Source organism: Acidimicrobiia bacterium (assembly GCA_035651955.1).
Classification (GTDB): domain Bacteria; phylum Actinomycetota; class Acidimicrobiia; order IMCC26256; family JAMXLJ01; genus JAMXLJ01.
The window spans coordinates 1-57,671 of the sequence record DASRES010000069.1; the positions used below are offsets into that span (position 1 = coordinate 1).

Annotated in this window: 51 protein-coding genes, 3 tRNA genes and 1 pseudogene (1 of these 55 running past the window's edge); 29 read left to right on the forward strand and 26 right to left on the reverse strand. The window is 71.1% G+C overall.

Annotated elements, in window-relative coordinates; translation table 11 throughout:
• The 6 genes from VFC33_14330 to VFC33_14355 all read left to right on the forward strand — a co-directional run.
• Positions 1–1,064 (forward strand): AMP-binding protein (locus tag VFC33_14330; GenBank protein HZR14416.1); only part of this gene is annotated, 1,064 nt, incomplete at its 5' end.
• Positions 1,061–3,472: an MMPL family transporter gene (locus VFC33_14335; protein HZR14417.1), complete on the forward strand. Its 2,412-nt coding sequence runs from the start codon at positions 1,061–1,063 to the stop codon at positions 3,470–3,472. The genes VFC33_14330 and VFC33_14335, both read left to right, overlap by 4 nt.
• Before the next feature lie 118 nt (positions 3,473–3,590).
• Positions 3,591–5,261, forward strand: coding sequence for a hypothetical protein (locus VFC33_14340; GenBank protein ID HZR14418.1), 1,671 nt, complete (start codon positions 3,591–3,593; stop codon positions 5,259–5,261).
• Positions 5,258–6,427 (forward strand): glycosyltransferase, encoded by a 1,170-nt coding sequence (locus VFC33_14345; GenBank protein HZR14419.1) that lies wholly within the window; start codon positions 5,258–5,260, stop codon positions 6,425–6,427. Before VFC33_14340 ends, VFC33_14345 begins: the two co-directional genes overlap by 4 nt.
• 233 nt (positions 6,428–6,660) lie before the next feature.
• Entirely contained in the window at positions 6,661–8,328 is a 1,668-nt protein-coding gene (locus VFC33_14350; GenBank protein ID HZR14420.1) for an alkaline phosphatase family protein, read from the forward strand.
• Positions 8,329–8,363: 35 nt separating this feature from the next.
• On the forward strand, positions 8,364–9,554 hold the full coding sequence (locus VFC33_14355; GenBank protein ID HZR14421.1) for a glycosyltransferase family A protein: 1,191 nt from the start codon (positions 8,364–8,366) through the stop codon (positions 9,552–9,554).
• Here the strand turns inward: VFC33_14355 and VFC33_14360 are convergent.
• Both VFC33_14360 and VFC33_14365 read right to left on the reverse strand, forming a co-directional pair.
• Positions 9,448–10,332: a phosphatase PAP2 family protein gene (locus tag VFC33_14360; GenBank protein ID HZR14422.1), complete on the reverse strand. Its 885-nt coding sequence runs from the start codon at positions 10,330–10,332 to the stop codon at positions 9,448–9,450. The genes VFC33_14355 and VFC33_14360 overlap by 107 nt on opposite strands.
• Before the next feature lie 52 nt (positions 10,333–10,384).
• Entirely contained in the window at positions 10,385–10,801 is a 417-nt protein-coding gene (locus VFC33_14365) for a PaaI family thioesterase (GenBank protein HZR14423.1), read from the reverse strand.
• Positions 10,802–10,888: 87 nt separating this feature from the next.
• Here VFC33_14365 and VFC33_14370 point away from each other — a divergent pair, with 87 nt between their 5' ends.
• On the forward strand, positions 10,889–12,043 hold the full coding sequence (locus tag VFC33_14370) for a thiolase family protein (GenBank protein ID HZR14424.1): 1,155 nt from the start codon (positions 10,889–10,891) through the stop codon (positions 12,041–12,043).
• Positions 12,044–12,077: 34 nt separating this feature from the next.
• Positions 12,078–12,338 carry a hypothetical protein gene (locus VFC33_14375; GenBank protein HZR14425.1) on the forward strand — a complete coding sequence of 87 codons (261 nt, stop codon included), beginning with the start codon at positions 12,078–12,080 and terminating at the stop codon, positions 12,336–12,338.
• 82 nt (positions 12,339–12,420) lie between these two features.
• On the opposite strand, the gene VFC33_14380 is transcribed toward VFC33_14375, so the two are convergent.
• Positions 12,421–12,651 carry a cell division protein CrgA gene (locus VFC33_14380; protein HZR14426.1) on the reverse strand — a complete coding sequence of 77 codons (231 nt, stop codon included), beginning with the start codon at positions 12,649–12,651 and terminating at the stop codon, positions 12,421–12,423.
• 55 nt (positions 12,652–12,706) lie between these two features.
• Between VFC33_14380 and VFC33_14385 the strand changes: the two genes are divergently transcribed.
• On the forward strand, positions 12,707–13,300 hold the full coding sequence (locus VFC33_14385) for an aminodeoxychorismate/anthranilate synthase component II (protein HZR14427.1): 594 nt from the start codon (positions 12,707–12,709) through the stop codon (positions 13,298–13,300).
• Positions 13,301–13,406: 106 nt separating this feature from the next.
• Here the strand turns inward: VFC33_14385 and VFC33_14390 are convergent, their stop codons facing one another.
• The 7 genes from VFC33_14390 to VFC33_14420 are packed head-to-tail and all read right to left on the reverse strand — an operon-like array spanning position 13,407 to position 21,376.
• Positions 13,407–14,180, reverse strand: a complete 774-nt coding sequence (locus VFC33_14390; GenBank protein ID HZR14428.1) for an A/G-specific adenine glycosylase — start codon at positions 14,178–14,180, stop codon at positions 13,407–13,409.
• A complete protein-coding gene (gene pknB / locus VFC33_14395; GenBank protein HZR14429.1) occupies positions 14,177–16,069 on the reverse strand; it encodes a Stk1 family PASTA domain-containing Ser/Thr kinase in 1,893 nt (630 codons plus the stop codon). Before pknB ends, VFC33_14390 begins: the two co-directional genes overlap by 4 nt.
• Positions 16,070–16,126: 57 nt before the next feature.
• Positions 16,127–17,593 (reverse strand): penicillin-binding transpeptidase domain-containing protein, encoded by a 1,467-nt coding sequence (locus VFC33_14400; protein ID HZR14430.1) that lies wholly within the window; start codon positions 17,591–17,593, stop codon positions 16,127–16,129.
• Positions 17,590–18,918: a putative peptidoglycan glycosyltransferase FtsW gene (locus tag VFC33_14405; protein HZR14431.1), complete on the reverse strand. Its 1,329-nt coding sequence runs from the start codon at positions 18,916–18,918 to the stop codon at positions 17,590–17,592. Before VFC33_14405 ends, VFC33_14400 begins: the two co-directional genes overlap by 4 nt.
• Positions 18,915–20,240, reverse strand: a complete 1,326-nt coding sequence (locus tag VFC33_14410) for a Stp1/IreP family PP2C-type Ser/Thr phosphatase (GenBank protein HZR14432.1) — start codon at positions 20,238–20,240, stop codon at positions 18,915–18,917. Before VFC33_14410 ends, VFC33_14405 begins: the two co-directional genes overlap by 4 nt.
• Complete coding sequence (locus VFC33_14415; protein HZR14433.1) at positions 20,237–20,710, reverse strand: FHA domain-containing protein; 474 nt, start codon at positions 20,708–20,710, stop codon at positions 20,237–20,239. Before VFC33_14415 ends, VFC33_14410 begins: the two co-directional genes overlap by 4 nt.
• 12 nt (positions 20,711–20,722) lie before the next feature.
• Positions 20,723–21,376, reverse strand: coding sequence for a DUF3662 and FHA domain-containing protein (locus VFC33_14420; protein ID HZR14434.1), 654 nt, complete (start codon positions 21,374–21,376; stop codon positions 20,723–20,725).
• A 133-nt stretch (positions 21,377–21,509) separates the two neighbouring features.
• Between VFC33_14420 and VFC33_14425 the strand changes: the two genes are divergently transcribed.
• Positions 21,510–21,593: transfer RNA gene (locus tag VFC33_14425), tRNA-Leu, on the forward strand.
• Between the two features lie 182 nt (positions 21,594–21,775).
• Here the strand turns inward: VFC33_14425 and VFC33_14430 are convergent.
• Both VFC33_14430 and VFC33_14435 read right to left on the reverse strand, forming a co-directional pair.
• Positions 21,776–21,943: a hypothetical protein gene (locus VFC33_14430; GenBank protein HZR14435.1), complete on the reverse strand. Its 168-nt coding sequence runs from the start codon at positions 21,941–21,943 to the stop codon at positions 21,776–21,778.
• A gap of 14 nt (positions 21,944–21,957) precedes the next feature.
• A complete protein-coding gene (locus VFC33_14435; GenBank protein HZR14436.1) occupies positions 21,958–22,314 on the reverse strand; it encodes a PRC-barrel domain-containing protein in 357 nt (118 codons plus the stop codon).
• A 205-nt stretch (positions 22,315–22,519) separates the two neighbouring features.
• Here VFC33_14435 and VFC33_14440 point away from each other — a divergent pair, with 205 nt between their 5' ends.
• Together VFC33_14440 and VFC33_14445 are read left to right on the forward strand one after the other, a co-directional pair.
• Complete coding sequence (locus VFC33_14440; protein HZR14437.1) at positions 22,520–24,628, forward strand: catalase; 2,109 nt, start codon at positions 22,520–22,522, stop codon at positions 24,626–24,628.
• A 77-nt stretch (positions 24,629–24,705) separates the two neighbouring features.
• Positions 24,706–24,972 carry a CsbD family protein gene (locus tag VFC33_14445; protein HZR14438.1) on the forward strand — a complete coding sequence of 89 codons (267 nt, stop codon included), beginning with the start codon at positions 24,706–24,708 and terminating at the stop codon, positions 24,970–24,972.
• 402 nt (positions 24,973–25,374) lie between these two features.
• Here VFC33_14445 and VFC33_14450 read toward each other — a convergent pair whose 3' ends face one another.
• Both VFC33_14450 and VFC33_14455 read right to left on the reverse strand, forming a co-directional pair.
• Positions 25,375–27,576 (reverse strand): molybdopterin-dependent oxidoreductase, encoded by a 2,202-nt coding sequence (locus tag VFC33_14450; GenBank protein HZR14439.1) that lies wholly within the window; start codon positions 27,574–27,576, stop codon positions 25,375–25,377.
• Positions 27,577–27,658: 82 nt separating this feature from the next.
• Positions 27,659–28,195, reverse strand: a complete 537-nt coding sequence (locus tag VFC33_14455; GenBank protein ID HZR14440.1) for a LysM peptidoglycan-binding domain-containing protein — start codon at positions 28,193–28,195, stop codon at positions 27,659–27,661.
• A gap of 152 nt (positions 28,196–28,347) precedes the next feature.
• On the opposite strand from VFC33_14455, the gene VFC33_14460 reads away from it, so the two are divergent.
• Entirely contained in the window at positions 28,348–29,103 is a 756-nt protein-coding gene (locus VFC33_14460; GenBank protein ID HZR14441.1) for a 3'(2'),5'-bisphosphate nucleotidase CysQ, read from the forward strand.
• A gap of 35 nt (positions 29,104–29,138) precedes the next feature.
• Entirely contained in the window at positions 29,139–29,531 is a 393-nt protein-coding gene (locus tag VFC33_14465; GenBank protein HZR14442.1) for a hypothetical protein, read from the forward strand.
• A gap of 201 nt (positions 29,532–29,732) precedes the next feature.
• On the opposite strand, the gene VFC33_14470 is transcribed toward VFC33_14465, so the two are convergent.
• Positions 29,733–30,293: a SigE family RNA polymerase sigma factor gene (locus VFC33_14470; GenBank protein HZR14443.1), complete on the reverse strand. Its 561-nt coding sequence runs from the start codon at positions 30,291–30,293 to the stop codon at positions 29,733–29,735.
• Positions 30,294–30,471: 178 nt separating this feature from the next.
• Here VFC33_14470 and VFC33_14475 point away from each other — a divergent pair.
• Positions 30,472–31,152: pseudogene (locus tag VFC33_14475) on the forward strand (GDSL-type esterase/lipase family protein).
• 409 nt (positions 31,153–31,561) lie between these two features.
• Here VFC33_14475 and VFC33_14480 read toward each other — a convergent pair.
• Positions 31,562–32,008 (reverse strand): nitroreductase family deazaflavin-dependent oxidoreductase, encoded by a 447-nt coding sequence (locus VFC33_14480; GenBank protein ID HZR14444.1) that lies wholly within the window; start codon positions 32,006–32,008, stop codon positions 31,562–31,564.
• Between the two features lie 67 nt (positions 32,009–32,075).
• Here VFC33_14480 and VFC33_14485 point away from each other — a divergent pair, with 67 nt between their 5' ends.
• From VFC33_14485 to VFC33_14495, 3 genes are all read left to right on the forward strand, one after another.
• Positions 32,076–32,357 carry a metal-sensitive transcriptional regulator gene (locus VFC33_14485; protein ID HZR14445.1) on the forward strand — a complete coding sequence of 94 codons (282 nt, stop codon included), beginning with the start codon at positions 32,076–32,078 and terminating at the stop codon, positions 32,355–32,357.
• Positions 32,358–32,450: 93 nt separating this feature from the next.
• Positions 32,451–32,879 (forward strand): hypothetical protein, encoded by a 429-nt coding sequence (locus VFC33_14490; protein ID HZR14446.1) that lies wholly within the window; start codon positions 32,451–32,453, stop codon positions 32,877–32,879.
• A 61-nt stretch (positions 32,880–32,940) separates the two neighbouring features.
• The gene (locus VFC33_14495) at positions 32,941–33,726 is read left to right on the forward strand and encodes a pyrimidine reductase family protein (protein HZR14447.1); all 786 of its coding nucleotides are present in this window, start codon (positions 32,941–32,943) and stop codon (positions 33,724–33,726) included.
• On the opposite strand, the gene trxA is transcribed toward VFC33_14495, so the two are convergent.
• Positions 33,687–34,064 (reverse strand): thioredoxin, encoded by a 378-nt coding sequence (gene trxA / locus VFC33_14500; GenBank protein ID HZR14448.1) that lies wholly within the window; start codon positions 34,062–34,064, stop codon positions 33,687–33,689. The genes VFC33_14495 and trxA overlap by 40 nt on opposite strands.
• 133 nt (positions 34,065–34,197) lie before the next feature.
• Here trxA and VFC33_14505 point away from each other — a divergent pair, with 133 nt between their 5' ends.
• Both VFC33_14505 and VFC33_14510 read left to right on the forward strand, forming a co-directional pair.
• The gene (locus VFC33_14505; protein HZR14449.1) at positions 34,198–36,456 is read left to right on the forward strand and encodes a molybdopterin-dependent oxidoreductase; all 2,259 of its coding nucleotides are present in this window, start codon (positions 34,198–34,200) and stop codon (positions 36,454–36,456) included.
• Positions 36,457–36,487: 31 nt separating this feature from the next.
• Positions 36,488–37,135 carry a GNAT family N-acetyltransferase gene (locus VFC33_14510; GenBank protein ID HZR14450.1) on the forward strand — a complete coding sequence of 216 codons (648 nt, stop codon included), beginning with the start codon at positions 36,488–36,490 and terminating at the stop codon, positions 37,133–37,135.
• Between the two features lie 3 nt (positions 37,136–37,138).
• Here the strand turns inward: VFC33_14510 and VFC33_14515 are convergent, their stop codons facing one another.
• From VFC33_14515 to pgi, 4 genes are read right to left on the reverse strand one after another with little or no spacing between them, the layout of a single operon-like run.
• Entirely contained in the window at positions 37,139–37,765 is a 627-nt protein-coding gene (locus tag VFC33_14515) for a histidine phosphatase family protein (GenBank protein HZR14451.1), read from the reverse strand.
• 6 nt (positions 37,766–37,771) lie between these two features.
• Positions 37,772–39,211: a glucose-6-phosphate dehydrogenase gene (zwf, locus tag VFC33_14520; GenBank protein HZR14452.1), complete on the reverse strand. Its 1,440-nt coding sequence runs from the start codon at positions 39,209–39,211 to the stop codon at positions 37,772–37,774.
• On the reverse strand, positions 39,208–40,227 hold the full coding sequence (gene gnd, locus VFC33_14525; protein HZR14453.1) for a decarboxylating 6-phosphogluconate dehydrogenase: 1,020 nt from the start codon (positions 40,225–40,227) through the stop codon (positions 39,208–39,210). The genes zwf and gnd overlap by 4 nt, the downstream gene beginning before the upstream one ends.
• 4 nt (positions 40,228–40,231) lie before the next feature.
• Positions 40,232–41,911, reverse strand: a complete 1,680-nt coding sequence (pgi, locus tag VFC33_14530; GenBank protein HZR14454.1) for a glucose-6-phosphate isomerase — start codon at positions 41,909–41,911, stop codon at positions 40,232–40,234.
• A gap of 75 nt (positions 41,912–41,986) precedes the next feature.
• Between pgi and VFC33_14535 the strand changes: the two genes are divergently transcribed.
• Positions 41,987–42,892: a DNA-3-methyladenine glycosylase 2 family protein gene (locus VFC33_14535; protein HZR14455.1), complete on the forward strand. Its 906-nt coding sequence runs from the start codon at positions 41,987–41,989 to the stop codon at positions 42,890–42,892.
• Between the two features lie 18 nt (positions 42,893–42,910).
• Here VFC33_14535 and VFC33_14540 read toward each other — a convergent pair whose 3' ends face one another.
• Positions 42,911–43,285, reverse strand: coding sequence for a DUF2203 domain-containing protein (locus VFC33_14540; GenBank protein HZR14456.1), 375 nt, complete (start codon positions 43,283–43,285; stop codon positions 42,911–42,913).
• A gap of 71 nt (positions 43,286–43,356) precedes the next feature.
• Here VFC33_14540 and pheA point away from each other — a divergent pair, with 71 nt between their 5' ends.
• From pheA to VFC33_14555, 3 genes are all read left to right on the forward strand, one after another.
• Positions 43,357–44,343: a prephenate dehydratase gene (pheA, locus tag VFC33_14545; protein ID HZR14457.1), complete on the forward strand. Its 987-nt coding sequence runs from the start codon at positions 43,357–43,359 to the stop codon at positions 44,341–44,343.
• The gene (gene serS / locus VFC33_14550; protein ID HZR14458.1) at positions 44,340–45,593 is read left to right on the forward strand and encodes a serine--tRNA ligase; all 1,254 of its coding nucleotides are present in this window, start codon (positions 44,340–44,342) and stop codon (positions 45,591–45,593) included. The genes pheA and serS overlap by 4 nt, the downstream gene beginning before the upstream one ends.
• A 30-nt stretch (positions 45,594–45,623) precedes the next feature.
• Positions 45,624–45,709 (forward strand) — tRNA-Ser (locus tag VFC33_14555).
• A 40-nt stretch (positions 45,710–45,749) separates the two neighbouring features.
• Here VFC33_14555 and VFC33_14560 read toward each other — a convergent pair.
• Positions 45,750–47,279, reverse strand: a complete 1,530-nt coding sequence (locus VFC33_14560; GenBank protein ID HZR14459.1) for a hypothetical protein — start codon at positions 47,277–47,279, stop codon at positions 45,750–45,752.
• Positions 47,280–47,388: 109 nt separating this feature from the next.
• Positions 47,389–47,904, reverse strand: a complete 516-nt coding sequence (locus VFC33_14565) for a transglycosylase family protein (GenBank protein ID HZR14460.1) — start codon at positions 47,902–47,904, stop codon at positions 47,389–47,391.
• Between the two features lie 330 nt (positions 47,905–48,234).
• Here VFC33_14565 and VFC33_14570 point away from each other — a divergent pair, with 330 nt between their 5' ends.
• From VFC33_14570 to VFC33_14580, 3 genes are all read left to right on the forward strand, one after another.
• The gene (locus tag VFC33_14570; GenBank protein ID HZR14461.1) at positions 48,235–48,723 is read left to right on the forward strand and encodes a metallophosphoesterase family protein; all 489 of its coding nucleotides are present in this window, start codon (positions 48,235–48,237) and stop codon (positions 48,721–48,723) included.
• A 44-nt stretch (positions 48,724–48,767) separates the two neighbouring features.
• Entirely contained in the window at positions 48,768–52,562 is a 3,795-nt protein-coding gene (locus VFC33_14575) for an ABC transporter ATP-binding protein (protein ID HZR14462.1), read from the forward strand.
• Between the two features lie 204 nt (positions 52,563–52,766).
• Positions 52,767–54,350 carry an alpha-amylase family glycosyl hydrolase gene (locus VFC33_14580; protein HZR14463.1) on the forward strand — a complete coding sequence of 528 codons (1,584 nt, stop codon included), beginning with the start codon at positions 52,767–52,769 and terminating at the stop codon, positions 54,348–54,350.
• Between the two features lie 7 nt (positions 54,351–54,357).
• Here the strand turns inward: VFC33_14580 and VFC33_14585 are convergent, their stop codons facing one another.
• On the reverse strand, positions 54,358–55,011 hold the full coding sequence (locus tag VFC33_14585) for a PadR family transcriptional regulator (protein ID HZR14464.1): 654 nt from the start codon (positions 55,009–55,011) through the stop codon (positions 54,358–54,360).
• Positions 55,012–55,210: 199 nt separating this feature from the next.
• Between VFC33_14585 and VFC33_14590 the strand changes: the two genes are divergently transcribed.
• Positions 55,211–56,566 (forward strand): FAD-binding oxidoreductase, encoded by a 1,356-nt coding sequence (locus VFC33_14590; protein HZR14465.1) that lies wholly within the window; start codon positions 55,211–55,213, stop codon positions 56,564–56,566.
• A gap of 7 nt (positions 56,567–56,573) precedes the next feature.
• Here VFC33_14590 and VFC33_14595 read toward each other — a convergent pair whose 3' ends face one another.
• Positions 56,574–57,590, reverse strand: coding sequence for a PHP domain-containing protein (locus VFC33_14595; protein HZR14466.1), 1,017 nt, complete (start codon positions 57,588–57,590; stop codon positions 56,574–56,576).
• Positions 57,591–57,647: 57 nt separating this feature from the next.
• Between VFC33_14595 and VFC33_14600 the strand changes: the two genes are divergently transcribed.
• A tRNA-Ser gene (locus tag VFC33_14600) sits at positions 57,648–57,671 on the forward strand (it continues 69 nt past the right edge of the window).

Sequence of the window (57,671 nt, forward strand, 5' to 3'; positions counted from 1 at the left end):
GGTTCGCGCGCAGCCTCGCGACGCTTCCGGAGGACCTGCCCGCCTGCCGGCCGACCATCTTCTTCGCGGTCCCGCGCGTGTGGCAGAAGATCCACGACGGCGTGCTCGAGCAGGTCGGCAGGCAGACGGGTGTCGCGCGCGAGCTCGCGCACCGCTACTTCGCGCTCGGGCCGGCGTGGGTCGCGAGCGAGCAGGGCCGCGAGCCGATGCCGGCGACGAAGCGCGTGCTGTACCGGGTCCTCGACCGGCTCGTCGGGGCGAAGATCCGTGCCCGCGTCGGCCTCGACCGCGCGCGCGTGCTCGTCTCGGGTGCTGCACCCGTCCCCGCAGAGCTGCTCGGGTGGCTGCACGGCGTCGGCCTGCGCGTCGGCGAGGTGTACGGCCAGACCGAGGACTGCGGGCCGACGACGCTCAACCCGCCTGAGCGGATCCGCATCGGCACCGTCGGGCCGCCGCTGCCGACCGTCGAGGTCCGCATCGATCCCGCCGACGGCGAGATCCTCGTGCGCGGTCCGAACGTCTGCCGCGGCTACTTCCGCGACGAGCCCGGCACGCGCGCGCTCATCGACGACGACGGATGGATGCACTCGGGCGACACCGGGAGCTTCGACGAAGCGGGCTACCTCGTCGTCACGGGCCGCAAGAAGGACCTCATCATCACCGCGCAGGGCAAGAACATCGCCCCGCAGGAGATCGAGACGCGCCTGCAGTACCAGCCGCTGATCTCGCAGGCCGTCGTCATCGGCGAGGGGCGTCCCTACCTGACCGCGCTGCTCACGCTCGACGCCGACGACCTCGCGGCCTGGACGCGCGACAACGGGAAGCAGGGCGGTCGCGACGCGCTCGCCGATGACCCTGCGCTGCAGGCCGCGGTGCAGCGCGGCGTCGAGCGTGTGAACGAGGAATTGTCGCGGCCGGAGACGATCCGCAAGTGGCGGATCCTCCCGCGCGACTTCTCCGTCGAGTCCGGGGAGATGACGCCGACGATGAAGGTGAAGCGTTCGGTCGTGGGCGAGCGCTACCGCGACGAGATCGAGGAGATGTACGCGGAGCCCCGCGGATGAGGGGCTTCTGGGAACGTCTCACCGACTTCATCTGTCGCCGCCACACCGCCATCCTCGTCGCCGCGCTCGTCGCCACGATCGGGCTCGCGGTCGGCGGGACGCTGATCAAGTTCGAGACGAGCCAGGACGCGCTCATCGGCGGCGGGTCGACGGTCGCGAAGCAGAACCACCGCTACCAGTCGACGTTCGGCGGCGAGGCGATGCTCACCGTGTACCACGGCGACATCGAGAAGCTGTTCACGCCCACGAACATCGCGCGGATGCAGGCGCTCGAGGACGACCTGCACCGCACCGGGCTGTACCGCTACGTGCTCAGCCCGCTCACCGCGATGCGGTTCGCGCAGGGTGAGCTGAAGGTCGGCCCGCAGCTGTTCGACATCTCGATCAAGAACGACCCCGCGCACGCGGCGCAGTACAACGCAGTGCTGTCCGGCGAGCTCGCGCGGCTGTCGAAGGTCACCGGTCCGCAGGACCTCACGAACCCGTCGTTCGTACGGTTCCTGCTCTACGACGCGAACGGCAACATCCGCTCCGCGCTCAACACGAACTTCATCGACAAGCAGCACGCGTTGATGATCGTGCGCCTCTACGGCAACGATCCGATCGGCCGCATGGGGAACGCGGCGGACACCGTGAAGCGGCTCGTCGCGAAGCACCACCTCGACGGGTTCACCACGCTGTCGACCGGGCCGGCGGTGCTGCTGCAGACGATCAACGACTACCTGCAGCACGGCATCGTGACGCTCGGCGCGCTCGCGGTGCTCGTGATGATCGTCGTGCTCTGGCTCGTGTTCCGTGTGCGGTCACGGTTGCTCGCGCTGCTGTGCGTCGTCGTCTCGGCCGTGTCGACGTTCGGGATCATGGGCCTGATCGGACTCCCGCTGACGCTCGTCACGATCTCGGGCCTCCCGATCCTCATCGGCATCGGGGTCGACTTCGCGATCCAGATGCACAGCCGGTTCGAGGAGGAGCTCGCGTACGACCACGACCCGGGTGCCGCGATGTCACGCGTCATGGTCGATCTCGCGCCCGCGCTGTCGATCGCGATGATCGCGGCCGTCCTCGGGTTCGTCGCGATGCAGATCTCGAAGGTGCCGATGATCCGCCAGTTCGGCGCGATGCTCGACCTCGGCGTCGCGGTCATCTTCGTCGTCGTACTGTTGTTCCCGCTCGCGTTCCTCTTCCGGCGCGAGCAGAAGCACCCGTCGCCGCCGACGCCGCCGCCGACGGCCCGGGAGCCGCTCGAGCGCGGCGTGCGCGCGCTCGCGCTCGCGGCACGCGGCGCCGTCCTCCCGATGGTTCTGGTCGGGCTCGTGATCGTCGTCGCAGGGTTCGCGGTCGACGGAAAGTTCACGATCCAGACCGACCCGGAGAAGTGGATCCCGCCGGGCAGCTCGACCGAGCAGGGCCTGAAACAGCTTCGCGCGCAGGCGGGGTTCTCGACCGAGCTCGACTTCCTGGTCGAGGCGCCCGACGTGATCGAGACGCGCGTCGCGCAGTGGATGGACGCGTACGCGAACGGCGAGAAGGCGAAGTACCCGCACGCGATCGTCGCGACGACCAGCCTGCCCGGCGTGATCAGCGGCGTGACCGGTGGTCCGCCGTTCCGCGAGCAGATGGAGCTGATGCTGTCCGTCGCGCCGCCCGACGTGAGGACCGCGTTCGTGAGCCCGGACCACACGAAGGCGAACCTCATCTTCCCGATCGCCAACATCTCGCTGCACGACCGCGGGGTGCTCCTCGACCGGATGCGCGCCGATGCCCACCCGCCGCCGGGCGTGCACGTGACCGCCTCGGGCCTCGTGGTCGTCGGCATCGCGCTCGTCGACGCGCTCCAGGCGAACCGCACCGGCATGACGTACGTCGCGCTCGGGCTCGTGGCCCTGTGGTTGCTCGTCTACTACCGCAACCTCGTGAAGACGATCCTCACGCTCGTCCCCGTGCTGATCGCGGTCGGCCTGTCGTCGCTCGTCGTGTACGCGACCGGTCTCGAGCTCAGCCCGCTGACGAGCGTGGCGGGGCCGCTCGTCATCGCGGTCGGCACCGAGTTCGCGGTGCTGATCCTCACGCGCTACGTCGAGGAACGGGAGCGGGGCCGGAGCCGCGAGGACGCCGTCGACGTCGGCGCGGTGCGGATCGGCCGGGCGTTCGTCGCGTCGGGACTGACGCTCGTGGGCGGTTTCGCGGTCATCGCGCTGTCGGCGTTCCCGCTGCTACGCGACTTCGGGATCATCGTCGCCCTGAACACGCTGGTCGCGCTGCTCGTCGCGCTCATCGTCCTCCCGCCGCTGCTCGTCTGGGCCGACCGTCACCCGCGCCTCGGCGGCTTCTCTCCGGGCTTCGACCCCGAGCGTGCTGAGGAGCGGGAGGTCGAGCACCGCGACATCGGTCTCACACAAGGCACCTGAGCGTCTGGCGAGGCGCGCCGGGGCAAGGTAGACACAACGGCCGGGCCTCTTCGACGTCGTGTGATTCGCGGTACCGCTGAGTGCTGCGTGCAGGAGGCGCGGAGGCGGAGGTGGTCGCATGGCGAAGGTTGCCGCGCTCGGGCTCGACGCCGCGGAGTGGCAGTTCACGGAGGAGCTCGTCGCCGCGGGCGACATGCCGCACCTCGCCGCCCTTCGCGAACGCTCGCTGGTGTGCCGTCTCGAGGGTCCCCGGCTCTACCGCTCCGAGGTCCCGTGGCCCCGCTTCGCCACCGGCCGCAGTGGGCTCGGGATGGGCTACTGGGGGACGATGACCTTCGACCCCCGGACGTATCGCGCGGTCGGGCGCGGCGCGTACATCGGGCGCCCGTTCTGGGCGCGTCCCGACGTGCGCAGCCTCGTGTTCGACGTGCCCGAGGTCGGCATGCACGCCGACGTGCTCGGCACGCAGATCACGGCGTGGGGCGCGCACTCCCCCGAGTACCCGCGCGCGTCACGCCCGGTCGGCTTGCTCACGGAGCTGGACGAGCGGTTCGGTCCGCACCCCGCGTTCGCGAACGACTGCGACCCGGGATGGCACTCGCCCGAGTACCTCGACAACCTCACGCGCGCGCTGCAAACCGGCGCGCACCGGCGCATGGACGCGCTCGAGTGGTTGCTCGATCGCGACGACTACGACTTCGTCCTCGTCGCGATGTCCGAGGCGCATTCCGGTGGCCACCACCTCTGGCACGGCGCGGATCCCGACCATCCGCTCGCCGCGTCACCGCTCGCGGGCATCGCGCGCCGGCACCTGCGGACCGTGTTCCGCACCCTCGACGAGTGCGTCGGCCGCTTCGTGGACGCGGTCGGTCCCGATACGACGACGGTCGTCTTCTCGCTCCACGGCTTCGTCGGTGACGGCAACGACCTGCCGTCCGCCGTGTTGCTCCCCGAGCTCCTGCACCGCGCGCACTTCGGCCGGGGCCTGCTGAAGAGTCCTGACACCGCGGCATGGCGCGCCGCCGGGATGCCCCCGGTCGTGCCGCGCCGCGACGAGCACTGGATCGCGTACATGTCCGAGCGCTTCGGCGAACGTCCGCGCGACCACCTGCGCAACGTCGTCAAGCGGACGGTGCCGCGCCGCGTGCTCGAACCGGCACGGCGCGCACTGGGTCGCCCGCCCGGGACGCTCGGGCCGTTCACGACGCCGATCCCGCCCGAGGATCGGCGTGACGTCGGCGAGCTGCGCGCCGACCCACGCGACCCCGACTACCAGATCGCGTGGAGGTATCACGCGCACTGGCCGCAGATGCGCGCGTTCGCGCTGCCGACCGTCTCGGACGGGCACGTCCGCGTCAACGTCCGGGGACGTGAAGCGCGCGGCATCGTGCCCCCGGAAGACCTCGCCACGACGTGCGACGAGATCGTCGACCTCGTGCGCGCGTGCACCAACCCGCGCACGGGACGGTCGGTCGTCGCCGACGCGATCCGCACGCGTGACGACCCGGCGCAGCCCGGCCCGCCGGCCGACCTCGTGATCCTCTGGGACGGTGCACCGGACACGTTCGACCATCCTGAGCTCGGAACGATCGGGCCGTTCCCGTACTGCCGGACCGGTGAGCACAGCACGCACGGGTTCGCGCTCGTCGCCGGTCCGGGGATCGTCCCCGGCGACGTCGGCACCCGCAACGTCCTCGACCTCACCCCGACGGTGCTGTCGTTGCTCGGCCAGTCGCTCGGCGACGGCGAGTACGAGGGCGTCCCGCTGCCGATCGGAGCGCCCGCGTGACGGCGCCCACCGAGCCGCGCCCGTCGCCGCGCGTCAGCGTCTGCATCGTCAACCACAACTACGCCGAGTACCTCGCCGACGCGATCGACAGCGCGCTCGCGCAGGACTACGCGGATCTCGAGGTCGTCGTCGTCGACGACGGCAGCACGGACGACTCCGTCGCCGTCGCCCGGCGATACGGGCATCGCGTGCGCCTGGTCACCAAGCCCAACGGCGGGCAGGGCTCCGCGATGAACGCGGCGTTCACGGCCGCGACCGGCGACGTCGTGCTGTTCCTCGACGCCGACGACATGTTGACGGACGGCATCGTCGCCGCGGTCGCGTCGGCGTTCCGCGATCCGTCGCTCGCCAAGGTGCAGTTCGCGCTGGAGGCCGTCGACTCCGACGGCACGCCGCTCGGCGTCAGGATCCCGGGCCCGCACGCGATCCCCGTCAACGGGGATCTCCGTCACCACGTCCTCCGAACCCGCAACTATCCCTGGCCGCCGAACAGCGGCAACGCGTTCTCGGCCGACGCGCTCGCGGTGGTGCTGCCCGTCCCCGAGGACGCATACCGGATCGACGCCGACTGCTACCTCGCGGAGACGGTTCCGCTGTGCGGACGCATCGCGACGCTCGACCGCGTCGGTGCGCTGTACCGGTGGCACGGCGCGAACAACTTCATCGGCCGCGACGGCCTCCGCGAGTGGTTGTACCGCAAGATGCGGCTCACCGCGATCGGGCACGCGGAGGTCCGCCGGATCGCGGGGACGCTCGGGCTCCCGCTCGACGGGTGCCCCACCGATCCGGCTCGCGTCCCCGACATCGCACACCTGGGCGTCCGCCTCGCGTCCGTGCGTCTCGACGCGGCGAGGCACCCGATCCGGGGCGACACCCCGCGTGCGCTCGCCCTCCGAGGGATCCGCGCCTGCCTGACCCACCCGTACGTGCCGATGGTCGGGCGGCTCGAGCGGGCCACGTGGTTCGCCGCGATCGGGTTCCTGCCCGGTCCGCTCGCCCGCCCCATCGTGGAGACGTACATCCCGGACGGCCCGAATCGCGGCCGCGCCAACCCCCGACTCGGCCGCAGGAGCCGCGCGCGCCGACGCGAGCCGGGTCCCGCGCTCGCGCGCGGAGCGCAACGGGACCGCGATCGGCACGACCTCGGCGTGACCGGCCGCATCTGACGAGACGCCGCGTCACCGCGGCCACACCGTGTGACCGCCGCCGTGAGGGCAGTCGAGCGCCCAGCGGGCCGCCGCACCCGGACACGACGGTCGTGACCAGGAAAAATGGGTCGAACGACCCCTGGTAACCCGTCGCCGTCCGAGGTAAACACTTCCCAGGGCTCGGTACGCAGGGTGCGGGCGACGTCACGTCGCGCCGTGAGTACCGAGGGGAGCGGCGGGGAGAGGGCGGAATGGCGAAGGTTGCCGCGCTCGGCCTGGACGCGGCCGAGTGGACGTTCATCGAGGATCTCCTCGCGCGAGGAGTGATGCCCCACCTCGCGCAGCTCCGCGAACGCTCGGCGGTCGCCCGCCTCGGGAACGTCACCGCCTACCGCTCGGAGCTGCCCTGGACGCAGTTCGCCACCGGACACGACGCCCGCAACCTCGGGTACTGGGGGACCGTCGCGTTCGACCCCGAGACGTACCGGGCCACCGCGGCCGGCGCGCTCGACGCGAAGCCGTTCTGGGCCCGACCCGGCCTGCGCTCCCTCGTGTTCGACGTCCCGCACACCGTGCTGCGCGACGACGTCGACGGGACCCAGGTCACGGCGTGGGGCGCGCACTCACCCGAGTACCCGCGCGCGTCGCGCCCCGCCGGCGTGCTCGCGGACATCGACGCACGCATCGGCCGGCACCCTGCCTTCGCGAACGACTCGGACCCGGGCTGGTACTCGGCCGAGTACCTCGAGAACCTCGCCGGCGCGTTGCGCCTCGGCGCGCACCGCCGCATCGACGCCGTCGAGTCGCTCGTCGCGTCGGGCGACTACGACTTCGTCGTCACGACGATGTCGGAGGCGCACTCCGGCGGCCATCACCTCTGGCACGGCGTCGACCCCGCGCACCCGCTCGCCCGCACCGGCACGGCCGAGATCGCGCGACACCACATGATCTCGGTGTACCGGTCGCTCGACGACTGCATCGGGCGGTTCGTCCGGCTCTTCGGTGACGACACTGCGGTCGTCGTGTTCTCGCTCCACGGCATGCAGACGAACGCCAACGACCTGCCGTCGATGGTGCTGCTCCCCGAGCTCCTCCATCGCGACAGGTTCGGAGCCCGGATCCTGCGCGATCCCGACCAGCGCGCCTGGCGTGCCGCGGGGATGCCGCCGGTCGTCCCGCCCGGAGACCGCACGTGGATCGGCCTGATGGCCGAGCGCTTCGCGGACAGTCGCGCCGCCTCCGTGCGCAACGCGGTCAAGCGCGCGCTCCCGCGCCGGGTCCTGCATCCAGTCCGCCGTGCGCTCGGCCGCCCGGGCGACCGTCTCGGTCCGCTCGCGACGCCGATCCCGCCCGAGGACCGGCGTGACCGCGACGCATTGACGCTCGGCGCTCGCGAGCCCGACTACCAGATCGTGTGGCGGTATCACGAGCACTGGCCGCGGATGCGTGCGTTCGCGCTGCCCACCTTCTCCGACGGACACGTGCGCATCAACGTGCGCGGGCGCGAGCGCGACGGGATGGTCGCGCCCGACGACTTCGCCGTCGCGTGCGAGGAGGTGGTGCAGCTCGTGAGCGAGTGCCGCGACCCGCGTACGGGCGCGCCCGTGCTCGCGGACGCGATCCGGACCCGCGCGCGGCCCGGTGACGACGGGCCTGCGGCCGACCTCGTGCTGCTGTGGGCCGGCTGCGCCGACGCGTTCGAGCACCCCCGCGTCGGGACGATCGGGCCGTTCCCGTTCTGCCGCACGGGCGAGCACAGCTCGAACGGGTTCGCGATGGTCGCCGGCCCGAACGTCGAGCCGGGCGACGTCGGGAAACGCAGCGCGTTCGACCTCACGCCGACGCTCCTCGCGCTGCTCGGCGAGGAACCCGGCGAGGATCTGGCCGGCCGGCCGTTCCCGATCGCGGTGCGGACATGAACGGAAGGGACGCGACGACCTCCGGGGGGCGGGCGATGAGCAGCACCGCGACGGCGTTGGACGGACACGGACGGGACCGTGCGCACCTGCGGGTCGTCGATCCCGATGCGTCGGCGCTCGACACCGTCAAGGTCAGCGTCTGCGTCATCAACTTCAACTACGCACGGTTCCTGCCCGACGCGATCGAGAGCGCGCTCGCGCAGGACCACGGCAACCTCGAGGTCCTCGTCGTCGACGACGGCAGCACCGACGACTCCGTCGCGGTCGCGCAGCGCTACGCGCCGCGCGTGCGCGTCATCCGCAAGCAGAACGGCGGTCAGGGCTCCGCGCTCAACGCCGCGTTCACGGCCGCGACCGGCGACGTCATCTTCTTCCTCGACGCCGACGACATGCTGACACCGGGGACGGTCCGTCTCGCCGCCAGCGCCTACTACGAGGACCCTCGCGTCGCGAAGATCCAGTTCGGCATGGAGATCGTCGACGGCGCGGGGACGCCCGTCGGGCGCCAGATCCCGGGTCCGAACACCGAGTTCCCCAGCGGCGACCTCAGCCGGCGCGTTCTGCGGGCCCGCAACTACCCGTGGCCGCCGAGCAGTGCGAACGCGTACTCGGTGCGCGCCCTCAGCATCGCCCTGCCGATCCCCGAAGACGTCTACCGCGGCGACACCGACTGCTACCTCGCCGAGACCACGCCGCTGTGCGGGCCGATCCGCTCGTTCCGTCACATCGGCGCGCTGTACCGCTGGCACGGGAGCAACGACTTCGCGGGCAGCGCCGGCGGCGTGTCGTGGCTGCACCACAAGATCGACCTCGTGCACGCCGGTCACGAGAGCGTCTGTCGCGTCGCGCGCGACGTCGGGCTCTCGATGCGGGGCGCGCCGCGCGACGCGGACGCCGTACCCGACATGGCCTTCCTCGGCGTGCGGCTCGGTTCCGTCCGTCTCGACCCGGCGTCGCACCCCATCCGCGGCGACGGCCCGCGCCGGCTCGCGCTGCGGGGGATCGTCGCGGCCTTGCGCCACCCGTACCTGTCGACGCCCGCGCGCGTGAAGCGCATCGCGTGGTTCGTCGCGGCCGGGTTCCTACCTCAACGCGCCGCGGCACGCGTCTGCGACGCGTTCATCCCGGACGGTCCGTACCGGCCGCGGTGGGAGCGACTCTTCGGTCGCTCGTCCGACGAGACGCTGGCGGAGTCGAACGCCAGGACCCGCGCAGTCGCTGGGTGACAGTTTCAAGCGCGCGCACGGCGAGGTACGCGACGCACGTCGTCGCGACGCCCGCGACCGCGTCGAGCAGCCAGTGGTTCCCGGTCACGACGATCGCGAGCGCGATGGTGAACGGGTACGCGACGAGCAGCGCGCGTGACCACCAGCGGCGCAGCTGCGGGTACAGCGCGAAGACGCACCACGACGACCACCCGAGGTGCAGGCTCGGCACGGCGGCGTAGAGGTTGCCGAACGCGTTCTTGTCGGCGTGGGCGGGCTTCCCGAGGCCGAAGAACTTGTACGCGGTGTCGACGAAGTCGTAGTGGGCGGGCATCAGGCGCGGCGGCATGACGGGATACACCCAGAACCCGAGGAGCCCGAGGCCGAGCACGAGACCCAGCACGTTGCGCCAGCGGACGTAGCGCGCGGGCGCCTTCCGGTACAGCCACACCAGCACGACGACCGGCATGACGAAGTGGATGCTGCCGTACCAGATGTTCTCGAACGAGATGAACGGGTGGTACGGCAGGAAGAAGTGTTGGAGGGCGTGCTCCCAGTAGATGTGGAGCGTCCTCTCCGCGTGCACGATCTGCTTCGCGTTGCGGAAGGCGAGCCCGGTAGGGCCCTGCACGTGATCGCGCAGCGAGTCGTACAGGTAGTAGACCGCGAAGACGACCACGATCTCGCCGATCCACCCGAACCGGACTCGTCGCGAGAGCGGTTCACGCGGGCGCGGCTCGTCGACGGTCGTGGATCGGGGCGCGGGCTGCGGACGGGGGACGGGCTCGGCGGCGTGCATGACGGCGCCACCAGCGTAGGGCTGCCGCCGGTTCGTTCCCGGAGCCGGGCGGCTACGGGGTCGGCTCGCGGCGCTTGATCGAGAACGTGGCGGTCGCGGATGCGACGACGTCGCCGTCGGCGTCACGGACGGTCGCCTCGACGAACGCGACGCTGCGTGCGAGGCGCGCGACCTCGCCCCGGACGCGCAGCGGGTCGCCCTGCTTCGCGCCGCGCGGCATCGAGTACTGCAGTTGCAGCGTCGACGCGCGGTCGCCGCGCTCGAGCGCCGCGTTGAGCGCGAAGTTCATGGCCGCGTCGAGCACGACGCCGTAGACGCCGCCGTGCACGATCCCGAACAGGTTCGACGCCATCTCGGTGGGATCCCACCGGGCTTCCGACCATCCGTCGCCGTAGGACTCGAACGAGAGCCCGATCGCGCCGAGCAGCGGCATGCCGCCGTCGCCGAGTTGGGAGTCCATGTCACGCATGCGGGCGGAATGTACGCCAGTTCGTCGGCGGCACCTCCGGGCATACACTTGACCAGCCGGTCCAGTTGCTTCCCGGGAGGCCTTTCCATGCCCACCGCAGTGATCGTCGACGCCGTTCGCACCGCACTCGGTCGCCGCAACGGGAAGCTCAAGGACACCCACCCCGTCGACCTCGCCGCGATCACGCTCCAGGCGCTCGTCGAGCGCAACGGCCTCGATCCCGCGCTGATCGACGACGTGATCATGGGCTGCGTCATGCAGGTCGGCGACCAGGCCGTCAACGTCGGGCGCAACGCGCTCCTCGCGGCCGGGTTCCCGGAGACCGTGACCGGGACGACGGTCGACCGCCAGTGCGGCTCGTCGCAGCAGGCCGCCCACTTCGCCGCGCAGGGTGTGATCGCGGGCGCGTACGACGTCGTCGTCGCCGCGGGCGTCGAGAACATGACGCGGGTCCCGATGGGCGCGTCGTTCATCGCGGGCAGCGTCCCGTTCGGGCCGCGCGTCATGGAGCGCTACAACCTGGTTCCGCAGGGCATCTCGGCCGAGCTGATCGCCGAGAAGTGGAACATCTCCCGCGAGGACAACGACCGGCTGTCGCTGGAGTCGCACCAGCGGGCTGCACGCGCGACCGACGAAGGTCGGTTCGAGCGCGAGATCGTGCCGGTGACCGTCACCACCGAGGGCGGCACCGAGGAGTTCCGCGTCGACGAGGGCATCCGCCGCGACACGACGATGGAGAAGCTCGCGAGCCTCAAGCCCGCGTTCAAGCCGGACGGCGTCGTCACCGCGGGGAACTCGAGCCAGATCAGCGACGGCGCGTCCGCGCTCCTCATCATGAGCGAGGAGAAGGCCGCGCAGCTCGGTCTCACCCCACGGGCCCGCTTCCACGCGTTCGCGCTGGCGGGCGTCGACCCGGTGATGATGCTGACCGGTCCGATCCCCGCGACGACGAAGGTGCTCGAGCGGGCCAAGATGACGCTCGACCAGATGGACCTCGTCGAGATCAACGAGGCGTTCGCTCCCGTTGTGCTCGCATGGCAGCAGGAGCACCACCCCGACATGAGCAAGGTCAACGTGAACGGCGGCGCGATCGCGATCGGTCACCCGCTCGGGTGCTCGGGCGCGCGACTGATGACCACGTTGCTCAACGAGCTCGAGCGCACGGGCGGCCGGTGGGGCCTGCAGACGATGTGCGAGGGCGGCGGCATGGCCAACGCCACCATCATCGAACGACTCGGGTGACGCGCCGGGCGGTCGTTCGCCGCGCCGGAGCGTGATGCTCGCGCTCAAGATCGTCGTCGCGGTCGTCGCCGCGCTCGTCATCTACGTCGTCGTCGCGGGGATGATCCGCTCGTTCAACGCCGAGCCCGAACCGGAGCCCGAGCCGGGCGAGCTGCATCCCGTCGACTACCGCTACCGCTGCGTCGTGTGCGGTGCCGAGGTCACGATGACGGCCGCCCCGACCGAGGACATCCCAGAGCCGCCCCGCCACTGCCGCGAGGCGATGGCCCTGGTCGTGGAGGCCGACGGTCCCTGACGACCGCCCCGCCCGGCTCGTTGTCCACAGACTGGGGACAACGCTGTGGGGAAGTTACACCGGTGGTATTCGGGCTGGCGCCTCAGCGGTAGCGCGTGGCGAAGACGAAGCCGGCGCAGATCTCGACCAGGCCCAGGATCAGGTAGCGGTTCTGGGCGCCGTCGGGGAAGAGGCCCAGGTAGTTCACGACGACGACCGCCGTGCCGAGCAGCAGCAGCGTGAACATCGCGGTCGGCACCCACAGCGGGCTCGACGGCGCCTTCTTCGGCGGGGGCGGCGTGTAGCGGGACCGCTTGCTCTTCGACTGCGGCACGGCCCACAAGATATCGACGGCTCCCGCCCACCCCGCGGCCGGTACCGTGGCGGGCGTGCCCGGTGCGCGCGTGCTCGTGATCGACAACTACGACTCGTTCGTCTACAACCTCGTGCAGTACCTCGGGGAGCTGGGCGCGGAGCCCGTCGTGCACCGTCACGACGCGATCACGCTCGACGAGGCGCGTGCGATCGAGCCCGACGCGCTCCTCGTGTCGCCCGGACCCGGCCGCCCGGAGGACGCCGGCATCTCCGACGACGCGATCCGCGCGTTCGGCGAGGACGGCATCCCGGTGCTCGGCGTGTGCCTCGGCATGCAGTGCATCGGGCAGGTGTACGGCGGCGAGATCGTCCGCGCGCCGCGCGTCATGCACGGCAAGACGTCCGAGATCCGCCACGACGGCCGGGGTGTGTTCGAGGGCCTGCCCGACGTGCTGACCGCGACGCGCTACCACTCGCTCGTCGTCGAACGCGAGAGCGTGCCTTCGTGTCTCGCGATGACGGCCGAGGCGGAGGACGGCACGGTCATGGGGCTTCGCCACCGCGACCACCCGATCGAGGGGGTGCAGTTCCACCCCGAGTCGATCCTCACCGACGCCGGTCACGACATGCTCCGCAACTTCCTGGCGCGCACCTCGGCGCCGGTCTGACACGCGCAGCCCCTTCGCGTCGCACCCGTCCTTCCGCGTTGGGACGGTTTGTCGCGCATACGCCGCGGAAACGTCCCAATGCAGCGGTCGGGTGGGACGGGAGGGATCAGGGCAGGCGCGCGAGATCGCCGTCGACGACCGCGAGGCCGTCGTCGACGAGTGACGCGAGCGCGTCGGCGTCCAGCCCGGCGAGTGCGCTCGGTGCGCGGCGCAACGCGGCGAGCACCGTGCCGCGTCGTTCACGGAACGAGCCCGCGAACGCGGGTTGGCGGGATGCCCGCGTCTCGCCGTCGACGGGCCCGCGCGCGGCACAGCGTCCGCGCAGCGGGCACGCGTCACACCGCGGCTCGCGCGGGCGACACAGCAGCGCGCCGACGTCCATCAGCGCGAGGAGCCGATCGCGCCCGCGCAGCGGCGCGCCGATCTCGACGGCCGCGCGCTCCGCGTCACGCGTCGTGAGCCGCGCACCTCGCACGCGTTCGACGACGCGTCGCACGTTCACCTCGACCGCGGGCACGTCGACGTCCTCCGCCTGGGCGAGCACCGCGTTCGCGGTGTAGCGACCGACGCCGGGGAGCGACGCGAGGTCGTCGGGCCAACCGTGTACGTCGATCACCGTCGCGGCCTCCCACAACCGCCGCGCGCGTCGCGGGTAGCCGAGGCGACCCCACGCCTCGATCACCGCGCCCGGCCCGGCGTCGGCCATCGCCGCGGGCGTCGGGAAGCGGGTGATGAACGCGTCCCACGCCGCGCAGACGCGCGGCACCTGCGTCTGGTGGAGCATGACCTCGCTGACGAGGATCGCCCAGCGGTCGCGCGTCGCTCGCCACGGCAGGCCGTGACGGCCGTGCGCGCGGTACCACGCGCGGAGGCTCGTCACGACGTGGTGGTCGTGCCCGCGGTCGTCGTCGAGGTCGCCTGCCCGACCGTGATCGTCACTGTCGAGCCTTGCGGCGCGGACGCGTTCGGCAGCGGGCTCTGCGCGATGACGCGGCCGTTGTTCGCCGGTGTCGACGGCTGCGTGAGCACCGACACCTGGAACCCCGCGCCGGTGAGCGCCGCGGTCGCGTCCGACTGCGTCTGACCGAGCACATTCGGCACGGTCGTGGTCTGCGGGCCGGTCGACACGATCAACCGGACCGTCGAACCCTGCGCGGCCTGGCTCCCCGCACTCGGATCCGTCCCGATCACGGTGCCGGCCGGCACGGAGTTGCTCGCCTGACTGATCGTGCGCCCGACGCGGAAGCCCGCGCTGTTCAGCGTCTGTGCCGCGGTGGCGGGGTCGTTGCCGCTGACGTCGGGGATGCGAGTCGCGGCGGGGCCGGACGACACGACGACCGTCACCGTCGAGCCCTTGTCGACCTTCGCCAGCGCGGGCGGGTCGGTGCTGATCACCGAGCCCTTCTGCACGCTCTCGCTCGGCTGGCCCTGCGGCGACACCTTGAGCCCGAGCGCGGTCAGCTGGTTGTTGGCGTCGGTGAACGGCAGGCCGGTCACGTCGGGCACGGTCACCGTCCCGGGGCCGTTGCTCACCTGCAGCGTCACGGTGCTGCCCTTGCCGGCCCTGCTCGCGGCGGCGGGGTCCTGCGACAGCACCGTGCCCGTCGCGGCCGCGTTCGCGACGTGGTCGACCTTCACCTTGAAGCCGGCGTTCTCGAGCGTCGTGCGCGCCGCGGCCTCCTGCTGGCCGACGACGTTCGGCACCGTCACCTTCGGTCCGCTCCCGCCTCTGGTGAGCAGCAGCGCGGCGACGACCGCGGCGATGACGACGAGCAACGCGATCACCGCGATGATCGGACCGCGGCGCGACCGGCGCTCCTCGGTCTGCGTGACGCGCCCGGTCGCCGTCGGCGGCACCGCCGGTGCGGCCACCGTCGGCTGCGCGGCCGTGTAGTCGCCCGTGATCGCGGCGATCTCCGCGGTGACGGGTGCCGCGATCGGTGGTTGACCGCGCAGGAACCGCAGGAGGTCGGTGCGCAGGTCGTCCGCGGACTGGTACCGCGAGTCGGGATCCTTCGCCATCGCGGTGAGCACGATCCGCTCGAGGTCGGGCGACAGGCCGGGCACCTGGCGCGACGGCGCGGACGGCTCCTCGCGCACGTGCTTGTACGCGACCGCGATCGGTGTGTCGCCCGAGAACGGCGGAGCACCCGTCAGCATCTCGTAGAGCACGACGCCGAGCGAGTAGACGTCGGAGCGGCCGTCGACCGGCAGACCCTGCGCCTGCTCGGGCGAGAAGTACGTCGCCGTCCCCATGACCGAACCGGTCTGCGTGAGCGCCTCGCTGGTGCCTGCGCGCGCGATGCCGAAGTCGGTGACCTTCACGACGCCACCCGGCGTGATGAGCACGTTGCCGGGCTTCACGTCGCGGTGGACGACACCGCTCCGGTTCGCGTAGGCGAGCGCGCCCGCGATCTCGGCCGCGATCTGCACGGACTCGTGCACGGGCAGCTTCCCGCGCGAGCGCAGGACCTCACGGAGGCTCTGACCGTCGACGTACTCCATGACGATGAAGTACGTGTCGTCTTCCTGGCCCCAGTCGTAGATCGCGACGATGTTCGGGTGGCTGAGGTTCGCGGCGGCCTGCGCCTCGCGCCGGAACCGCTCGACGAAGCTCGGGTCGCGCGCGAACTCGGGGAACAGCACCTTGACCGCGACCGGGCGGTCGAGGAGCTGGTCGCGCGCCAGGTAGACGTCCGCCATCCCACCGCGGGCGATCGTGCGGACGATCTCGTAGCGGTTGGAGAAGGAGCGCGGGGCCGTCGCCATTCGCTGCGAAACCCTACCGGTCGTCCGTCGGGCGGAGGCGGACACGCATCGTGGTCGTCACCCCGCCGGCTGCAGCAGCTTCTGCAGCATCTGGCGCGCGATCGGCGCCGCGACCCGACCGCCCGTCGCGTCACTGCCGCTGTTGCCACCTTCGACGACGAGCACCGCGACCGCTACGCGCGGCGCCTCGGCCGGCGCGAACGCGATGAACCACGCGTTCGGCTCGGGCTGGCCCTGCACCTGCGCGGTACCCGTCTTGCCGGCGACGGTGACGCCCGGGATCTGCGCGGGTGTGCCCGTGCCGTTCGGCGAGCTCACGACGCTCTCCATCATCGTCGTGACCTGCGCGGTCACGTCGGGCGTGGTCGCGGTCTTCCACGCCTTCGGCTGGTACTTCCGCACGACGCCACCCTGCGCGTCGAGGATCTCGGACATGACGTGCGGCTGCATGATCACGCCGTGGTTCGCGATGCCGGCCGCGACGAGCGCCATCTGCAGCGGCGTCACCGCGATGAACCCCTGCCCGATCCCGGCGAGACCGTAGAAGGCCTGGTTCTGCGCGAACGGCCGGTTGTCCATGTCGATCGACGACACCGCACCCGGCGCGACGTCGAGTGGTGGCGTCTCGCCGATGCCGAACTGATGCATGCCCGGCGGGAACTTGTCGCCCAGCTCGATTCCGACGCGCGCGAACGTCGTGTTGCACGACACGGTGAAGCTCTGCGAGAGCGTGCCGCCGCAATTCTCGTTGCCGAAGTTCGACAGCGTCTTGTTCGAATCCGGGAGGGGGATCTGCGTCACGCTGGGGAACGGTGTGTCGGGCGTGACGGTTCCCGTCTCGAGCCCGACGCTCGTCGTGACGACCTTGAACGTCGAGCCCGGCGCGTAGATCTCGCGGTACGAGCGGGCGAGGTTGGGACGCGTCGGGTCGTTGTTCAGCGCGGTGTAGTACGCGTTCACCGTGGCGCCGTTGTGCGCGGCGAGCGGCTGCGGGTCGAACGACGGGTTCGAGTACATGGCGAGGATGGCGCCGGTGCGCGGGTCGAGCGCGACGACGGAGCCGCGCTGGTTCCCGAGCGCGGCGCGTGCTGTCTCCTGCGCGTCGGCGCGCAGGGTGAGCACCACCGATCCGAACTGGTCCTTGTTGGACAGGATCCCGGCGAAGTTCTTGAGGGACACGCCGAAGTCGCGACCGACCAGCTCGTCGTTGTACGTCGCCTCGACCCCGGTGTTGCCGACGACGAAGGACTGGTAGCCGACGACCTGCGAGAACAGCGATCCCAGCGGGTACTCGCGCTGGAGCTTGAACAGGTCGTTGGACGGAACGGAGCGGGCGACGACCTGACCGTCGGCGGTGCGGATGTCGCCGCGCGGCTTCGAGTAGTCGCGCACGAGACGACGCACGTTGCGCGGGTCGTCGGCGAGCTTCTTCGCGTCGACGACCTGGTAGTAGGTCAGGTTGGCGACGAGCGCGAGCAGCAGCACCACGATGACGATGCCGACCTGACGGATCGTCCGGTTCACGGCACCGCCACCGGAACGGCGCGCGTGTTGGCGGCCGCCTCCGCCTCGGCGACCGTCTCGTCGGATATTCGCAGCAGCAGGGCGATGATGACCCAGTTCGCGACGAGCGACGACCCGCCGTAGGAGATGAACGGCAAGGTGATGCCGGTCAGCGGGATCAGCCGGCTCACGCCGCCGACGATCACGAACATCTGCACGCCGAGGATCACCGACAGGCCCGCGGCGAACAGCTTCGAGAACGGCCGGTCGGTCTGGCGCGCGATGCGGAACCCGGTGCCCACGAGGAGCAGGAACGCGATGACGACGGCGATCGTGCCGATGAGCCCGAGCTCCTCGCCGATCGCCGAGAAGATGAAGTCGGTCGACGCGTTGGGGATCTTCTGCGGGCTGCCGAGCCCGAGGCCCGTCCCCGCGAACCCGCCGCTGCCGAACGCGAACAGCGACTGCACGAGCTGGTAGCCCTTGCCCTGCGACGTGGGCCACGGGTTGATCCACGTCGAGACGCGCACCGTCACGTGGCTGAACATGTTGTACGCCACGACGGACGCGCCGACGAACAGCACGAGCGCCGCGACGAGGTAAGCGGACCGCGCCGTCGCGATGTACAGCATCGCGGTGAACAGCGCGAAGAACAGCAGTGACGAACCGAGGTCCTTGCCCCCCGTCATGAGGAGGATCGCGACCGCCCACGCGAGGACCAGCGGGCCGAGGTGCTTCGGGTCGGGGAGCATCATCCGCCCGATGCGGCGACTCCCGGAGCTCAGCAGCTCGCGCTTCTCGACGAGGTACGCCGCGAAGAACACGACGAACAGCACCTTGGCGATCTCGCCGGGCTGGAACGTGACCGGCCCGACGCGAGCCCACAGGCGCGCGCCGTTCACTTCGCGACCGATGCCCGGTGCGAGCGGCAGCAGCAGGAACGCGATGCCGAGGAACGCGAACGTGTACCGGTACTGCTCGAGGACGCGGACGCGCCGCACGATCACCAGCGTCGCGACGAACGCGGCGATGGCGACGGCCGTCCACACGGACTGCGTCCGCGCGAGGCCCTTGTCGAGCCGCGAGATCATCACGAACCCGATGCCGTTCAACAGGGCGACGAGCGGGAGGAGCGTCGCGTCCGCCCGCGGTGCGAACGCCCGCACCGCGAGGTGCGCGACGGCGAACAGGCCGATGACGACGGCGAGGAGCACCCAGAGATCGGGTGGCAGCGTCAGCTTCTGGGACAGCTCGACGAGCAGGTAGCCGGCGACGCCGATGATGACCGCGAGCAGTCCGAGCCCGAGCTCCGTGGTGCGGCGCCGGCGTGCGACGAGCGACTTCACGGGCCCGACGGGTTGAGCGGCGCGGTCGGGACCGTGGGCGCGCTCGTCGTCGTGGTCGTCGCCGCGACCGCGGCGCGCTCGGCGGCCTTGGACTTCAGCGCGGCGACGTAGCGCTTCGCCTTCGCCTCGTCCGTGAACCTCTTCTTGGCGCTGACGTCGGCGCGGTCCGCGGGTGAGAGGTCGTTCGCCGTCAGCTTCGTGCGCTGCTTCACGGTCGGGTTGAACCCGAGCACGCCGCCCGGCCGGCCCTGGAACAGCGTGACGCGCCCGTTGTCGAAGGCGACGAAGAACGCCTTGCGCGCGTACCAGCCGACCGCGCCGATCGCGACGGCGATGACGACGAGCACGGGCAGCAGCCACAGGACGACGCGGAGGATGCGTCTCGCGGTGCCCTTCGGCGCGAGGCGGATCGGCTCGGGGAGCGGTTCGTCGGGCAGCGCGTCGTCCGCGCGAGGTTCGTGCGCGCCGACCGCGTCGACGACGGACACCACCCCGGTGTCGACCGCGTCGGGCGCGGACGCAGGTGTCGCGCGCGTGATGTCCTCCGGTGCCGCGGCAGTCGTCGCGGCGGGCGTGTCGGTCGCGACCGCCGCGCCCTCCTCCGCGGGGGCGTCGTCGCTCGCCGCGAGGACGACGGCGGTGACGTTGTCCTCGCCGCCGGCTGCGTTCGCGGCGTCGACGAGTGCCTCGGCCGCGCGCGTCGGGTCGTCCTCGCGCCGGAGGATGCGCGCGATGTCGTTGGGCCGGACCATCGACGTCAACCCGTCCGAGCACAGCAGGACGCGGTCGCCGGTCGCGAGGTCGACGTCGTAGACGTCCACCTGCACCTGCTCGTCGACGCCGAGCGCGCGCGTGATGATCGACCGTTGCGGGTGCACGCTCGCCTGCTCGGGCGTCAGGCGACCCTCGCGCACGAGCTCCTCGACGAGGCTGTGGTCCTCGGTGATCTGCACGAGCTCGCCGTCGTGCAGGTGGTACGCGCGCGAGTCGCCGACGTGGCCGACGACGATCGCCTGCCCGTCGCCCGCGACCGCGACCGTGATCGTCGTGCCCATCCCGCGCAGCTCGGGATCGTCGAACGCCTTCGAGAACACGGCGCTGTTCGCGCTCGCGATCGCGTCGGGAACCGGGCGGCCGGACGCGATCGCGGCCCGCAACGCCTCGAGCGCGGTCGCGCTCGCGACCTCGCCGGCTCGGTGGCCGCCCATGCCGTCGGCGACCGCGAAGAGATGCAGACGGTCGTCGACGAGGACGGCGTCCTCGTTGGGCTTGCCCTGGCGGACTCGCCCGACGTCGGTGGCCGCCCCGGCCACGAGCCTCATGCCCCGACCTCGGCCACCGTCTGCCCGAACTGCACGCGGTCGCCGCGTCGCAGACGCGTCGCGACGTCGATGCGCTTGCCGTTGACGAACGTCCCGTTGCGCGAGCCGAGGTCCTCGACGTACGCGCGGCCGTCGCGCGTGAACACGCGCGCGTGCACCTGCGAGACGAACGTGTCGTCGGCCAGCACGACCTGGCACCCGCCGCCGCGACCGACGGTGATCTCGCCGTCGAGCGGGAACACCTCACCGGCGCGCGTCGCAGGTTCGAGGATGTGCAACACCGGTGCGCGCCGGCGTTCCTTGCGCGGCGGCTGGGCGCGCGCCGTCTCGGCCGGCTTGACCGGTGGCTCGACGACGACGCGGTCCGCGCGCAGCTCGGCGACGACGACTCGCACGACGCGGGCGAGGAAGAGGTAGAGGAGCGCGAGGAAGCAGAACTTCAGGACGGTGAGCAGGCTCTCGGTGCTCATACAAGTCCCGCTCTACGAGGCCTCGAACCGAATCTTCGCCGGTCCGACGCCGATCACGTCACCGTCCGCGAGCAGGCGCTCACCAACCGGCTCACCGTTGACCGTCGTGCCGTTGAGCGAGCCGAGGTCGTGGACGACGTAGCCCTCGATGTCCGCCCGGATCTCGGCGTGACGGCGCGAGACCTGCGGATCTGAGATCGGGACCGTGCAGTCCGAGAGGCGCCCGATGACGGCTGGTTCCTCGGACAGCGGGATGCGCCGCCCGTCCGGCAGCACCAGGGATCCGACCCGACCCTGCGGACCCTCCTTGATGACGGCGTGCACGTCCAGCTCGCCGCGCCGCAGGTGGTCGTCGACGACGAGGTCCACGTGGACGGGGCCGAGGAAGTGGTAACCCTCGTCGTGCGCGTGCTCGCGGGCGGCATCCTCGAGCTCGCGTGTGAGCGAGTCGGTGAACGATTCGAACTGGTCGTAGTCCTCGGGGGCGAGGTACACGGTCACGTCGTTGGGCGCGACGGTGCCGCGCACCCCGATCGTCCGGTTCGTGTCGAGCTCGCGGACCATGCGACGAGCGATCTCCACGGGCTGCAGGCCACTCCGGAACGCCTTGGCGAAGGTACCTTCCACGAGCCGTTCGAGCCGTCGCTCGAACCGCTGGAGTCCCATCGCGGGGGAGTGTACCGGCGCCCCGCCGCGGTCCCTGTGGCACGCCCGCCACCACGGTGAGCAGCGAGGAAGGCCCTTGCTAACCTCGTCGACCCGGTGCGTGGCGTCACGCGGTGACGTCCACGCGTGCCACGGGCGAGTGGCGGAATTGGCAGACGCGCAGGATTCAGGTTCCTGTGTCCGAAAGGATGTGGGGGTTCAAGTCCCCCCTCGCCCACACAGGGTTGCCGACACATCTCGGCGATTCCGTCGAATGCAACGCTGGTCGGCGCCCCAACCGACAACGCAGCCACCCGAACCCGACGCGAGGACGAGGATCACGGCTCTGCGTCCTCGCCCAGGGGTTCACCGGCGGGTCTGCATCTTCCACCCGCGCGCAGCCGGATCTCGCCGCGGCCGTCAGCGCGCGGGGCGCCGGAACCGGTGCCTGATGTGCGCGCCGAGGAATATGAAGGCGAGGAGGAAGATGATGACGCCGATCGCCAACAGGTACAGCAGTCCTTTGACGACCGCTCCGATGATGCCGAGCGCGATCGCGGCGATGATGATCAGGAGGAACAGGACCACGATCTCAACCTCCGTTACCGGCGGGCGAGCTTGCGTTCACCCGCGGCTCCCGGTGCGTAGGGCAGCGCGTAGTGCGCGAAGACAGCAGCCTCGTCTCCGGCCGGCAGTTCGCCGTCCATATCGATCGTGGGTGCGTCCTTCACCTGTTTCTTGTGGTAGGCGACGCGAATCCACCCGGGCCCCACGCTCGTGCCCGCGAGCGGCACGAACGCCAGACGGTGGCGGCCGATCATGCCGACCTTCACGGTCGCGAACGCCGGTTCGTCGGTAGTGGTGTCGACATAGACCGCTTCGAGCTCACCGATCTTGTGACCGTCGGGATCGAGCACGTCGCGGTCGCGCCAATCACGGATGTTCTCGGCCTCGAACAACGTGGTGCCTCCGGTGTGGCTGTGGCATCCACTCTTCGCAAGCGCACCTACCCAGCGGCACGCCGCGCGACACGAACCGTCCGCCCGCGCCAGCGGCCGGCGCCCAGGACCCGGCCGGGATCACGCGCTGTCGGCCAGGGATTCTCGGTGTAGCGGCTCGGGTAACGAGCGCACACGCCGAATCGAGCCGCGGGAGACGACAGCCATGCCTGACCAACGCGACGAAGTGACGTACGGCGAGACGCGGGTCGAGCGCGGGAGCGGTGGTGAGACCCATCAGGTCGCCGGTGACGATCGCCCGCGGCTGACCACGCAGCAGGGCGTACCGGTCGCTGATGACCAGAACACCCTCCGGGTCGGCGAGCGCGGTCCGGATGCGCTCGAGGGCTTCCACTTTCGCGAGAAGTTGTTCCACTTCGATCACGAGCGCATCCCGGAGCGTGTCGTGCACGCACGCGGGTTCGGCGCGCACGGTTACTTCGAGAACTACGAGTCGCTGGCCGACATCACGCGCGCCGACCCGTTCCAGGAGGCAGGGTTGCGCACGTCGGCGTTCGTGCGGTTCTCGACCGTCGCCGGGAACAAGGGCTCGTCGGACCTCGCGCGCGACGTACGCGGCTTCGCGGTGAAGCTCTACACGCGCGAGGGGAACTGGGACATCGTCGGCAACAACATCCCGATCTTCTTCATCCAAGACGCGATGAAGTTCCCCGACCTCGTCCACGCCGCCAAGCAGGAGCCGGATCGCGGCTTCCCGCAGGCGCAGACCGCCCACGACAACTTCTGGGACTTCGCGTCGCTCATGCCCGAGTCGACGGCGATGCTCATGTGGATCATGTCGGATCGTGCGATCCCGAGGTCGTTCCGATTCATGGAGGGCTTCGGCGTCCACACGTTCCGGTTCGTCAACGCGCAGGGCACCGCGACGTTCGTGAAGTTCCATTGGAAGCCCAAGCTCGGTCTCCAGTCGGTCGCATGGAACGAGGCCGTGAAGATCAACGGCGCCGACCCCGACTTCCACCGGCGCGACCTGTGGGACGCGATCCGGTCGGGCGCGTATCCCGAATGGGAGCTCGGCCTGCAGCTCTTCGACGACGACTTCGCGGAACGGTTCGAGTTCGACGTGCTCGACGCGACGAAGATCATTCCCGAGGAGCAGGTACCGGTCCGGCGCGTCGGTCGGCTCGTCCTCGACCGCGTCGTCGACAACTTCTTCGCGGAGACCGAGCAGGTCGCGTTCTGCACCCAGAACGTGATCCCGGGCGTCGACTTCACGAACGACCCCCTGCTGCAAGGACGTAACTTCTCGTACCTCGACACGCAGCTCAAGCGTCTCGGCAGCCCGAACTTCATGCACCTGCCCGTCAACGCGCCGAAGTGCCCGTTCGCCACGCTGCAACAGGACGGGCACATGACGACCGTGAACCCGACGCGCCGGGCGAACTACGAGCCGAACTCGTGGGCGGGCGAGGAGGGCGGCCCGCGGGAGGACCCGATCTCCGGTTACCGGACCTGCCCGTCCGTCGAGCGCGGCGAGAAGCGACGGCTCCGTCCCGAGAGCTTCGCCGACCACTACAGCCAGGCCCGCCAGTTCTACACGAGTCAGACTCCGATCGAGCAGAGGCACATCGTCGACGCGTTCGTGTTCGAGTTGAGCAAGGTGGAGACGTCGGCCATTCGGCATCGGATGGTCGCGAACCTCCGCAACGTCGACGAGAAGCTCGCGACCGCGATCGCGGACGGTCTCGGGCTCGCCGAGCTGCCGAAACGGTCGTCGCCGGCACGCGAGCCGATCATGGACCTGCCTGGGTCGCCGCCGCTCAGCATCGTGGGCAACGGGCCCGAGTCGTTCACGGGTCGCAAGGTCGGCGCGCTCGTGAGCGACGGGGTCGACGACGCGCTCCTCGGAGCGCTCGTCGAAGCCGTGGAACAGGAAGGCGCCACGCTCGAGCTCGTCGCGCCGAAGGTCGAAGGTTTCACGACCAGTGACGGGAAGCGCCTCCCCGCGAAGCAGAACATCGACGGCGGACCGTCGGTCCTCTACGACGCGGTCGCCGTCCTGGTCTCGCGAGATGGCGCCGATCAGCTTGCGGGCGACGCGACGTCGAAGGACTTCCTGTCGGACGCGTTCGCGCACTGCAAGTTCATCGGCTACGCGCCGGACGCGGCGCCGTTGCTCGTCGCCGCGGGCGTGGATCCGGCGGCGGACGACGGAATCGTCGCGCTCGACGGCCCTGGCCGTGCTCCGTCGTTCGTTGCGCGGTGTCGGCAGCTTCGCTACTGGGACCGCGAGGGGCTGGTCGACCAGCCCTGAGGTGAGCCGCGGTACCCCGGCGCGTCGGACCGCCGCGGTTCGCGCGGCCGATCCGTGGGCAGGTTCACGCGTACGCGATGAGCAACGACCGACGACGGAGGTACGACGTGCCGAGCAAGGACACCGGCCCTGAGGCCGGCGCCAAAGGGATCGTGGAAGACGTCAAGGGCCGGGCGAAAGAAGCGGCGGGCACGCTGACCGGCAACGACAGGCTGAAGAACGAAGGCAGCGCGCAGCAGGAGAAGGCGGCCGCCGAACGCGAGGTGGCGAGCAAGGAGGCCGCCGCCGAGAAGGCCCGTGCCAAGGCGGAGGCCAAGGAAGCGGAGCAGCGCGCCAACCAGTAGCGCGCGCAGTGCCGAGCGGTTCGGCGTTCGGGTGCACCGCGTGGGTCGCCGCGACGTGCCGTGACCGCACCTTCCGGCCGGGCAACGGCCGACTTGCTGGTGAACGTGATACACGACTGGCCGGATGACGCGCTCCGCCTTCTCGGCTCGGTCGCGTCTCGCCCAGTGGCGCGCTCGCCGGGCGCGCGGGTCGTCGGATCGTCGACGCCGCGCGGACGCGCGCTGGGAACTGGCGACGGGGAGCGTGGGGAACGGCGCCACCGGCTGTGCCCGAACTTGGGCCGTGGCCAGGCGCGACGGCTTGCGTGCGCACTCCACTCACCACGCGACCGCTTGCCGACATCTCGGCGATCCCGTCGACGCAACGCCTGACCGAGCGGCGAACGCGCGGGATGGGCCGCGTCAGCGCGGTGCGGTCGACGCGACCGGCACGACGGCCACGGGAAGGGCGCCCATCCTCGGGATGCCGGTGTACCGGTCGTACTCGACGTCGTTGCGGAACAGGCGGTTGGTGTTCCCGCCGTCCACGCGCGGGTCCTCGTCGTCACCGGGGTTGCCGCCGAAGTTGTGACTGATCGAGACCACGCCGGGGCGCAGGTCGGCGTCGGCCTGGGCGACGCTCGCGATGGCGTCGTACTCGGACCGGATCTCCACCACCTGACCGGCCCGGATGCCGAGGCGGGACAGATCGTCGGGGTGCATGAAGGCGGGGTTGTAGCTGCGGCCCCGCATGAGTCCCGGGATCGTGCGGCCGGTCGAGTTGATCACCCGGTTCTCGCGCCGGGGAACCAGCAGGAACGGTCGCTCGTCGTCGACGCGTACCGTGCGCGCTCGCTCCAGGATCTCGCCGAGCTCGGCGAGCATGTCGGCGTTGCCGACGTCGAGCCGGTCCTCGCAGTCGGGGTCGCCCGGGCCGACGCGCTGGTCGAGGAGCTCGTCGAACAGGTGACCGTGGGGATGACGCTTGACCTCGTCGAGCGGGACATGGGAGCCGCGACACATGATCTCGTAGAGGTCGTCGGTGGTCGGCTCGTTCTCCATGTCGAGCGGCACCACCTGGATGGGGGCCTCGAGGTGGGCTCCGATGCGGCCGAAGACGTTGACGACGTTGAGCGCGAGTCCGAGACGCTGCGCGACCCGGTAGTACAGCTGCCAGTCCTCGATGAGGTCGGAGCCCGCAGGCGGGTCGACGAGCGCCGGCGTGTACTGGGCGTACGGCGCGCGAAAGCCGTAGCCCGGATGGAAGTACTTGATGACCTCGGTCACCTGGGTCATGGACGGCGTCTCGAACGTCATCTTGGTCGCGACCACGTAGTCGGCCATACGGGCGGTGGGTGAGTACTCGACGTCGGTCGTCACGAACAGCTCGAGCGATTGCAGTGCTTCGTGGGTTCTGCGTTGGTCGGGCCAGGCCATCATCGGGCTCCCGCCGACGTTGAGCAGCGCGCGGATCTGTCCGTCACCGGGAAGCAGGATCTCGTCGGCCAGTGCTGCGGTCGGCAGCCCGCCGTTCGTCTGCTCGAGCCCGCGCACGCGCATCTTCTGCCCGAAGCCCAACGCGCGATAGGGCCGGCGCGCCTGGGCCTTGGCGCGGTTCGGGGGCATCAGGACGTTCGGCCGTTCGATGCGATCGCCCTCACGGGCCCACCAACCTCGCACCGACATCAGGCACAGCAGCAGATACGACACGACGCTGGTGCAGCTGGTCATGCTGATCCCGGTGCCGCCGCCGGCGCCGCCACGACGCGCGGTACCGAGTGTGCGGGCCGCCTCAACCAGGTCGTCGATCGACACGTCGGCGTGCCGGGCCACGAGCTCCGGCGTGAACGGCGCGACGGCAGCCTCGAGCCGCTCGACACCTTCGACGTGCCGCCGGATGAAGTCGTGGTCGACCAGCCCCTCGCGCACGATGACATGGAGGAGCCCGGCGACGACGAGGGCGTCCTGTCCGGGCCGCGCCTGCAGGTGGACGTGCGCCCACCGGGCCGTCTCGGTTCGCCGAGGATCGATGACGACGATCTTGGTGCCGCGCTCGACCGCGCGCGCCAGACGCCGCGCGGGATTCTCGGCGAGGAACTGCTTCGAGATGACGGGGTTGGTCCCTGCGAAGAGGAACGCGTCGACGTCGTCGAACGGAGTCCGGCCGCCGAGCCACAGACCGTGCATCGCGTCGGCGATGCGCGTCCCGGGCTGGTCGATCGACGCGGCCGAGAAGACCATCTTGCTGCCGAGCGCGGTGAGGAACGACGCCGCGATGGAACCGAACGCGGGATACGCGGCGCTCGACGTCCCGATGTAGATCGCGACCGCGTTGGGGCCGTGGCGTTCGACGACGTCGCGGATCCGATCGGCGATCTCGTCCACGACCTCGACGCTTCCGATCGGCTCGTGGGATCCGTCGGGACGACGCCGCAGACTGTGCAGCAACCGCTCCGGGTTCGCGTGGATCTCGGGGAGGGCCCGACCCTTCGGGCAGGTGTAGCCCTCGAACAGCGGCGCGTCGCGATCACCGTGCACCGCGACAGCTCGCCCGTCCTCGATCGTCACGACGATCGGGCACATGGCAGTGCACAGCCGACAGGTGCTGGTCTTCGTGATCGTCATGCGACCTCGTAGCTGGCGGCGCGAATCCCGCACAGCGTGCCGCCTGGCCGCCGGACCATCAACTACTCGCGAGTCACGCGAATCAACCCTGCGCGCCCGCGACCACGCGGAAGCTCGCCCGCGCGGTCGTGCCCAGGTTCCCGGTCGCGATCACCTGGTACGTCCCGACGGGGTCGCCGACGGACGGTATGTAGGTCGCGGTCACCGAGCCGTCGTCCGCCGCGAGGTGCGGATGGCCGGTGTACTTGCCCGCGGGCGAGTCGATCTCGAAGACGACGGCCTCGGCCGGCTTCGCGCCGGTGAGGTCGAGCTGGAATCCCTCACCGACGTGCCCCTGCGCCGGTGTCACACGGAGCGCGAGCGCAGCCGGCGGCGGGATCAGGAGCGTCTGGCCCTCGGTCAGGTGGTTCGGATCCGCGAGACGGTTCAGGAAGATGATCGTCGCCGGCGACGTCCGGAAGCGCTTCGCAACGCTCGTCAGCGTGTCGCCGCGCTGCACGCGGTAGCTGATGAGCGGGGCCGTCGTGGTCGTCGTCGGTCGTGTCGTCGTGGTCGTCGCCGGCCGGTGCGTACGGGCGCGCCGCGCGGAGTGCGCGCCGGTGGCACAGCCGGTCGGCATCGCCACGCACGCCACGACGACGATCACGCGGACGACGGCTCTGATGCCCGGCGACCCTAACCGCGGCAACCGGTCGTCCGTTCGAGCGCCGCGCGTGGGCAGACGCCTCGGACCCACGTTCGTGAGCCCGACCTCCCGCCTACGATCCGCCCGTGCCCGACCTCGTGACGACGGCCGATCATGTCGCTGCGGCCGAGATCGCGACGGCCGCAGGTGAACTGCTCCTGCGCGTGCGCGCGAGCGGCGCGACGGGCGGCGAGCTCAAGGCGGCCGGGGACCTCGCGTCGCAGGACCTCATCGCGCGTGAGCTGCGCGCACGGTTTCCGGACGATCCGGTGCTGTCGGAGGAAGCCGTTGACGACGTCGCCCGTCTCGACAGCAGGCGTGTGTGGATCGTCGACCCGCTCGACGGCACTCGCGAGTTCTCGGAGCCGCCGCGTGACGACTGGGCCGTGCACGTCGCTCTCGCGGTGGACGGTCACGCGGTCGTGGGCGCGGTCGCGCTGCCCGCGCTCGACGTGACGTTCACGACTGCGTCGCCATCGTCCGTTCCGCCGCGGCCGGAGCACCCGGTCCGTCTGGTCGTCAGCCGGACGCGTCCCACCGAGCACGCGCGCTTCCTGGCCGATCGGCTCGACGGCGAGCTCGTCCCGATGGGCTCCGCGGGCGCCAAGGCGATGGCCGTCGTGCGCGGCGACGCTGACGTGTACGCGCACTCGGGCGGTCAGTACGAGTGGGACTCGGCCGCGCCCGTTGCGGTCGCCGCCGCGGCCGGGCTGCACGTGTCGCGCATCGACGGCGCACCACTCGTCTACAACCGCGCGGATCCGTGGCTGCCGGATCTGCTCGTCTGCCGGCCCGAGCTCGCGGAGACCGTGATCGCGGCGATGCGCGAAGCGACGTCGTAACCCGCGCTCAGCAGTGTGGAACCGTCGTTGACGTCGTGCTCGTGCCCGCCGTCGTGTCGGTCGTCGGCGGACACGTCGTCGTCGTGGTCGTCGTCGTGTCGGTCGACGGTGGCGTGGTCGTCGGGGGAGTGAATGTCGTGGTCGTCGTCGACGACGTGCCGTCACCCGGTGACGTGATGACGAGCGGCGTCGGGTCGGTGATCACGGGAGACCCCGATCCCGCTGCCTGCGGCTGGAGGTTCGGCGTGCTCGCCGAGGTGGTCGACGGTGTCGAACGTGCTCGCGCGGCTGAGTGCGGCGTCGCCCGCCGGGGGTTCGCGCTCGCCGTGGTCGTGCTCGCCGGCTCGGGGCTCAGCCCCCCGCCTCGGCTACCGCTCGGTGGCGTCGTCGTCCCGTGCGGTCCGGCGGCGCGCGCGGTGGAGGGGTAGTGCGACGACGTCGACACCCCGAGCGACGTCCCGATCGCGAACACCGCGACGACGACCGCAACGACGACGGCGGCACCTGCGGCGACCCGCCGGCGCACCTCGCGTTGGCGGGTCCGGTGCTCGATCCGCGCAACGAGACCGTCGGACGGCACGTAGCCGCGCTCGACGTTCGCGAGCCCGCGGCGCAGGGCGTCCTCGAAGCTACTCATCGCTGCTTCCGACCAGTGCGCGGAGTTGCGTGAGTCCGCGTGCGCAACGCGACTTCACGGTCCCGGTCGGGACGCCGAGCAGTGTCGCGACCTGCTCCTCGCTCATGTCCTCGTAGAAGCGCAGCACGATCACGGCACGCTGTGCCGCGGGGAGCCGTCGCAGCGCGGGCTCGAGCAGCTCGCGCTCCTCGACGTTGCGATGCGGCGACGTTCCCTCACGCCAGTCGACGCGCTGGCGTTGCTCCTCGCGACGTTCGAGCAGCCGTCGTCGCAACCCGCCGCGCACTTGGTTGACGACCGCGGTGCGCAGGTACACCGGCGGGTTCTCGACGTGACCCCTGCGGAACCGCGGCCACACCTTCGCATACGCCTCGGACACCGCGTCCTCGGCTTGCTCACGATCGCTGCACAACAGGTACGCGAGGCGCGCGAGACGCTCGTGGTACGTCGCGACGAGCGCGGCGAACGCCGCGTCGGGACCGGCCTGGACGAACGACGTCGTGGTCTCGTGCGCGACAGCCTGCACACCGGAACCCGTGTCCTCGAGTGCCATGCGCGGCCCTGCCGTCTCGAAGAACGTCCTGCCGGCCGCACAGGCTAGAGACGCGTGAACGAGCGTGCTCGTTCCCCGAATCGCGCGGAACCTTCCGGGCGACCAGCGCGTCGAGAGGGGTGCCGGAGCGGACAGGGCAGGGGTCCGCTCCGGCCGCGTCGGGGGCGAGGGGGCAGCGATGAACGGGGCGTCGCGGACGGTGCTCGCACTCGCACTCGTCGCGACCGCGTCGCTCGCGACGGCTGCTTTCCCGACGACCGGGGCGGCAGCCTCGCAGTCGTCGGCGCCCGAGGCCGTCTACTACGTCGCGGTCGGCGACTCCCTCGCGGCCGGGTACGCCGCGCCGCCCGGTACGGGTTACGCCGACGACCTGCTCACCGCGTACCGGGCCGAGCTCCCGAGCTTGCAGTTGCGCGACTTCGGCTGCGCGAGCGAGACGACCGACACGATGCTCCACGGCGGGATCTGCAGCTACCCCGAGGGCTCCCAGCTCGCGGCCGCCGAGGCCTTCCTGCGCGCGCACGCCGGGCGCGTCGCGGTCGTGACGATCGACATCGGCGGCAACGACGTCGTCGGGTGCGGGCTCAACGGTCTCGACGTCGCGTGCCTGCAACGAGGGCTCGCGACCGTCGGCGCGAACCTGCGGACCATCCTGACCGGTCTGCGCGACGCGGCGGGCGCGGGCGTGCCGATCGTCGGCATGAACTACTTCGACCCGTTCCTCGCGCGCTGGCTGGAAGGACCCGACGGTCAGGCGTTCGCGCGCGCGACGGTCCCGCTCGACGATCAGGTCAGCACGATCCTCGCGCAGGCCTACGGTGCATCCGGTGTGCCGGTCGCCGACGTCGAGGCGGCGTTCGAGACGCACGACTTCTCGACCATGGTCACGCGCCCGTACGGCACGATCCCGCGCAACGTCGCCGACGTCTGCGACTGGCTCGACATGACGTGCAGCAGCACCGGCCCCGACTTCCTCGGCGACGACGCGAACGCGACGGGATACGCGGTGATCGCGGGTGCGATGCGCGCCGTCACGCCGCCGTTGGGTTCGATCCCCCACGCGATCGACAACGGTGTCGCGACGCCACCAGTGCTGGGCCCGGCCGGGGGGAACGACGTCGTCGCGCCGCCTCCTGCGACGGACCCGCCGTCGTCCCAAGGGTCGCCCGCGCCGACCCTGCCCTCGACAGGTGGTGCGCAGGCCGTTCTCGCGCTCGGTGCGATCGCGGCGATCGTGCTCGGTACCACGCTCGCGCGGCGGGCGCGGGTCAGCTCCGGCGCGTCGCGACGAACACCGGGATCGTCCGGTCCGTCTTCTCCTGGTACTCCGCGTACGGCGGGTATGCGTCGACCGCGCGGCGCCACCACACGTCGCGCTCCTCACCGGTGACCTCGCGGACCGTCGCGTCGAAGGGCTCCGGACCGTCCTGGATCGTGACGGCGTCCGGGTCGGCCTTGAGGTTGTGGTACCAGACCGGGTGCTTCGGCGCGCCGCCCATCGACGCGACCAGCGCGTACTCGCCGTCGTGCTCGACGCGCATCAGCGGGGTCTTGCGGAGCTTCCCGGACCTCTTCCCGCGGGTCGTGACGATGACGATCGGCAGGCCGGTGTCCAGCAGCGTGTTCGCCTCACGCCCGCCCGTGCGCTCGTAGGTCTCCACCTGAGTGCGGACCCACTCCCACGGGCTCGGTTCGTACTCACCGTCGAGCGACATGCGAGCCACGCTACCGCGACCGCACCACGACCGGCGATATACGGGCATGGGGTATACTGCATCGGTAATGCACGGGTACACCGACGACAAGGACGCCATCCTCAAGCGGCTGCGCCGGATCGAGGGGCAGGTGCGCGGGTTGCAGCGCATGGTCGACGAGGACCAGTACTGCATCGACGTCCTGACCCAGGTCTCGGCGGTGACGAAGGCGCTGCAGGCCGTCGCGCTCGAGCTGCTCGACGACCACCTCGACCACTGCGTCCGGCAGGCCGTGGGCGAGGGCGGGGCCGAGGCCGACGCGAAGCTCGCGGAGGCGTCCGCAGCCATCGCGCGGCTCGTCCGCTCCTGACAGCGCGGCTCGTCCGCTCCTGACGGCAATCCGGTTGGTCCCGGCGGCCGTACGCTCTCCCAGAGGAGCATCGACTTCCTCGGGAGGTGTGCGATGCAGCAGTACCTCGTCGTCGCCAACCAGACGCTCGCCGGGAACGCGCTCGCCGACGAGCTGTGCGCGCGTGCCGGGCGCGAACGCTGCCGGTTCCACGTCGTGGTCCCGGCGACGCGTCCACACGACCACGTCGTGTGGACCGAGGGGGAGGCGCGCGCGATCGCGTCGCGCCGGCTCGAGGAGGCACTCGCCTGGTTCGGTGGGCTCGGGCTCGACGTCGACGGCGAGGTGGGCGACGAGCGCGCGTTCGACGCCGTGCGCGACGCGCTTCGCGAGGCCCGCTACGACGGCGTCATCCTGTCGACGCTCCCGTCCGGCGTGTCACGCTGGATCGGTCAGGACCTCCCGAACCGCCTGACACGCGCGTTCGGCATCCCGGTCCACCACATCGTCGGCGCGTCGTGGACGGTGCCCACCGGCTCCTGACGCGGCGCCCGCGTCTCCAACCATCCGCGCGCCGCGCGGCGCAGACGGCTCTACTCGAATCATGCGCCGCCTGTTCCCGGATCCGCTCGAAACGGTCGATCTCGACACGCTCGTCGACATGTACGCGCCCGAGCGCATCCCGGCCGGTCCCGCGCACGTGCGCGTGAACATGATCTCGAGCCTCGACGGGGCGATCAGCGTCAACGGACGGTCGGGTCCGCTGGGCGGCGAGCCCGACCACAAGGTGTTCGCGGTGCTGCGCTCGCACGCCGACGTCATCGTCGTGGGCGCCACGACGATGCGTTCCGAGGCGTACGGCCCCGCGCGCCTCGACGAGGACCACGAGCGTCGCCGAGGCGAACGGGGCCAGTCGCCGCAACCGCCGATCGCGGTGATCACGGGCCGTCCGGAGTTCGACTGGACCTCGCCGTTCTTCACCGGTGCACGCGCGCGACCGATCGTCCTCACGACCACCGACGCAGCGACGCAGCTCGAGCAGCGCGACGACGTCGCGAACGTCGCGGACGTGGTGGTCGCGGGCGATCAGCGCGTCGACCTCGCGACCGCGCTCGGCGTCCTCGCGCATCGCGGCGCCCGCGCGGTGCTCGTCGAGGGTGGGCCCGGCATCAACGGTGAGCTCGCACGCGCCGATCTCGTGGACGAGCTGTGTCTCACCCTCTCGCCCCGCATCGTCGGCGGCGAGGGGCCGCGCATCCTGGCCGGACCCGTGATCTCCCCGCCGTACGAGCCCGAGATCCGTCACGTCCTCGAAGAGGACGGGTTCATGTTCCTGCGGATGCGACTGCGTCAGGGCGTGCGCGACGCGGCGCGCGCCTCCTCGGCCTGACGTCGCACGTCGTCCATGTCGAGCGCGCGCACCTGACCGATCAGGTCGTCGAGGACGGGTCCGGGGAGCGCGCCCGGCTGCGCGAACAGCAGGACCTTGTCCCGGAAGACCATCAGCGTCGGGATGGACGAGATCCCCATCGCGGCCGCGAGTTCCTGTTGCGCCTCGGTGTCGACCTTCCCGAACACGATGTCGGGGTTGCTCTCGGACGCGGCCTCGAACACCGGCGCGAACATCCGGCACGGCCCGCACCACGACGCCCAGAAGTCGACGAGCACGATGTCGTTGTCGACGATCGTCGACTCGAAGGTGTCGGCGGTCAGTTCGGTGGTGGGCATGGGACGGCTCCGTGGGTGAGCGTGCGGTGTCTCGGAGTCGAACGAGGCGACGGCGTGCGGTATTCCGCCGTCGTCGAGACTGGCGACGCGACGGTGGGGCCGTCACACTGCACGGACCCGACAGGGAGTCGCCATGACCGTCGACGCCGGCGCCGCCGCTTCGGCCGACATCAGGCTCCGCACGTGCCCGCTGTGCGAGGCGATGTGCGGGCTGCAGTTGCACGTCGAGGACGGGCGGGTGACGCTCATCCGACCGAACCGCGACGACGTGTGGAGCAAGGGCTTCATCTGCCCGAAGGGCACGACGCTCGGTCACATCCACGAGGATCCCGACCGCGTGCGCGTCCCGATGGTGCGTGATGGCGAGACGTGGCGCGAGGTCTCGTGGGACGACGCGTTCGCGCGCTGCGAGGAGCTGTTGCGCGGTGTGATCGACCGTCACGGCATGGAGGCCGTCACAGCGTTCGTCGGGAACCCGACCGCGCACAACTACTCGCTGTCCCGTTACGTCGCCGCGTTCATCGCGATGTCGGGGATCTCGCCGATCTACTCGTCCGGCACCGTCGACCAGTGGCCGAAGAACGTCGTCTGCCAGCTGCTGTACGGGAACATGTGGCAGATCCCCGCGCCCGACGTCGCGCGCACCCACTACTGGCTCGTGATGGGCGCGAACCCGCACGCGTCGATGGGCAGCCTGCTCGCGCGGCCCGACGTGCTCGGCGACATCGAGCGCATCCGTGAACGCGGCGGACGGACCGTCGTCGTCGATCCTCGGCGAACGGGGACCGCCGAGCGTGCCGACGAGTGGGTCCCGATCGTTCCCGGTACCGACGCCGCGTTCCTCCTCGCGATCGTGCACGTGCTGTTCGCGGACGGCCTTGTGACGCTGGGCGACGTCGCGGATCTCGTGGACGGCGTCGACGACGTGGACGCCGTCGCACGCGAGTTCACGCCCGAGGTCGTCAGTCACGCCTGCGGTGTGCCCGCCGAGACGATTCGCCGTCTCGCGCACGAGATCGCCGCCGCGCCGAGCGCCGCGGTGTACGGGCGCATCGGGTTGTGCAACCAGGAGTTCGGCACGCTCGCGTCGTGGCTCGTCGACGTCGTGAACATCCTGACGGGGAACTTCGACCGTCCGGGCGGCCTGATGTTCGGCAACCCGATCGCGTGGCCCATCTCGAGCCTGCCCAACCCCGCGTTCGCGGAAGGTGCCGCGTTCGGGCGCTTCCACAGCCGCGTGCGCGGTGCTCCGGAGGTGCTCGGCCAGTTCCCGGTCTCGTGCCTCGCCGAGGAGATCGCGACGCCGGGTGACGGGCAGTTGAAGGCACTCGTGACGATCGCCGGCAATCCCGTGATCAGCGCGCCCGAGTCGCAACGGCTCGACGACGCGCTCCCGATGCTCGAGTGCATGATCAGCGTCGACAACTGGATCAACGAGACGACTCGTCACGCGCACGTCCTGCTCCCGGGGCTGTCGCCGCTCGAGCAACCGCACTACGACGAGATGATCTGGTCGTGGGCGAGCCGCTCGGCGGGGAAGTGGTCCCCGGCCGTCTTCCCACCCGATCCCGCACGGCCCGACGAGTGGGAGGTGCTGCTCGGGCTCGCCGCGATCTGCCTCGGGCAGCCGCCGACGACCGAGGTGGTCCGTGGACTCGACGACGCGTTCTTCTCCGGTCTCGTCGCTGCGAAGTGCGCCGACGACACGTCACCCGTGTTCGGGCGCGACCCGCAGGAGATCGTCGCCGCGTACGACGCCGGGGGTCCCGATCGCATGGCCGACTTCGCCGTCCGCAGCGGCCGGTGGGGCGACGGATACGGCGCGCGGCCTGACGGGCTCACGCTCCAACACTTCAAGGACGAGCCGAACGGGATCGATCTCGGTCCGATGGTCCCGCGCGTGCGCGAGGTGCTGCGCACACCGTCGCGGCGGATCGAGGTCGCGCCGCGCTACATCACCGACGACGCCGCCCGGCTGCGCGCGCGTCTCGAACGGCCGCGTGACGGTCTCGTGCTCGTGAGTCGTCGGCAGGTCCGCTCCAAGAACTCGTGGCTCCACAACGTCCGCGTGCTCATGAAGGGCAAGGACCGCTGCACGCTCCTCGTCCACCCGGACGACGCGTCGCGCCTGGGGCTCGTCGACGGCGCCCTCGCGCGTGTCGCGTCCGAGGCCGGCAGCGTCGAGGTCCCCGTCGAGGTGAGCGACGAGATGATGCTCGGTGTCGTGTGCCTGCCCCACGGCTGGGGCCACGACCGGCCCGGTACGCGCCAGTCGGTCGCGTCCGAGCACGCGGGCGTCAACAACAACCATCTCGCGCCCGGCCGGCTCGTCGACGCGATCTCGGGCAACGCGGTCGTCAACGGGATCCCGGTCGAGGTCGTGCCCGCCTGACGACGGTCGGCGTGCACGCGACGATGTCGACATGAGCGACCACCAGCCCGGCGCCCGGCTGCCGAGCGAGAGCGACATCGGCATGATCGAGAGCGGCGAGGCGGAGGCGTACGGGCACGTCGCCGCGCGTGCGTTCCACGACGATCCTGCGTTTCGCTACCTGGTCCCCGACGACGCACGACGCCGGCGCGGCCTGCCGACGTTCTTCCGTGCGTCGATCGACGCGACCGCGCCCGAGGGTGCGACGTTCGTCGCGCGCCGGGGCGGGGTCGCGGCGGGTGTCGCGTCGTGGGTGCCGCCCGGCCGGTACCCGCTCCCGGCGGGAACGCAGCTCCGCCAGGCGTTCGGCACGTTGCGGGCGCTGCTCCATGCGCCCCGCGCGATCCCCGACGGCGTGCGCGCGCTCGTCGCGATGGACCGCACGCACCCGCACGACGAGCACTGGTACCTCGCGCTGCTCTGCGTCGACCCGGCCGAGCAGAGCCACGGCTACGGCGCCGCGCTCGTGATGCGAGGACTCGAGCGCGCCGATGCCGACGGGCTGCCCGCGTACCTCGAGACGTCCAATCCCCGGAACCTCGCGTGGTACGGCCGCTTCGGCTTCGTGGTCGAGCGTGAGCTGCGACCGTGGCGCGCGGGCCCGCCGCTGTGGACGATGCGTCGCCCCGCACGCGGGTGACCGTCAGCCGTTCGCGTCCTCGGGCACCGGCAAGAGGTCGGCGGCCTCGTTCCACGTGCGTACGACCCGCGTCTCGTGCTCGAACCCGAGGACGCACAGCGCGGCGGTGTCGAGCGCGAGGAGCCGCCCCGTGTGTGGGTCGACGTCGAGCCAGCACGCGGCGAGGACGCGGAGGATGTGTCCGTGCGCGAACAACGCGGCATCGCCGTCGACGGCCGCCACCTCGGCCAGCACGTGACGCGCGCGCGCCGCGACCTCGTCGATCGTCTCGCCGCCCGGCACCGGACCGTTCCAGATGGTCCATCCGGGCACTCGTTCGCGGATCCGCTCGGTCGTCAGTCCCTCGTACTCGCCGTAGTCCCACTCGCGCAGCGCGGGCTCGACGCGCGCGACGTCGAGGTATCCGGCGATGCGGCACGTCTCCGTCGCGCGCTGCAACGGGCTCGTCAACACGGCGCCGAACGGCCGTCCCCCGAGCCGCCGTCCGAGGGCGCGCGCCTGCTCGCGCCCCTCCTCGGTCAGCGCGACGTCGGTGCGACCCGTGTGCCGCCCCGACGACGACCACTCCGTCGCGCCGTGACGTACGAGCCAGACCTCTCGGACGCGCGGTCGCGCGCCGTCGACGGCCACGCGCCGCTACGCCTTCGGGTCGTGCCAGCCGCCGTCCGCGGCGACGAGCGCATCTGCCTCGCTCGGTCCCCACGAGCCCGGGTCGTACGGGATGGCGCGCGGGTGGTCGCGGATGACCGGGTCGACGACACGCCACGCGGCTTCGACGCCGTCCTCCCGCGCGAACAGGAGCTTCTCGCCCTCGAGCGCGTCGCCGATGAGACGCTCGTACGGCGTCATCTCGTCCGTCGAGCTGTTGCACAGGTAGAGCTCGAGCTGGCGCCCGACGAAGTCCTCACCGGGTCTCTTCGCGCGCGCGCCGAGCGCGATGACGACCTCCGGGTTGAGCCGGAAGCGCAAGTAGTTCGTCTTCCCTGGTGGCGGCTCGGAGTCGGCGAAGACCCGCTGCGGCGGCGCCTTGAGCTCGACCATGACCTCGGTGCACGTCGCCGGCAGCTTCTTGCCGGCCCGCACGTAGAACGGCACGCCCTCCCAGCGCCACGAGTCGATGAAGAAGCGCACCGCGACGTACGTCTCGACGTCGGAGTCGGCGGCGACACCGGGTTCGTCGTGGTAGCCGACGAACTGGCCGCGCACGATGTCGCGCGGTGCCAGCGACCGCATCGCGCGGAACACCTTCTCCTTCTCGTCCCGCAGCGGCTCGATGCCGTCGCCGACGGGCGGTTCCATCGCGAGCAGCGCGATCACCTGGAGCAGGTGGTTCTGGACGACGTCGCGCAGCGCGCCGACCTCTTCGTAGAACTTGCCCCGCCCCTCGACGCCGAACGCCTCGGCCATCGTCACCTGCACGCTCGCGACGTAGTTGCGGTTCCAGATCGGCTCGAGGAACGAGTTCGCGAACCGGAAGTACAAGATGTTCTGGACGGGTTCCTTCCCGAGGTAGTGGTCGATCCTGAACACGCGGTCCTCGGGGAACACGGCGTGCAGCGCCTGGTTCAGCTCGCGCGCGGACTGGAGGTCGCGGCCGAACGGCTTCTCGACGATGACGCGGCCGCCCTTCTCGCACTTCGACGTCGCGAGCCCCTGGATGACCGTCGCGAACAGGCTCGGCGGGATCGCGAGATAGTGCGCGGGGAAGTGCGAGCCGACGAGCGCGGCGGCGAGGCGCTCGAACGTCGTCCCGTCGCGGTAGTCCCCGTGCACGTAGCGCAGCATCGACGCCAGCTTGTCGAAGGCCGGCTCGTCGTCGACGCCGCCGCCGAACTTCTCGATCCCGTCGCGCGCGCGGTCGCGCAACTGGTCGACGGTCCACTGCTCGACCGCGACACCGACGACGGGGACGTCGAGGCGACCCGACTTCGTCAGCTCGTACAGCGAGGGGAAGATCTTCTTGTGCGCGAGGTCGCCGGTCGCGCCGAACAGCACGAGCGCGTCCGAGGGCCGGCCGGGTTCGGTCGCGGCCGGACCGGTCGTGGTCGCTGCAGCGGTGTCGCCGACCGCGGTCACTGCTGGGCCTGCTTCTCGAGGTGCCCGCCGAACTCCTTGCGCATCGCGGACTGCAACCGGTTCGCGAACTCGGCGTTGCCCTGCGACGCGAAGCGCGAGTAGAGCGCGGCGGCGAGCACCTGCGCGGGCACGCCCTCCTCGATCGCGGCCTGGACGGTCCAGCGGCCTTCGCCGGAGTCGGAGACGCGACCGGTGAACCCGTCGAGCGTCGGCGACTCGAGCAACGCGGTAGCGGTGAGGTCGAGCAGCCACGAGCTGATCACGCTGCCGCGTCGCCACACCTCCGCGACCGCGGTCGTGTCGATGTCGAAGTGGTAGTACTGCGGGTCCTGGAGCGGCGCGGTCTCGGCGTCGAACTCCTGCTTGCGCGAGCCGACGTCGGCGTCGTGCAGGATCGCGAGCCCTTCCGCGTACGCGGCCATGATCCCGTACTCGATCCCGTTGTGGACCATCTTGACGAAGTGGCCTGCGCCGTTGGGACCGCAGTACAGGTAGCCGTGCTCGGCGGTCGACGGCTCACCGCTCCGCCCCGGCGTGCGTGGCGCGGCGTCGACACCGGGCGCGAGCGACCGGAAGACCGGGTCGAGCCGTTCGACGACGTCGCGCTCGCCACCGATCATCATGCAGTAGCCGCGTTCGAGGCCGAACACGCCGCCGCTCGTGCCGACGTCCACGTAGTGGATGCCGGTCGGTGCGAGCATCTCGGCGCGGTCGACGTCGTCGCGGTAGTACGAGTTGCCGCCGTCGATGATGACGTCGTCGCGGTCGAGCAGCTTCACGAGCTGATCAACGGTGTCGGCGACGAACGCGGCCGGGACCATCATCCATGCCGCACGCGGACGTTCGAGCTTCGCCACGAAGTCCTCGACCGAGCCCGCGCCGGTCGCGCCCTCGCTCTCGAGCGTCTTCACGGCGTCGGCGTTCACGTCGTACACCACGCAGTCGTGTCCGTCGCGCATGAGGCGGCGCACGAGGTTCGCGCCCATGCGGCCGAGCCCGATCATCCCGAGTTGCATCGCTTCACCCTTCGTCTCGATCCGTGGCCGTGCGACTCGCGGCGCCCGCCGGAGGCGGTGGCTCGGCCAGCGCGCGGTACCGGCGGATCAGCGCGTTCGTCGAGCTGTCGTGGTCGAGTGGCGCGTCCCCAACATCGCGCAGCTGCGGGACGATCCGGTTCGCGAGCACCTTCCCGAGCTCGACACCCCACTGGTCGAAGGAGTTGATGTCCCAGACGGTCCCCTGCGTGAACACCTTGTGCTCGTACGTCGCGACGAGCTGGCCGAGCGTGTAGGGCGTCAGCTGCCCGAGCAGGAGTGTGTTCGTCGGCCGGTTGCCGGGAAACGTCCGGTGCGGCACCTGCTCGGGCGGCACCCCTTCCGCTTCGACCTCGCGGGCCGTCTTGCCGAACGCGAGCGCCTCGGTCTGCGCGAACAGGTTGGCGACGAGGAGGTCCTGGTGGTCGCCGACGTCGTGGTTCGGGCGCACGAACCCGACGAAGTCGCACGGGATCAGCCGCGTGCCCTGGTGGATGAGCTGGTAGAAGGCGTGCTGGCCGTTCGTCCCCGGCTGTCCCCACACGACCGGGCCCGTCTGCAACCGGACGGGGTTGCCGGCGAGGTCGACCGACTTCCCGTTGCTCTCCATGTCGAGCTGCTGGAGGTACGCCGTGAAGCGCGACAGGTACTGGCTGTAGGGCAGCACCGCGTGCGTCTGGGCGCCGAAGAAGTCGATGTACCAGATGCCGATCAGGCCGAGCAGGACGGGCAGGTTCTCGTGGAACGGCGCCCGGCGGAAGTGCTCGTCGATCGCGTGGAACCCGGCGAGCATCTCCGCGAAGCGCTCGGGCCCGATCGCGACCATCAACGACAGGCCGATCGCGGAGTCGTAGGAGTAGCGCCCGCCGACCCAGTCCCAGAAGCCGAACATGTTCGCGGTGTCGATGCCGAACTCCGCGACCTTCTGCGCGTTCGTCGAGACAGCGACGAAGTGACGCTCGACCGCGTCCTCGCCGAGCGCGGCGACGAGCCACTCGCGCGCGGTGCGTGCGTTCGTCAACGTCTCGAGCGTCGTGAACGTCTTCGACGACACCACGAACAGCGTCTGCGCGGGATCGAGATCGTGGAGGGCCTCCCACACGTCGGTGCCGTCGACGTTCGACACGAACCGGAACGTCAGGTCGCGTCGGCTGAAGTCGCGCAACGCCTCGTAGGCCATCGCGGGTCCGAGGTCGGAGCCGCCGATCCCGATGTTGACGACGTTCCGGATCGGCTGCCCCGTCGCGCCGCGCCATGTGCCCGATCGGACCTGCTCCGAGAACGCGCTCATGCGGTCCAGGACGTCGTGGACCTCGGCGACGACGTCGACACCGTCGACGACGAGCGACGTCGCACGCGGCATCCGCAGCGCGACGTGCAGGACGGAACGATCCTCGGTGACGTTGATCCTCTCGCCGGCGAACATCGCGTCGATCCGCTCGCGAAGGCCGGCGCGTGTCGCGAGCGCGCACAGCAGCCGGATCGTCTCCGCCGTGAGGCGGTTCTTCGAGTAGTCCAGGTAGATCCCGTCGACCTCGAGCGTCATGCGCTCGCCGCGGGCCGGATCCGTCGCGAAGAGGTCGCGCAGGTGGACGTCGCGGATCGCGGCGAAGTGGTCGGCGAGCGCCTGCCACTCGGGTGACTCGATGATCGACTGCTCCGGCACCGGGGGCTCCTGAGGACGGGGACGGGAAGATCATGGCTCCGCCGAGCGGGACGCGGGCGCGGGCAGAATCCGTCGGTGCACGAACGCCGGTTGCAACCCCGGGTGCCGGTCGACCTCGCGGCCACCTTGGCGCCGTTGCAGCGCGGTCGCCACGACCCGTGCACGCGGGTTCGGCCCGACGACGTCTGGCGGGCGACCCGTACTCCGTGCGGTCCCGTCACGACCCGCATCATGCGCGACCGCGACGACGTCGTCGTGCGCGCGTGGGGTCCTGGGGGGGCATGGGCGCTCGAGCGCGTCGAGGCGCTCCTCGGGCTCGACGACGACGCGACGGACTTCGTCCCTCGCGACGGGCTGGTCGCCGAGCTGCACCGGCGGAACCCCGGTCTCCGGCTCGGCGCGAGCGGAGCGGTCGTGGAAGCCGCGGTGGCGTCCGTCGTCGAGCAGCGCGTCACGTCGATCGAGGCGCACCGCAGCTACGCGCGGCTCGTGCGCCGATACGGCGAGCGCGCGCCGGGACCGGCCGGTGCGGCCGGGCTGATGGTGCCGCCGGTACCGGAGCGGCTTCGCAGCCTCCCGTACTGGGCGTTCCACCCGCTCGGCATCGAGCGACGCCGTGCCGACACGATCCGGCGTCTGTGCGCCCGGGCGACGAGCCTCGAACGCATCGCGACGCTCGACGCGCACGACGCGCAGCGCGCGCTGCGATGTGTCGACGGTGTCGGCCCGTGGACCGCGGCCGAGGTCGCGAGCGTCGCGCTGGGTGACCGCGACGCGGTGAGCGTCGGCGACTACCACCTGCCCGGCATCGTGTCGTGGTCGCTCGCGGGCGAGCGCGACGGCGACGACGCGCGCATGCTCGAGCTGCTCGAGCCGTACCGGCCGCAGCGGGCCCGTGTGATCAGGCTGCTGATGCGGGGTGGGTCGGGCCCGCCCCGCCGTGCTCCGCGCGCGCGTCTGCGCGCCATTGAGCGCATCTGAAGCGAGACCCCGACTCGTTCACGCCGGTGGTCTCGCGAGCGGCTGCCGCCCCGCGAACCCGTCCTCGGGCCAGTGCCACCACGCGAGCTCGGGCTCGTCGACGATCCAGCACAGCCAGTAGTCCCGCCCGCTGGGAGCCACCGCGTGGAAGTCGACCAGTCCGCGCTCGACGTCGCGCAGGACGATGCCGTCCCGGTCGAGCTCGGCGAGCAGCGCCTGCACCTGCGTGTCGAGCGGTCCACCCTCGCGGTGCCCGTTCGTCCCGGCGTGGCCGTTGCCGGCGACGTTCGCCGCGCGCTCGCGGGCCTCGGTCATCAGGTCGCGGACGCGCTCGACGATCGCGTGCACGCGCTCGAGGGCGGCGTTCGCCTCGTCGACCGTCCAGATCCGCATCGGCGGAACGCTAGATGTGCCGTGAAGCGTCGGCACGGACCCCGCCGGTGACGCCGGTACGATGCGCGGACGTGTCACCGCGCCGCGACTCCGAGCCCGACGACGCCCGCACGCGCGCGGCGCGCGATCGCGTCGCGTACTTCGGACCGCGCGGAACGTTCACCGAGGAGGCCGTGCTCACACAGGCGGACCTCGCCGAGCAGTCGCTCGTGCCGATCGCGACCGTCCCGCAGGTCATCTCGACCGTCGAGCACGGCGACGCCGATTGGGGTGTCGTCCCGATCGAGAACTCCATCGAGGGATCGGTCTCGGTCACGCTCGACACGCTCGCGTTCGAGAGCGAGCTGCTGATCCAGCGCGAGATCGACCTGCCGATCGTGCTGAACCTCTGCGCGCGCCCGGGGACGCGCATCGACGATGTCACGACCGTCCTGTCCCATCCGCACGCGCACGCGCAGTGCCGGGGTTGGATGTCGCGCAAGCTTCCCGACGCGACGCTCGTGGCCGCGAACTCCACGGCCGAGGCGGCGCGGCAGGTGTCGCGCTCGCGCCGGACCGACCAGGCCGCGATCGGAACGGCGTTCGCCGCGGAGCTGTACGGGCTCGAACTGCTCGCCAGCGAGATCGAGGACCACCCCGAGAACCGCACGCGCTTCGTGCTGCTCGGCCGTGGCGTCCCCGGTCCGACGGGGCACGACAAGACGTCGATCGTGTGCTTCCAGCGCGAGGACAAGCCCGGCTCGCTGCTCGCGATCCTCCAGGAGTTCGCGGCGCGAGGCATCAACCTCAACAAGCTCGAGTCACGTCCGACGAAGCGGGGGCTGGGCCAGTACTGCTTCTTCATCGACTGCACCGGACACATCGCCGACGAGGTCGTCGCCGACTGTCTCCGAACGCTCGCCGCGCGGCAGGCCGAGGTGAAGTTCCTCGGCTCGTACCCCGTCGCGGGTGAAGAGGAGGCGCACGCGCGCCGGACCGCGGTCGGGCGCGCCGCGCGTGCCGCGGAGCGTTGGATGGACGGCCTCCGGGCCCAGATCCGCGCCGAGGGACACGCGTGATCGACCTCCGCCGACTCCGCGACGACGCCGAGTACCGCGCCGGTGTCGAGCGCAAGCGCGTTCGCGCGGGCCTCGTCGACGAGGTGCTCGCGGCCGACGAGGAGCGACGCCGCGTGCAGAGCGAGGTGCAGGAGCTGCGCGCCCGCCAGAACGCGGCGTCGAAGGAGATCGGCAAGGCGTCGCCCGACGAACGGCCGGCGAAGATCGCCGCCGCGACGGAGCTCAAGGAGGCGGTCGCGGCCGTGGAGCCGCGACTGACGGAGGTCGAGGCGCGCCTGCGCGAGCTCGCGCTGCAGGTCCCGAACCCGGCTGACCCGCGCGTGCCCGAGGGCGGCGAGGACGAGGGCGAGGTGCTGCGCGAGGTCGGGGAGGTCGGTCCGGCGCCCGCGCTGGACCACGCCGCGTTCGGTGCCGCGCTCGGCCTGGTCGACACCGAGCACGCCGCCGAGGTGAGCGGCTCCCGGTTCGCGTACCTGATGCGCGAGGCTCCCTTGCTCGAGCTCGCGCTCGTGCAGTGGGTGATGGCGCGTCTCGTCGCGGGCGGATTCACGCCCGTCGTCCCGCCCGTCCTCGTCCGCGAGTCCGCGATGGAGGAGGCGGGCTTCTTCCCGACCGACCGCAACCAGGTGTACGACGTCGACGAAGGCGAGCTGTTCCTCGTGGGCACCGCGGAGGTGCCGTTGTCGGGGCTGCACCGCGGCGAGATCGTCGACGCGGACGCGCTGCCGCTGCGTTACGGCGGGTTCTCGTCGTGCTTCCGCCGCGAGGCAGGCACGTACGGCAAGGACACGCGCGGCATCTTCCGCGTCCACCAGTTCGACAAGGTCGAGATGTTCTCGTACGCGCACCCGAGCCGGTCCTGGGAGGAGATGGACGCGCTGCTCGCGGTCGAGGAGTCGATCGTCGGTGGTCTCGGGTTGCCGTACCGCGTCGTCGACATCGCGGCCGGCGACCTCGGTCCGGCCGCGGCACGCAAGCTCGACATCGAGGTGTGGCTGCCGTCCGAGCAGCGCTACCGCGAGCTGACGAGCTGCTCCAACTATCTCGACTTCTCCGCGCGCCGCCTCGGCACGCGCGTCCGCGACGACCGCGAGACGATGCTCGTCCACACGCTCAACGGCACCGCGTGCGCGATCTCGCGCACGCTCGTCTTCCTCTTCGAGCACTGCCAGGAGCCCGACGGGTCGTTCGCCGTCCCCGACGTGTTGCGCCCCTACTGCGGCTTCGAGCGCATCGAGTCCCGTACCTGAACGAGTACGCGCACGCGTACGCTCGTCACCGGAGGGATGCCGGAGTGGCCGAACGGGGGAGTCTTGAAAACTCTTGAGCGCGAGCTCCGCGGGTTCGAATCCCGCTCCCTCCGCCAGACACGCAAGGCCTCGTGACGATGACGACGCACGGCGCCGTCATCGTCGTTCGCAGCCGAGCCGCAGCAACGCGACCGATTGTGACGCCATCGGCACCGTGACGGCCTCGTGGTGCGCCGGATGGAGAACCGAGACGTCCGCGAGGCTCGTCGAGCTCGCGTCGAGCGTCGCGAGTGTCGTCGTCCGTTCACCGAGGCAGCGCGGGAGCTCGCCGTGCAGGTCGACCTCGACCGTGCGTGCGGGCGCGCCGGTGGCGACGAAGTTCGTGAGCAGTACGTCGATGCAGCTCCGGTCGCGCGTCGCTCGCGCCCACAGGCCCGATGCCGGGTCGTCGCCGCCGGTGAGCAGCCGGTCGCCGGTCACCGTCCACGCGCGGAACACCCACCACGACGGCTTCGGTGTGCCGTCGGCGTGGACGAGCCCCCAGTCGCCGGGGTGGTCGTCGCTCCCCGAGATCGCGCGGTAGAACGCGGCGGCGTCGAGCCCGGCGCGCTCCATCTCGATGAGGATGCCGGCGTCCAGCGCGGCGCCCTCGGCGTCGTCGTGGCGGAGGTCGTAGCCGCCCGCGGACACGTTCCACTCGTCGATGATCAGCTGCGGTGAGAGGCCACTGCCCTGGAGCGCGGTCTGGATCCGGGACCGCATCGCGGCGATCTCCGACGAGTACTGCAGCGGCGTGGAGTTCGGGTTGCGCTTCGCGAGCGCCTGGTAGATCGGGAGAGGCAGGTTGCCCTCGGGACCGTCGGGACCGAGGAACGGCGAGTTGGCGTACTTGTGCCAGCTCACGAAGTCGAGCGGCAGTCCGGCCGCGGCCACGGCCTGCACGTAGGGAACGAGGTTCGAGCTGTTCGGCCCCGCGTCGGCCGGCCCGCCGATCTGGAGCGGCAGGCCCGTCTCGCGCTTCACGTCGGCGACCGCCTGGTGGTCACGGAGCGCCATGGCGACGAACTCCGCGATCGTGTCCTGCCAGAAGATCGTGATGTCCGGCTCGTTCCACACCTCGAACCGGTAGGCCGGTTGCGGCGCCGTCGCCAGTGTCCGCACGACCTGCGTGACGAGCGCCTGCCACGCGTCGAGATCGGAGGGTCCCATCCGCGTGGGGTCGTGCGTCGTCCCGGCTCGCGCCGCGCCGAGCCACGTCGGCATGTACGACAGGATCACCAGCGGCTCGGCCCCGATCGCCCGCACCTGCGCGACCCTTTGCAGCAGCGGTTGGAGGTCCAGCTGACCGGGCCCGGTGCTGCGGTCCTGCAGGCTGCCGTCGATCCGCACGATCGCAGGCTGCACGGGCGCGACAGGTGCGACCGTGCTGCCGCTGTTCCACACCACGCCCGTCAGGTTCCGGTTCGGTGCTCCGACGGACAGGTCGACCGCGACGTTCACGTGGTCGGTCGGCGTGGCTGCCGGCGCGCTCGCCGGTCGAGCGGCGATCGGTGTGTCGCCGCCGGCGGCGATCGGCGGGCACTCGGTGGCCTGCGGCGAACCGATCGGGATCGGGCGGCAGGCCTGGAGCGTCCCGGCACCCAGGACGAGGACGAGGACCGCGACTGCCCGCCGACCGAACCGCATGCCAGAACCGCGATTGTCGCGCGGCCGCGCGCGTCGCCGCCTTCCGGGCGCTCGCGTGACTCGCGATCGTCGTGGCGACGTCGCTCGCGCCGGGGTCGCTCGGCTCAGATCACAGGCCGACGCGCGGCGCGCAGCCCCAGCCGGTGTAACCGAACTGCGCTCGCACGCGCTCCGCGACGACGATCTGCTGGTCGCGCGTCGCCATGCCCGCGTTCGGCGCGAACTCGCGTCCACCGAACGCGTCCCACGTGCCGTTGTAGAAGCCGAGCCCGCCGGAGTAGCGCGCGCCGCGCATGCTCCAGTTCCCGCCCGTCTCGCATTGCGCGAGCCGGTCCCACACCGCGTCCTGCGCCGCGCGCGCCTGCGCCGCGGCAGCGAGCTGCGCGGCGAGGTCGCGTTGCCTCTGGAGCTCGGTCGCGGCCGCGAGTCGCGTGACGCGCGAGAACGTCGTCGTCATCGGGTGACCGACCGCGTCGCGTGCGAGCCCGTCGCCGGCGGAGACGGGTACGAGCTGACGGGCGAGCGCGAGGTCTGCATCGAATTGCCTCGTGTGCAGGTCCTGTTTCGTGTGGACGTCGTCGGGCTTCTGCGACGTTCCCGCGTCCGCAGGTGTGTTCGCGGTCACCGCGAACGCGGCTGTCGTAGCGACCGCGGCCGCGCAACACGTCGCGACGAGCGTGACGACGCGATGTCGGCGGTGTCGCCGCCGGTGTCGTGATGTTGGCGCCGTCCTGCGCGCTGCGTGGTGGCGCGAGCGCGAGTCGAGGCGTGACGCGACGAAGCCGGAACGGCGCGTGGGCATGACTCGGTTCTCCTCGGGTTCTCGCACGGCAACGGTCCGCCCGCCGGCCGCGCATGACGGGAACCTCCGCACACGTGCATGCGAAGGGTCGGGATCGGGGAAGCACAGGCACCGGTGCCCGCCGGACACGCGACGGGAGAGCCCGTGCGGCTGATGGCGCTCGCCGATACCCACGTGCGTCCGGGAGCGAAACCGCAGCTCCCGGAGGCCGTCTACGACGCGCTCACGGGCATCGACCTGGTGTTGCACGCCGGCGACGTGGTCGGCCGGGACCTCCTGCTCGAGCTGTCGGCGTTCGCCCCCGTGCACGCAGTGCTGGGGAACAACGACCACGAGCTGGTCGGCGTGCTGCCCGAGACGCTAACGACGACGGTCGAGGGCGTTCGCATCGGGATGGTCCACGAGCCGGGGCCGCGTGCCGGTCGAATGTCACGTTTGCGCCGTCGCTTCCCCGACTGCGACCTGGTCGTCTTCGGGCACACGCACGAGCCGTGTGACGAGATCGGCGTCGACGGCCAGCGCCTGTTCAATCCGGGTTCGCCGACCCAGCGTCGCCGCGCGCCCTACCGGTCGTACGGGCTCCTGGACGTGCACGAGGGAGCGATCACGTCGCACCGCATCGTCCAGATCCCCGCGACGTGAGCGGAGGACGGGGGCCCGACGCCGGCGGTTACCCTCGTCACACGATGAGCACCGTCCGCGATGGCACGCGCGTGGAGCAGCGCGGGTGGATCCGTCGGATGGGCACGTACCTGCGCCCGCACAGCGGCAAGGTGTTCGTCGCGTTCGGCGCGGCGGTGCTCGGCACGACGATCGCCGCGTTCAGTCCCATCGTCGAACGCGCGGTCGTAGACGACGGGATCGTCGCGCGGCACGGGTCGCTCACCGGATGGTTGATCCTGCTCGTCGTCTTCGGTGTCGCGCGCTTCGGTGCGGCATACGTGCGTCGCTACTGGGGCGGTCGCGTCAGCCTGGACGTGCAACACGACCTGCGCACTGCGATCTTCGAGCAGCTGCAACGCCTCGACTTCGCGCGACACGACGAGATGCAGACCGGTCAGCTCGTGAGCCGCGCGAGCTCCGACGTCACGCTCATCCAGGGTCTGCTCGCGTTCCTGCCGATCGCGCTCGGCAACGTGATCATGTTCATCGTCTCCGTCGCGCTCATGGTGTGGCTGTCGCCGCTCCTGACGGTGATCATGCTCGTCGTCGCGCCGCTGCTGCTGTTCACCGCGGTGAAGCTGCGGACGACGATCTTCCCGGCCAGCTGGGACGCGCAGCAAAAGGCCGGCGAGGTCGCGATCGTCGTCGAGGAAGCCGTCACGGGTGTGCGCGTCGTGAAGGGCTTCGGCCAGGAGCAGCAGGAGCTCGACCGGCTCGTCGCCGACGCACGCCGGCTGTACGGGTCGCGCACGCGGCTCGTCCGGATCCAGGCGCGGCTGCAGGCCGTGCTGCAGACGATCCCCGCGCTCGCGCAGGTCGCGGTGCTCGCGCTGGGCGGGTGGCTCGCGCTGCACGGTGAGATCACGATCGGCACGTTCTACGCGTTCATGGCGTACGTCTCGAACCTCGTGCCTCCCGTGCGCATGCTCGCGGGCGTCCTGACGGTCGGGCAGCTCGCGCGCGCCGGCGCGGAGCGCGTCTTCGACCTGCTCGACTCCAACCCGCTCGTCACGGAGTCACCCGACGCCACCGAGCTGCCACGTTCACACGGGGACGTGGCGTTCGACGGCGTCACGTTCGGCTACCTGCGCTCCGAGCCCGTGCTGCACGAGTTCTCGTTGCACGTCGCTCCCGGCGAGACGGTCGCGCTCGTCGGGACCTCGGGCTCGGGGAAGTCGACGGTCGGTTTGCTCCTCCCTCGGTTCTACGACGTGCAGCAGGGTGCCGTGCGCGTCGACGGCGTGGACGTGCGCGACGTGACGCTGTCGTCGTTGCGCAACCAGATCGGTGTGGTGTTCGAGGACAGCTTCCTCTTCTCCGACACGGTACGGGCGAACATCGCGTTCGGCCGGCCCGACGCGACCGACGACGACGTGATCGCTGCCGCGCGCGCCGCCGAGGCGCACGAGTTCATCGAGCGCCTCCCGGAGGGGTACGACACGGTCGTCGGGGAGCAGGGCCTCACGCTGTCGGGCGGTCAACGACAACGCGTCGCACTCGCGCGCGCGTTGTTGACCAGGCCGCGGATCCTGCTGCTCGACGACGCCACGTCGTCCGTCGACGCGCGCGTCGAGGAGGAGATCCACGCGACCTTGTCACGGCTGCTCGAGGGACACACGACGATCCTCATCGCGCACCGCCGGTCGACGCTCGCGCTCGCGGACCGCATCGTCGTCGTCGACGCCGGCGCGGTCCTCGACAGCGGCACGCACGACGAGCTGTGGGCGCGGTGCCGGCTCTACCGGACCCTGCTGTCCGGCCCGGGCGAGGACGCCGAGGGCGTCGACGCGGAGGACGACCTCGCCGAGGCGGCGGCCGGAGCGGATCCCCTCGACGTGTTGAGCGACGAGGGCGTCACCGTGTCCGCGTGGCAGGTCCGCGAGGAGCAGGACGGGCTCGTCGGCGCCGCGCCGGTGGCGGCCGCCAACCGGGGCATGGGGTTCGGCGGCGGCGGAGGTGGCGGCGGTTGGGCGGGCGGGGCCGGGATGGCGCTCGCCCCGACCCCGGAGCTGCTCGCCAAGGTCGCGCGGCTCCCGGCCGCGCGCGAGGAGCCGCGCGTCGACGTCACGTACGAGACGCGCATGGGTGAGCGGTTCCGCCTGGCGGAGTTCCTCCGCCCGTACCGCGCCGCGCTCGCGTTCGGCATCCTGCTGGTCGCGCTCGACGGCATCGCGACGCTGCTCGGTCCCGCGCTCGTGAAGGCGGGGCTCGACCGCGGTGTGGCGGCGCGCTCGACGGGCGCGCTGTTCGCGATCACGGGCGCGTTCCTCGTGGTCACGCTTCTCGACTGGCTCGACATGTGGGCCGAGACCGTCGTGACCGGAACGACCGCGGAGCGGTTGCTGTTCGCACTCCGGGCCAAGATCTTCGCCCACCTCCAGCGTCTCGGCGTCGACTACTACGAGCAGGAGATGGCCGGGCGCGTCATGACGCGCATGACGACCGACGTCGACGCGCTCTCGCAGCTCCTGCAGAACGGGCTCGTGAACGCGCTCGTCAACGTCGTGACGTTCGTCGGCGTGGGCATCGCGCTCGCCGTCATGAACCCGCGGCTCGCCGGGATCGCGGCGCTCGCGCTCCCACCGCTCGTCGTCGCGACGCTCCTGTTCCGCCGGGCGTCGAGCCGCGCGTACGAGCGCGCCCGCGAGCGGATCGCCGCGGTGAACGCGAACCTCCAGGAGGGACTGTCCGGCGTTCGGGTGTCGCAGGCCTTCGGGCAGGAAGGGCGCAGCTCCCGCGAGTTCGAGGACGTCGCCCGCGGATACCTCGACGCCCGTCTCCGCGCGCAGCAGCTCGTCGCGATGTACTTCCCGTTCGTCGAGATGCTCTCGGAGCTCACCGCGGCGATGGTCCTCGCGGCGGGCGCAGCACTGCTGCCGAGCGGTGCCCGGTCGGGCGCCGCCGTGATCGCCTTCCTCCTGTACCTCGATCTGTTCTTCACGCCGATCCAGCAGCTGTCGCAGGTCTTCGACTCCTGGCAGCAGGCGCGAGTGTCGCTCGGTCGCATCGGGGAGCTGCTCGACACGCCGAGCTCCGTCCCGCCGCCTGTCGACGCGGTGGTGCCCGGACGTCTCCGTGGGGAGATCACGTTCGAGCACGTTCGCTTCCGCTATCCGACCGCGGTCGACGACGCGCTGCGCGACGTCGATCTGCGCGTGTCGCCGGGTGAGTCCGTCGCGCTGGTCGGCGAGACCGGTGCGGGCAAGTCGACGATCGTGAAGCTGGTCGCGCGCTTCTACGACGTGAGCGGCGGCCGCGTGCTCGTCGACGGCGTGCCCGTCGACCGCTACGAGCCCTCCGCGTACCACGCGCAGCTCGGCGTCGTCCCCCAGGAGGCGTTCCTGTTCTCGGGCACGATCCGCGACAACATCGCGTACGGACGGCGGGACGCGACCCACGCCGAGGTCGAGGCCGCCGCGCGCGCGGTCGGGGCGCATGCGTTCATCGCGTCACTGCCGAACGGCTACCTGCAGCACGTCAGCGAGCGCGGCCGGTCCCTGTCGTCCGGGCAGCGTCAGCTCATCGCGCTCGCACGCGCGCGACTCGTCGACCCCGCGATCCTGCTGCTCGACGAGGCGACCTCGAACCTCGACCTCGCGACCGAGGCGGTCGTCACGCGCGCGATGGGCATCGCGGCCCGGGGCCGCACGACGTTGTTGATCGCGCACCGTCTGCAGACCGCGCGCCTCGCGGACCGGATCGTCGTCGTCGACGACGGTTGCATCGTCGAGGACGGGACACACGACGAGCTCGTGCGCCACGAGGGCCGGTACGCAGAGATGTGGGCGGCGTCCGCCCCCGAGGCACGCGCCGTCTGACTCGCCGTACGCTCCCACGCCATGCCCGACTCGACCGAGATGACGCGCGGCGACCGGAGCGACGGAGGAGCGCAGGTCGCTCGCCAGGGAGACGTAGCGCAGGCCTGGGCGGAGCCCGGGAGGCCCGAGCGGAGTCGACCCGACGGAACACGAACGAACGATGTGGGCGGTGCAGGGCGAGCACCCGAGCCGTGCAGCGAGGGAGTGAGCGAGAAGGCATGGTGGCGCGACGGCGTCCTGTACCAGATCTACCCGCGCTCGTTCGCGGACACGAACGGTGACGGGGTCGGCGACCTGCGCGGCATCCTCGACCACCTCGATCATCTCCAACGACTCGGCGTCGCCGGCGTCTGGCTCAACCCGGTGACCGTGTCTCCCGATGCCGACTGGGGCTACGACGTCGCGGACTACACGGCCGTGCAACCGGTCCTCGGGACGCTCGACGACCTCGACGCGCTGATCGCGGCAGCCGGCGAGCGAGGGATCCGCGTGCTGCTCGACCTCGTCCCGAACCACACGAGTGACCGCCATCCGTGGTTCGTCGAGTCGCGCTCGTCGCGCGACAACCCGAAGCGCGATTGGTACGTGTGGGCCGACCCGAAGCCCGACGGGTCGCCCCCGAACAACTGGATCAGCAGCTTCGGCGGTCCCGCGTGGACCTTCGACGACGCGACGGGCCAGTACTACCTGCACAACTTTCTCACCGAGCAGCCCGACCTCAACTGGTGGAACGAGGAGGTGCGCGACGAATTCGACCGCATCCTGCGGTTCTGGTTCGACCGTGGCGTCGCCGGGTTCCGCATCGACGTCGTGCACATGATGGTGAAGGACCGGTTGCTGCGCGACAACCCGGCCGCGACCGAGGACGACCACTGGTTCGTGCAGCTCCAGGCTCAGCGGCAGGTGTACAACGCGAACCGTCCCGAGGTGCACGACGTCCTGCGGCGGTGGCGTCGCCTCGCCGACTCGTACTCACCCGGACGGATACTCGTCGGCGAGACGCACGTCTTCGACTACGCGACGCTGGCGTCGTTCTACGGCGACGACGACGAGCTGCACCTCGCGTTCAACTTCATGATGCTGCACGCGCCGTTCGACGCCACGACGCTCTGCGACGTCGTCACGCGCACGCTCGCCGCGATCCCCGACGGGTGCTGGCCGGTCTGGACGGGCGGCAACCACGACACCTACCGGTTCCCGAGTCGTTGGGCCAACGGCAACGTGGACGCGGCGCGCTGCGCGCTGCTCATGCTCGTCACCTTGCCGGGTACGCCGTTCCTCTACTACGGCGACGAGCTCGGCATGCCGGACACCGACGTCCCCCGCGACCGATTGCTCGATCCGGTCGGCGTGCGGCTCTACCCGGTTTACGGCCGCGACCCCGAGCGCACCCCGATGCCGTGGACCGGTGGTGCAGGTGCCGGCTTCACCGACCCGGGCGTCGAGCCGTGGCTGCCGTTCGGCGACGTGGACGCGTGCAACGTCGCCGACCAGACCGACGATCCGGCGTCCACGCTCACGTTCACACGCGACCTCGTCGCGTTGCGCGCTGCCTCCGAGGACGTGCGTCGCGGTCGCTACGAGCTGCTCGACGGGCCGCCCGGCACGTGGACCTTCCGGCGCGGCTCGGGCACCGTTGTCGCGCTGAACCTCAGCGACCGCGCGGTCGAGACGAAACCGGGCCGCGGCACCGTGCGCCTCGGGACGCGCCGCGACCGCGAGGGCGAGCTCGTGGACGGTGCTCTCACGTTGCGACCGTGGGAAGCAGCCGTCGTCGAGCTCGGGTAACCGGCGCCTACGTCCGGTGCGCGCGGCCGGCGATGCCGGCGAGGCGCGCGTTCTCCTCCTGGACCGCGTGTCCGAGACGTGCCGCCGCCGGTCCGGTCTCGGGCCAGTCGTCGACGTGTTCGCGTGCCCATGCCGACCACTCGACGAGCGCGCGCGAGTACTCGAAGAGGAATCGCCCGATGAGCGACCCGATGTGCAGGCGCTCGGGGAAGGGACCGGGCCCGTCCGCGTACGACGCGGTGATCGCGCGGAAGGCGTCCTGCAGCGCCTCCCCGTGCGACGCCAGCTCGTCGAGCATCCGCTTCGCGTCGTCCGGCGCGCCGCGGTCGGCGAAGAAGAACTTCACGAGAGCCTCCGACTCGAACTGCGGTGGCGCGGACGGCGCGCGCAGCCACCGCCGCAGCGCCCGTCGGCCGCTCGGCGTCGCGGAGTACACCTGCTTCGTGCGGCGCGGCCCCGCCGCGACGTCGCGGACGCTCGCGTGGCCCAACGCGACGAGCTTCTGCGGCTCCCGGTAGATCCCGCTCTCGGCGCGCGGCCACATGAAGCGCATGCTCCGCGCCATCTGCTGCGTGAGCTCGTAGGCCGACCACGGCCGGACGCACAGCAGCCCGAGCACCGCGTACGTCGTGGTCGTCATCTCCTGCCGGGGTCTTGACATCTGCTATATCGTATAGCAGTCCGTCCGTGTGGGCGGGATATCGAGTGAACGGGACAGTGAACGGGATTGGTGAGCGGCGGGCGTCGCCGGCTCGTCGGTGACGGGACGAGGAAGGCACTGACGTATGACCGCGCCCTCGCAACCCGAGACGTCGGCCAGCGCTCGCGCGCAGCTCCGCTCCGTTTTCACCGGCGAGCTGGTGGAACCGACGGACGGCTCTTACGAAGACGTCCGCCGGAGCCTCCTGTTCAACGGGATGCACGACCGCCGTCCCGCGCTGATCGCGCGGTGCGCCGATCGTCACGACGTGCAGGCCGCCCTCGCGTATGCGCGGTCGCGACAGCTCGTCGTCGCCGTGCGCGGCGGCGGTCACTCGACACCGGGCTACTCGAGCTGTGACGGCGGGATCGTCATCGACACGAGCCCGATGAAGGCGATCGACATCGACGTCGACGGCCGGCTCGGACGCTTCGGTGCGGGTCTCACGTGGGCGGAGCTCGACGCCGCGACGCAGCAGCACGGTCTCGCGGTCACCGGCGGACGCGTGTCGCACACCGGTGTCGCCGGGTTGACGCTCGGAAGCGGTTCCGGGTGGCTGGAACGAAAGTTCGGGATGACGTGTGCCAGCCTCGTCGGCGCGGAGGTCGTCACCGCAGACGGTCGAGTCGTGCAGGCGGGCGCCGACGGCGACGCGGACCTGCTGTGGGGTCTCAAGGGTGGTGCGGGGAACTTCGGCATCGTCACGGAGTTCCGGTTCCGCCTGCACGCCGTCGGACCGCTCGTGTTCGCGGGGATGGTGCTCCATCCGCGATCGGCCGCGGGAGGGCTGATGCGCGCGTTGCGCGACTTCATGGCCGACGCGCCCGACGAGGTCGGCGCCGGGCTCGCGTTGATCACGGCGCCGCCCGCGGACTTCGTGCCGGAGGAGGCGCGCGGGAAGCCCGCGTGCGGTCTCGTCGTCGTGTACGCCGGCGAGCCCACCGAGGGGCATGAGGTCCTCCGACCCCTGGTCGAGTGGGGGCGCCCATGGCTCGACGCGGTCCAGCCCATGCCCTACGTCGCGGTGCAGCAGCTGCTCGACGGCGGCTACCCGTGGGGGATCAGGGACTACGGCAAGGTCGACTACCTGCCCACGCTCCCCGACGAGGCGATCGACGAGATGGTCGGGCAGGCGGCCCGTTCGAGGTCGCCGTTCTCCGCGGTGATCCTCTGTCCGCTGGGCGGCGCGGTCGCGCGCATGGATCGAGACGCGATGGCGCTCGAGATCCCCGATGCCAAGTGGATGTACTTCTGCGAGGCGAACGCGTGGGACGCGGCGGACCAGGCGCGCGAGATCGAATGGGCGAAGGCGTTCATGGCTGCGATGCGTCCGTGGTCGGTCGACAAAGCGTTGCCGAACTTCCTCGAGCCCGACGAGGGGACCAGTCGTCTCCGTATGTCCTTCGGAGAGGAGAAGTTCGGGCGCCTGGTCGCGCTGAAGGATCGTTACGACCCGGACAACGTGTTCGCGCTGAACACGAACATCGCTCCGTCCCGGTACGCGCGCCGCGGGTAGCTCGGCCTCAGGCCGTTTCGTGTGACGCGGTCCACGCGAGCAGGTCGTCGAGCGGCCAGGTGTTCACGATGGACTCGACGGGGACGCCGCACGCCGCCGCACGGTCGGCGCCGTAGTGCTGCCACTCGAGCTGACCGGTTGCATGCGCGTCGGTGTCGAGCGAGAACTTGCAACCGAGCTCGAGCGCGCGCTGCATGAGGCGGGTCGGAGGATCCAGCCGCTCGGGACGGCAGTTGATCTCGACCGCCTTGTCGTACCGGGCGCACGCCGCGAACACGAGGTCCTCGTCGAAGGTCGACTCGGGCCGCCCGCGTCCGACGACGATCCGCCCGGTGCAGTGCCCGAGGATGTCCGAGTGCGGGTTCGCCATCGCGAGCACCATGCGCTCCGTCATCGCGTCGCGCTCCATGCGCAGCTTCGAGTGCACGCTCGCCACGACGACGTCCAGACGCGCGAGGAGCTCCTCCTCCTGGTCGAGCGTCCCGTCCTCGTTGATGTCGACCTCGATGCCGGTCAGGACCCGAAACGGTGCGAGCTCCTCGTTGAGCGCGTCGACCACGTCGAGCTGCGCGCGCAGCCGGTCGGCAGACAGACCGCGTGCAACGTTGAGGCGCGGGGAGTGGTCGGTCAACGCGACGTACTCGTGACCGAGCGCGGACGCCGTGCGCATCATCGCGTCGATCGTCGACCCGCCGTCCGACCAGTCGGAGTGCATGTGCAGGTCGCCGCGGACCGCGGCGAGGATCGACGCTCCCGCACCCGCGTCCGGACCGGGCTCGCCCTCGAGCTTCTGCAGGTACGCGGGCACCTCGCCGCGCAGCGCCTCCTCGATGACGCGCGCCGTCTTGTCGCCGACATTCGGGAGCGACTGGAGACGGCCCTGCTCCGCGAGGTCGCGCAACGTCTGCGGGTCGACGTCGCGGATGGCGTCGGCGGCGCGCCGGAACGCCATCGGCCGATACGCCTTCTCGCGCGCGCGCTCGAGCAGGTGCGCGATGCGCTCGAGCGCCTCGACGGGCTCCACGGCACGACCGTACCCGGACGGGCGTCCTCCTCCGCGGCCGTATACTCGCCCGGATCCGGAGGGATGACTGAGCGGCCGAAA

Bases quoted from the DNA above. Each gene is read 5' to 3' on its own strand.
- VFC33_14415 (HZR14433.1), bottom strand. From the start codon at position 20,710: ATGAGCACCGAGAGCCTGCTCACCGTCCTGAAGTTCTGCTTCCTCGCG.
- VFC33_14480 (HZR14444.1), bottom strand. From the start codon at position 32,008: ATGTCGCTCGACGGTGAGTACGAACCGAGCCCGTGGGAGTGGGTCCGC.
- VFC33_14375 (HZR14425.1), top strand. From the start codon at position 12,078: ATGCTCGCGCTCAAGATCGTCGTCGCGGTCGTCGCCGCGCTCGTCATC.
- VFC33_14420 (HZR14434.1), bottom strand. From the start codon at position 21,376: ATGGGACTCCAGCGGTTCGAGCGACGGCTCGAACGGCTCGTGGAAGGT.
- VFC33_14370 (HZR14424.1), top strand. From the start codon at position 10,889: ATGCCCACCGCAGTGATCGTCGACGCCGTTCGCACCGCACTCGGTCGC.
- VFC33_14505 (HZR14449.1), top strand. From the start codon at position 34,198: ATGACCGTCGACGCCGGCGCCGCCGCTTCGGCCGACATCAGGCTCCGC.
- VFC33_14450 (HZR14439.1), bottom strand. From the start codon at position 27,576: ATGACGATCACGAAGACCAGCACCTGTCGGCTGTGCACTGCCATGTGC.
- VFC33_14365 (HZR14423.1), bottom strand. From the start codon at position 10,801: ATGCGTGACATGGACTCCCAACTCGGCGACGGCGGCATGCCGCTGCTC.
- pknB (HZR14429.1), bottom strand. From the start codon at position 16,069: ATGGCGACGGCCCCGCGCTCCTTCTCCAACCGCTACGAGATCGTCCGC.
- VFC33_14560 (HZR14459.1), bottom strand. From the start codon at position 47,279: ATGCGGTTCGGTCGGCGGGCAGTCGCGGTCCTCGTCCTCGTCCTGGGT.
- VFC33_14410 (HZR14432.1), bottom strand. From the start codon at position 20,240: ATGAGGCTCGTGGCCGGGGCGGCCACCGACGTCGGGCGAGTCCGCCAG.
- VFC33_14335 (HZR14417.1), top strand. From the start codon at position 1,061: ATGAGGGGCTTCTGGGAACGTCTCACCGACTTCATCTGTCGCCGCCAC.
- VFC33_14575 (HZR14462.1), top strand. From the start codon at position 48,768: ATGAGCACCGTCCGCGATGGCACGCGCGTGGAGCAGCGCGGGTGGATC.
- VFC33_14470 (HZR14443.1), bottom strand. From the start codon at position 30,293: ATGGCACTCGAGGACACGGGTTCCGGTGTGCAGGCTGTCGCGCACGAG.
- VFC33_14510 (HZR14450.1), top strand. From the start codon at position 36,488: ATGAGCGACCACCAGCCCGGCGCCCGGCTGCCGAGCGAGAGCGACATC.
- gnd (HZR14453.1), bottom strand. From the start codon at position 40,227: ATGCAACTCGGGATGATCGGGCTCGGCCGCATGGGCGCGAACCTCGTG.
- VFC33_14585 (HZR14464.1), bottom strand. From the start codon at position 55,011: ATGTCAAGACCCCGGCAGGAGATGACGACCACGACGTACGCGGTGCTC.
- VFC33_14340 (HZR14418.1), top strand. From the start codon at position 3,591: ATGGCGAAGGTTGCCGCGCTCGGGCTCGACGCCGCGGAGTGGCAGTTC.
- VFC33_14485 (HZR14445.1), top strand. From the start codon at position 32,076: ATGCACGGGTACACCGACGACAAGGACGCCATCCTCAAGCGGCTGCGC.
- trxA (HZR14448.1), bottom strand. From the start codon at position 34,064: ATGCCCACCACCGAACTGACCGCCGACACCTTCGAGTCGACGATCGTC.
- VFC33_14570 (HZR14461.1), top strand. From the start codon at position 48,235: ATGGCGCTCGCCGATACCCACGTGCGTCCGGGAGCGAAACCGCAGCTC.
- VFC33_14360 (HZR14422.1), bottom strand. From the start codon at position 10,332: ATGCACGCCGCCGAGCCCGTCCCCCGTCCGCAGCCCGCGCCCCGATCC.
- VFC33_14490 (HZR14446.1), top strand. From the start codon at position 32,451: ATGCAGCAGTACCTCGTCGTCGCCAACCAGACGCTCGCCGGGAACGCG.
- VFC33_14455 (HZR14440.1), bottom strand. From the start codon at position 28,195: ATGCCGACCGGCTGTGCCACCGGCGCGCACTCCGCGCGGCGCGCCCGT.
- VFC33_14540 (HZR14456.1), bottom strand. From the start codon at position 43,285: ATGCGGATCTGGACGGTCGACGAGGCGAACGCCGCCCTCGAGCGCGTG.
- VFC33_14355 (HZR14421.1), top strand. From the start codon at position 8,364: ATGAGCAGCACCGCGACGGCGTTGGACGGACACGGACGGGACCGTGCG.
- VFC33_14445 (HZR14438.1), top strand. From the start codon at position 24,706: ATGAGCAACGACCGACGACGGAGGTACGACGTGCCGAGCAAGGACACC.
- VFC33_14350 (HZR14420.1), top strand. From the start codon at position 6,661: ATGGCGAAGGTTGCCGCGCTCGGCCTGGACGCGGCCGAGTGGACGTTC.
- VFC33_14440 (HZR14437.1), top strand. From the start codon at position 22,520: ATGCCTGACCAACGCGACGAAGTGACGTACGGCGAGACGCGGGTCGAG.
- VFC33_14495 (HZR14447.1), top strand. From the start codon at position 32,941: ATGCGCCGCCTGTTCCCGGATCCGCTCGAAACGGTCGATCTCGACACG.